The organism is Duganella sp. GW821-FHT01E12 (assembly GCF_059422325.1).
The window spans coordinates 256,693-312,737 of the sequence record NZ_JBWKWR010000006.1 but is presented as its reverse complement, the minus strand read 5'-3'; the positions used below and the strand labels follow the sequence as shown (position 1 = coordinate 312,737).

51 protein-coding genes and 1 tRNA gene (2 of these 52 only partly in view) are annotated in these 56,045 nt (G+C 65.1%); 30 read left to right on the top strand and 22 right to left on the bottom strand.

All coding sequences use genetic code 11. The annotated features are described in order from the left end of the window. From AC07WS_RS19060 to AC07WS_RS18980, 17 genes are all read left to right on the top strand, one after another. Positions 1 to 939 carry the 3' portion of a glycoside hydrolase family 43 protein gene (locus AC07WS_RS19060; RefSeq protein ID WP_494730589.1) on the top strand. Its footprint begins 9 nt before the window's first position, so the window shows 939 of its 948 coding nt (coding positions 10-948); its start codon lies beyond the left edge, outside the window; it ends in the stop codon at positions 937 to 939. 86 nt (positions 940 to 1,025) lie between these two features. Continuing rightward, the gene (locus AC07WS_RS19055; RefSeq protein WP_494730588.1) at positions 1,026 to 2,072 is read left to right on the top strand and encodes an aldose epimerase family protein; all 1,047 of its coding nucleotides are present in this window, start codon (positions 1,026 to 1,028) and stop codon (positions 2,070 to 2,072) included. A 128-nt stretch (positions 2,073 to 2,200) separates the two neighbouring features. Beyond that, entirely contained in the window at positions 2,201 to 3,943 is a 1,743-nt protein-coding gene (locus tag AC07WS_RS19050) for an IlvD/Edd family dehydratase (RefSeq protein ID WP_494730587.1), read from the top strand. Positions 3,944 to 3,961: 18 nt separating this feature from the next. Next, the gene (gene araD1, locus AC07WS_RS19045; protein ID WP_494730586.1) at positions 3,962 to 4,954 is read left to right on the top strand and encodes an AraD1 family protein; all 993 of its coding nucleotides are present in this window, start codon (positions 3,962 to 3,964) and stop codon (positions 4,952 to 4,954) included. Continuing rightward, positions 4,951 to 6,519 carry an aldehyde dehydrogenase (NADP(+)) gene (locus AC07WS_RS19040; RefSeq protein ID WP_494730585.1) on the top strand — a complete coding sequence of 523 codons (1,569 nt, stop codon included), beginning with the start codon at positions 4,951 to 4,953 and terminating at the stop codon, positions 6,517 to 6,519. The genes araD1 and AC07WS_RS19040 overlap by 4 nt, the downstream gene beginning before the upstream one ends. Positions 6,520 to 6,597: 78 nt before the next feature. Continuing rightward, positions 6,598 to 7,365, top strand: a complete 768-nt coding sequence (locus AC07WS_RS19035) for an SDR family NAD(P)-dependent oxidoreductase (protein ID WP_494730584.1) — start codon at positions 6,598 to 6,600, stop codon at positions 7,363 to 7,365. A 156-nt stretch (positions 7,366 to 7,521) separates the two neighbouring features. Then, entirely contained in the window at positions 7,522 to 9,441 is a 1,920-nt protein-coding gene (locus tag AC07WS_RS19030; RefSeq protein ID WP_494730583.1) for a glycoside hydrolase family 97 protein, read from the top strand. Positions 9,442 to 9,454: 13 nt separating this feature from the next. Further along, on the top strand, positions 9,455 to 11,002 hold the full coding sequence (locus AC07WS_RS19025) for an alpha-N-arabinofuranosidase (RefSeq protein WP_494730582.1): 1,548 nt from the start codon (positions 9,455 to 9,457) through the stop codon (positions 11,000 to 11,002). A gap of 4 nt (positions 11,003 to 11,006) precedes the next feature. Then, positions 11,007 to 12,551, top strand: coding sequence for a glycoside hydrolase family 43 protein (locus tag AC07WS_RS19020; RefSeq protein WP_494730581.1), 1,545 nt, complete (start codon positions 11,007 to 11,009; stop codon positions 12,549 to 12,551). 1 nt (position 12,552) lies between these two features. Then, positions 12,553 to 13,563 (top strand): arabinan endo-1,5-alpha-L-arabinosidase, encoded by a 1,011-nt coding sequence (locus AC07WS_RS19015; protein ID WP_494730580.1) that lies wholly within the window; start codon positions 12,553 to 12,555, stop codon positions 13,561 to 13,563. Continuing rightward, on the top strand, positions 13,560 to 15,920 hold the full coding sequence (locus AC07WS_RS19010) for a beta-L-arabinofuranosidase domain-containing protein (RefSeq protein WP_494730579.1): 2,361 nt from the start codon (positions 13,560 to 13,562) through the stop codon (positions 15,918 to 15,920). The genes AC07WS_RS19015 and AC07WS_RS19010 overlap by 4 nt, the downstream gene beginning before the upstream one ends. A gap of 105 nt (positions 15,921 to 16,025) precedes the next feature. Continuing rightward, positions 16,026 to 16,988 (top strand): ABC transporter substrate-binding protein, encoded by a 963-nt coding sequence (locus AC07WS_RS19005; protein ID WP_494730578.1) that lies wholly within the window; start codon positions 16,026 to 16,028, stop codon positions 16,986 to 16,988. Between the two features lie 4 nt (positions 16,989 to 16,992). Continuing rightward, entirely contained in the window at positions 16,993 to 18,537 is a 1,545-nt protein-coding gene (locus AC07WS_RS19000; RefSeq protein ID WP_494730577.1) for a sugar ABC transporter ATP-binding protein, read from the top strand. A 106-nt stretch (positions 18,538 to 18,643) separates the two neighbouring features. Continuing rightward, complete coding sequence (locus AC07WS_RS18995) at positions 18,644 to 19,675, top strand: ABC transporter permease (RefSeq protein WP_494730665.1); 1,032 nt, start codon at positions 18,644 to 18,646, stop codon at positions 19,673 to 19,675. Next, a complete protein-coding gene (gene yjfF / locus AC07WS_RS18990) occupies positions 19,672 to 20,661 on the top strand; it encodes a galactofuranose ABC transporter, permease protein YjfF (protein ID WP_494730576.1) in 990 nt (329 codons plus the stop codon). Before AC07WS_RS18995 ends, yjfF begins: the two co-directional genes overlap by 4 nt. A 57-nt stretch (positions 20,662 to 20,718) precedes the next feature. Beyond that, on the top strand, positions 20,719 to 21,636 hold the full coding sequence (locus AC07WS_RS18985) for a glycoside hydrolase family 43 protein (RefSeq protein WP_494730664.1): 918 nt from the start codon (positions 20,719 to 20,721) through the stop codon (positions 21,634 to 21,636). 56 nt (positions 21,637 to 21,692) lie between these two features. Beyond that, positions 21,693 to 22,631: a LysR family transcriptional regulator gene (locus AC07WS_RS18980; protein WP_161095609.1), complete on the top strand. Its 939-nt coding sequence runs from the start codon at positions 21,693 to 21,695 to the stop codon at positions 22,629 to 22,631. On the opposite strand, the gene AC07WS_RS18975 is transcribed toward AC07WS_RS18980, so the two are convergent. The 3 genes from AC07WS_RS18975 to AC07WS_RS18965 form a co-directional block, all read right to left on the bottom strand. Further along, complete coding sequence (locus tag AC07WS_RS18975; protein ID WP_494730575.1) at positions 22,628 to 23,050, bottom strand: response regulator; 423 nt, start codon at positions 23,048 to 23,050, stop codon at positions 22,628 to 22,630. The genes AC07WS_RS18980 and AC07WS_RS18975 overlap by 4 nt on opposite strands. Next, the gene (locus AC07WS_RS18970; RefSeq protein ID WP_494730574.1) at positions 23,043 to 23,546 is read right to left on the bottom strand and encodes a GAF domain-containing protein; all 504 of its coding nucleotides are present in this window, start codon (positions 23,544 to 23,546) and stop codon (positions 23,043 to 23,045) included. Before AC07WS_RS18970 ends, AC07WS_RS18975 begins: the two co-directional genes overlap by 8 nt. 112 nt (positions 23,547 to 23,658) lie before the next feature. Further along, positions 23,659 to 23,973 (bottom strand): four-helix bundle copper-binding protein, encoded by a 315-nt coding sequence (locus tag AC07WS_RS18965; protein ID WP_494730573.1) that lies wholly within the window; start codon positions 23,971 to 23,973, stop codon positions 23,659 to 23,661. Between the two features lie 167 nt (positions 23,974 to 24,140). Between AC07WS_RS18965 and AC07WS_RS18960 the strand changes: the two genes are divergently transcribed. Both AC07WS_RS18960 and AC07WS_RS18955 read left to right on the top strand, forming a co-directional pair. Further along, the gene (locus AC07WS_RS18960) at positions 24,141 to 25,079 is read left to right on the top strand and encodes a bifunctional helix-turn-helix transcriptional regulator/GNAT family N-acetyltransferase (protein ID WP_494730572.1); all 939 of its coding nucleotides are present in this window, start codon (positions 24,141 to 24,143) and stop codon (positions 25,077 to 25,079) included. 80 nt (positions 25,080 to 25,159) lie between these two features. After that, positions 25,160 to 27,574: a penicillin acylase family protein gene (locus tag AC07WS_RS18955; protein ID WP_494730571.1), complete on the top strand. Its 2,415-nt coding sequence runs from the start codon at positions 25,160 to 25,162 to the stop codon at positions 27,572 to 27,574. On the opposite strand, the gene AC07WS_RS18950 is transcribed toward AC07WS_RS18955, so the two are convergent. The 5 genes from AC07WS_RS18950 to AC07WS_RS18930 form a co-directional block, all read right to left on the bottom strand. Then, positions 27,510 to 28,730, bottom strand: a complete 1,221-nt coding sequence (locus AC07WS_RS18950) for an acyltransferase family protein (RefSeq protein WP_494730570.1) — start codon at positions 28,728 to 28,730, stop codon at positions 27,510 to 27,512. The two genes, AC07WS_RS18955 and AC07WS_RS18950, sit on opposite strands and share 65 nt — an antisense overlap. A gap of 96 nt (positions 28,731 to 28,826) precedes the next feature. Further along, positions 28,827 to 29,327, bottom strand: coding sequence for a VOC family protein (locus tag AC07WS_RS18945; protein WP_494730569.1), 501 nt, complete (start codon positions 29,325 to 29,327; stop codon positions 28,827 to 28,829). Positions 29,328 to 29,394: 67 nt separating this feature from the next. Next, positions 29,395 to 30,201: a LytR/AlgR family response regulator transcription factor gene (locus AC07WS_RS18940; RefSeq protein WP_494730568.1), complete on the bottom strand. Its 807-nt coding sequence runs from the start codon at positions 30,199 to 30,201 to the stop codon at positions 29,395 to 29,397. Then, complete coding sequence (locus AC07WS_RS18935; RefSeq protein WP_494730567.1) at positions 30,189 to 31,277, bottom strand: sensor histidine kinase; 1,089 nt, start codon at positions 31,275 to 31,277, stop codon at positions 30,189 to 30,191. Before AC07WS_RS18935 ends, AC07WS_RS18940 begins: the two co-directional genes overlap by 13 nt. A 49-nt stretch (positions 31,278 to 31,326) precedes the next feature. Next, positions 31,327 to 32,961, bottom strand: a complete 1,635-nt coding sequence (locus AC07WS_RS18930) for a Na+/H+ antiporter (RefSeq protein ID WP_494730566.1) — start codon at positions 32,959 to 32,961, stop codon at positions 31,327 to 31,329. A gap of 115 nt (positions 32,962 to 33,076) precedes the next feature. Here AC07WS_RS18930 and AC07WS_RS18925 point away from each other — a divergent pair. The 3 genes from AC07WS_RS18925 (at position 33,077) to AC07WS_RS18915 (ending at position 34,958) form a co-directional block, all read left to right on the top strand. Continuing rightward, positions 33,077 to 33,152, top strand: a tRNA-Gly gene (locus tag AC07WS_RS18925). A gap of 172 nt (positions 33,153 to 33,324) precedes the next feature. After that, on the top strand, positions 33,325 to 34,287 hold the full coding sequence (locus tag AC07WS_RS18920) for a chemotaxis protein (protein ID WP_494730565.1): 963 nt from the start codon (positions 33,325 to 33,327) through the stop codon (positions 34,285 to 34,287). A gap of 89 nt (positions 34,288 to 34,376) precedes the next feature. Beyond that, the gene (locus AC07WS_RS18915; protein ID WP_494730564.1) at positions 34,377 to 34,958 is read left to right on the top strand and encodes a DJ-1/PfpI family protein; all 582 of its coding nucleotides are present in this window, start codon (positions 34,377 to 34,379) and stop codon (positions 34,956 to 34,958) included. 11 nt (positions 34,959 to 34,969) lie between these two features. Here AC07WS_RS18915 and fghA read toward each other — a convergent pair whose 3' ends face one another. Further along, positions 34,970 to 35,815 (bottom strand): S-formylglutathione hydrolase, encoded by an 846-nt coding sequence (gene fghA, locus AC07WS_RS18910; protein WP_494730563.1) that lies wholly within the window; start codon positions 35,813 to 35,815, stop codon positions 34,970 to 34,972. 85 nt (positions 35,816 to 35,900) lie between these two features. Between fghA and AC07WS_RS18905 the strand changes: the two genes are divergently transcribed. The 3 genes from AC07WS_RS18905 (at position 35,901) to AC07WS_RS18895 (ending at position 38,878) form a co-directional block, all read left to right on the top strand. Continuing rightward, a complete protein-coding gene (locus AC07WS_RS18905; protein WP_494730562.1) occupies positions 35,901 to 37,088 on the top strand; it encodes a cation:proton antiporter in 1,188 nt (395 codons plus the stop codon). A gap of 1 nt (position 37,089) precedes the next feature. Beyond that, positions 37,090 to 38,211: a YbdK family carboxylate-amine ligase gene (locus tag AC07WS_RS18900; RefSeq protein ID WP_494730561.1), complete on the top strand. Its 1,122-nt coding sequence runs from the start codon at positions 37,090 to 37,092 to the stop codon at positions 38,209 to 38,211. Between the two features lie 160 nt (positions 38,212 to 38,371). Beyond that, positions 38,372 to 38,878, top strand: coding sequence for a tetratricopeptide repeat protein (locus AC07WS_RS18895; protein ID WP_494730560.1), 507 nt, complete (start codon positions 38,372 to 38,374; stop codon positions 38,876 to 38,878). A 57-nt stretch (positions 38,879 to 38,935) separates the two neighbouring features. Here the strand turns inward: AC07WS_RS18895 and AC07WS_RS18890 are convergent, their stop codons facing one another. Both AC07WS_RS18890 and AC07WS_RS18885 read right to left on the bottom strand, forming a co-directional pair. Beyond that, positions 38,936 to 39,907, bottom strand: coding sequence for a gamma-glutamyl-gamma-aminobutyrate hydrolase family protein (locus tag AC07WS_RS18890; RefSeq protein WP_494730559.1), 972 nt, complete (start codon positions 39,905 to 39,907; stop codon positions 38,936 to 38,938). Positions 39,908 to 39,971: 64 nt separating this feature from the next. Then, positions 39,972 to 40,871 carry a LysR family transcriptional regulator gene (locus tag AC07WS_RS18885; protein ID WP_494730558.1) on the bottom strand — a complete coding sequence of 300 codons (900 nt, stop codon included), beginning with the start codon at positions 40,869 to 40,871 and terminating at the stop codon, positions 39,972 to 39,974. 223 nt (positions 40,872 to 41,094) lie between these two features. Here AC07WS_RS18885 and AC07WS_RS18880 point away from each other — a divergent pair, with 223 nt between their 5' ends. Beyond that, positions 41,095 to 42,078 (top strand): Lnb N-terminal periplasmic domain-containing protein, encoded by a 984-nt coding sequence (locus tag AC07WS_RS18880; RefSeq protein ID WP_494730557.1) that lies wholly within the window; start codon positions 41,095 to 41,097, stop codon positions 42,076 to 42,078. Positions 42,079 to 42,114: 36 nt separating this feature from the next. Here the strand turns inward: AC07WS_RS18880 and AC07WS_RS18875 are convergent, their stop codons facing one another. Then, complete coding sequence (locus tag AC07WS_RS18875; RefSeq protein ID WP_494730556.1) at positions 42,115 to 43,128, bottom strand: porin; 1,014 nt, start codon at positions 43,126 to 43,128, stop codon at positions 42,115 to 42,117. 29 nt (positions 43,129 to 43,157) lie between these two features. Further along, entirely contained in the window at positions 43,158 to 43,907 is a 750-nt protein-coding gene (locus tag AC07WS_RS18870; protein WP_494730555.1) for a substrate-binding periplasmic protein, read from the bottom strand. 279 nt (positions 43,908 to 44,186) lie between these two features. On the opposite strand from AC07WS_RS18870, the gene AC07WS_RS18865 reads away from it, so the two are divergent. After that, a complete protein-coding gene (locus tag AC07WS_RS18865) occupies positions 44,187 to 44,696 on the top strand; it encodes a hypothetical protein (RefSeq protein WP_494730554.1) in 510 nt (169 codons plus the stop codon). A gap of 16 nt (positions 44,697 to 44,712) precedes the next feature. Here AC07WS_RS18865 and AC07WS_RS18860 read toward each other — a convergent pair whose 3' ends face one another. The 9 genes from AC07WS_RS18860 to AC07WS_RS18820 all read right to left on the bottom strand — a co-directional run bounded on the left by AC07WS_RS18860 (position 44,713) and on the right by AC07WS_RS18820 (position 53,045). Beyond that, entirely contained in the window at positions 44,713 to 45,345 is a 633-nt protein-coding gene (locus tag AC07WS_RS18860; RefSeq protein ID WP_494730553.1) for a ribbon-helix-helix domain-containing protein, read from the bottom strand. A 160-nt stretch (positions 45,346 to 45,505) separates the two neighbouring features. Beyond that, a complete protein-coding gene (locus AC07WS_RS18855; protein WP_494730552.1) occupies positions 45,506 to 46,207 on the bottom strand; it encodes an ABC transporter ATP-binding protein in 702 nt (233 codons plus the stop codon). Continuing rightward, positions 46,200 to 46,913: an ABC transporter ATP-binding protein gene (locus AC07WS_RS18850; protein ID WP_494730551.1), complete on the bottom strand. Its 714-nt coding sequence runs from the start codon at positions 46,911 to 46,913 to the stop codon at positions 46,200 to 46,202. Before AC07WS_RS18850 ends, AC07WS_RS18855 begins: the two co-directional genes overlap by 8 nt. Then, positions 46,906 to 47,841, bottom strand: coding sequence for a branched-chain amino acid ABC transporter permease (locus AC07WS_RS18845; RefSeq protein WP_494730663.1), 936 nt, complete (start codon positions 47,839 to 47,841; stop codon positions 46,906 to 46,908). Before AC07WS_RS18845 ends, AC07WS_RS18850 begins: the two co-directional genes overlap by 8 nt. A 23-nt stretch (positions 47,842 to 47,864) precedes the next feature. Continuing rightward, the gene (locus AC07WS_RS18840) at positions 47,865 to 48,737 is read right to left on the bottom strand and encodes a branched-chain amino acid ABC transporter permease (RefSeq protein WP_494730550.1); all 873 of its coding nucleotides are present in this window, start codon (positions 48,735 to 48,737) and stop codon (positions 47,865 to 47,867) included. 6 nt (positions 48,738 to 48,743) lie between these two features. After that, positions 48,744 to 49,898, bottom strand: coding sequence for an ABC transporter substrate-binding protein (locus tag AC07WS_RS18835; RefSeq protein ID WP_494730549.1), 1,155 nt, complete (start codon positions 49,896 to 49,898; stop codon positions 48,744 to 48,746). Between the two features lie 18 nt (positions 49,899 to 49,916). After that, a complete protein-coding gene (locus tag AC07WS_RS18830) occupies positions 49,917 to 51,515 on the bottom strand; it encodes a class I adenylate-forming enzyme family protein (RefSeq protein WP_494730548.1) in 1,599 nt (532 codons plus the stop codon). Continuing rightward, positions 51,515 to 52,669 (bottom strand): acyl-CoA dehydrogenase family protein, encoded by a 1,155-nt coding sequence (locus tag AC07WS_RS18825; protein WP_494730547.1) that lies wholly within the window; start codon positions 52,667 to 52,669, stop codon positions 51,515 to 51,517. Before AC07WS_RS18825 ends, AC07WS_RS18830 begins: the two co-directional genes overlap by 1 nt. A gap of 49 nt (positions 52,670 to 52,718) precedes the next feature. Continuing rightward, positions 52,719 to 53,045 (bottom strand): flagellar basal body rod C-terminal domain-containing protein, encoded by a 327-nt coding sequence (locus AC07WS_RS18820; protein ID WP_494730546.1) that lies wholly within the window; start codon positions 53,043 to 53,045, stop codon positions 52,719 to 52,721. A gap of 145 nt (positions 53,046 to 53,190) precedes the next feature. Between AC07WS_RS18820 and AC07WS_RS18815 the strand changes: the two genes are divergently transcribed. From AC07WS_RS18815 to AC07WS_RS18805, 3 genes are all read left to right on the top strand, one after another. Then, the gene (locus AC07WS_RS18815; RefSeq protein ID WP_494730545.1) at positions 53,191 to 54,060 is read left to right on the top strand and encodes a hypothetical protein; all 870 of its coding nucleotides are present in this window, start codon (positions 53,191 to 53,193) and stop codon (positions 54,058 to 54,060) included. 89 nt (positions 54,061 to 54,149) lie between these two features. Continuing rightward, a complete protein-coding gene (locus tag AC07WS_RS18810; protein ID WP_494730544.1) occupies positions 54,150 to 55,784 on the top strand; it encodes an OFA family MFS transporter in 1,635 nt (544 codons plus the stop codon). An 85-nt stretch (positions 55,785 to 55,869) separates the two neighbouring features. Next, positions 55,870 to 56,045 carry the start of an ABC transporter ATP-binding protein gene (locus AC07WS_RS18805; RefSeq protein WP_494730543.1) on the top strand. The gene runs 694 nt beyond the window's last position, so the window shows 176 of its 870 coding nt (coding positions 1-176); it begins with the start codon at positions 55,870 to 55,872; its stop codon lies off the right edge, out of view.

Sequence of the window (56,045 nt, the reverse complement as noted above, 5' to 3'; positions counted from 1 at the left end):
GTTCTCACACCGCTGATCGAGCAGCGCGCCGACCCCTTTATCATTCGTCACAGCGACGGCTATTACTACTTCACCGCCTCGGTGCCGCAGTACGACCGCATTGAGCTGCGCCGCGCGAAGACCATCGCCGGCCTGGCCGACGCTGACAAGGTCGATGTCTGGCACAAGCCCGGCACGGGCCCGTACAGCGAGCTGGTTTGGGCGCCGGAGCTGCATTTTAACGACGGCGCCTGGTACGTCTACTTCGCCGCCGCGCCCAGCCGCGAGATCAAACACAAGCTGTTCCAGCACCGCATGTACGCGATCCGCAACGCCAATCCCAATCCGCTGGAAGGCGAGTGGGAGTTCATGGGCCAGATCGACACCAGCATCGACACCTTCTGCCTGGACGCCACCACCTTCACCCACAAGGGCCAGCTGTACTACCTGTGGGCGCAGAAGGACGTGGCCATCGAGGGCAACTCCAACCTGTACATCGCGCCGATGAAGACGCCGTGGCAGCTGGGCGGCCCGCCGGTCATGCTGAGCAAGCCGGAATTCGACTGGGAGATACGCGGCTTCTGGGTCAACGAAGGCCCGTCGGTGCTGAAGAAGAACGGCAAGATCTTCATCAGCTACTCGGCCAGCGCCACCGACGAGAACTACGCCATGGGCCTGCTGTGGGCGGACGACAGGGCCAATCTGCTGGACCCGACGTCGTGGACCAAGTCGCGCCAGCCGGTGCTGCAGACTTGCTTCGAGCACGGCGTGTACGGGCCGGGACATAACAGCTTCACCATCGGCGACGATGGCGAGACCGTCATGTTGGTTTATCATGCACGCACTTATACCGAGATTGTCGGCGATCCGCTGTGGAACCCTGACCGGCATACCTATGTCAAACCACTGAAGTGGGACGAGCAGGGCATGCCGGTATTCGGAAAACCCTCGATAGCCTGAACGTACCGCGAAAGCGGAAATTTATAGAACACTCGCGGCGGCCACGGAACCAATTCCGTCGGCCGCCGTTGCCGTAGAAAGCATCCATGCAGCCAACCATCAGCACCAGCGCCTTCGGCCCCGAAGCCACCCTGTACACCCTGACCAACGCCGACGGCATGATCGTCAAGATCAGCGACCTTGGCGGCGTGATCACCGAAATCCACACGCCCGACCGCGATGGCCAGCTGGCCGACGTCTGCCTGGGCTTCGACGACGCCGCCGCCTACCTGGGAGAGTCCCACTACTTCGGCGCGCTGATCGGCCGTTATGGCAACCGCATCGCCAACGGCCGCTTCATGCTGGACGGCGAGACCTGCCAGCTGAACGTGAACAACGGTATAAATCATTTACACGGAGGCGCGGACGGCTTCCACCGCCGCATGTGGGAAGCTGAGACCTTCGCCACGCCCAAGTCGGCGGGCCTGATCCTGAGCTACCTGAGCGCCGACGGCGAGCAAGGCTACCCCGGTAACCTGGAAGTGACGGTCATCTACGAACTGCGCAACAATAACGAATTGCGTATCGCTTTCCACGCCATCGCCGACAAAGCGACACCGGTCAACCTGACCAACCACGCCTATTTCAACCTGGCCGGCAAGGGCGACATCCTGTCGCACGAACTGACCATCGCGGCCGACGCCTACACGCCGGTCGACAGCGGCCTGATACCCACCGGCGAGCTGGCCCCGGTGGCAGGCACGCCGTTCGATTTCCGCACGCCGCACGCGATCGGCGCGCGCATCGACGAGGACGACGAGCAGCTGCGCCACGGCGCCGGCTACGACCACAATTTCGTGCTGAATAAATCCGCGCCCCAGGCGCTGGAACTGGCGGCGCGGGTGCGCGATCCGTCGTCCGGCCGCGTGCTGGAAGTGCTGACCCAGGAGCCGGGCGTGCAGTTCTACAGCGGGAACTTCCTGCACGACGGGATGGGCGGGAAAGGGCGCATCTACAGCCATCGCAGCGGCTTCTGCCTCGAACCGCAGCATTATCCCGACTCGCCCAACCGTCCCGAATTCCCGTCGACGATACTGCGTCCCGGCGAGGAGTACACCACCGTCATGGCCTACCGCTTCAGCGCCGAGGACTGATACCGATTCGGGTATCAAAGTCGAATAATAATTTATTGGAAAGATATCTCAGTACAACTTAGTATGGCTTATCGATGCGGGGGCATGACGACCACGTCCCCGCACAGGAACATACTGAGGAGATATGCATGTCCGAGAACGACAAAAAGGTGAAGCTGCGCTCCGCCGAGTGGTTTGGTACGCAAGACAAGAACGGCTTTATGTATCGCAGCTGGATGAAGAATCAGGGCATCCCCGATCACGAATTCCAGGGCAAACCTATCATCGGCATCTGCAACACGTGGTCGGAGCTGACCCCTTGCAATGCCCACTTCCGCAAGCTGGCGGAGCACGTCAAGCGCGGCATCCTGGAGGCGGGCGGCTTCCCGGTCGAGTTCCCGGTGTTCTCCAACGGCGAATCGAACCTGCGCCCGACCGCCATGTTGACCCGCAACCTGGCCAGCATGGACGTCGAGGAATCGATACGCGGCAATCCGATGGACGGCGTGGTGCTGCTGGTCGGCTGCGACAAGACCACGCCGGCGCTGCTGATGGGCGCCGCCTCGGTCGACATCCCGACCATCGTCGTCAGCGGCGGCCCTATGCTGAACGGTAAACTGAACGGCAAGAACATCGGCTCCGGCACCGCCGTGTGGCAGTTGCACGAGCAGGTCAAGGCCGGCGAAATCTCCATGCACGAATTCATGTCGGCGGAATCGGGCCACTCCCGCTCCGCAGGCACCTGCAACACCATGGGCACCGCGTCCACGATGGCCTGCATGGCCGAGGCGCTGGGCACCACGCTGCCGCACAACGCCGCCATTCCCGCCGTCGATTCGCGCCGCTACATCCTGGCGCACATGTCGGGCATCCGCGCCGTCGAGATGGTGAAGGAAGGCCTGACGCTGTCGAAGATCCTCAAGCGCGAGAACTTCGAGAACGCCATCCGCGTCAACGCCGCCATCGGCGGTTCCACCAACGCCGTGATCCACCTGAAGGCCATCGCCGGCCGCATCGGCGTGGACCTGGAGCTGGAGGACTGGACCCGCGTGGGCCGCGGCACGCCGACCATCGTCGACCTGCTGCCGTCGGGCCGCTTCCTGATGGAGGAGTTCTACTACGCCGGCGGCCTGCCGGGCGCGATCCGCCGCATGGGCGAGGGCGACCTGGTGCCGCATCCGAGCGCGCTGACCGTCAACGGCAAATCGCTGTGGGACAACTGCAAGGACGCGCCGATCTACGACGACGAAGTGATACGTCCGCTGGACAAGCCGCTGTTGAAGGATGGCGGCATCTGCATCCTGCGCGGCAACCTGGCGCCGCGCGGAGCGGTGTTGAAACCGTCGGCAGCCACGCCGGAGCTGATGCAGCATCGCGGCCGCGCCGTGGTGTTCGAGGACTTCGAGCATTACAAGAGCCGCATCGTCGATCCTGAGCTGGAAGTGGATGCGAACTCGGTGCTGGTGATGAAGAACTGCGGCCCGAAAGGTTATCCCGGCATGGCCGAAGTAGGGAACATGGGCCTGCCGCCGAAACTGCTGGCGGCCGGCGTCAAGGACATGGTCCGCATCTCGGACGCGCGCATGAGCGGCACCGCCTACGGCACCGTGGTGCTGCACGTGGCGCCGGAAGCGATGGCCGGCGGCCCGCTGGGCATCGTCAAGGACGGCGACTGGATCACGCTCGATTGCGCCGGTGGCTTGCTGAACCTGGAGATTTCGGATGCGGAGATGGCGGAACGCCAGGCCGCGCGCGTGGCCGGTTCGGCGCCGGGTCCGAAGACCGGTTACCAGAAGCTGTACATCGATCACGTGCTGCAAGCCGACGAAGGGTGCGACTTCGACTTCCTGGTCGGGAACCGCGGCTCGGCCGTGCCGCGCCACTCGCACTAATCAAATTCCGGAGACACCATGCTACTCGTGCAATTCAAGAACGAACAAGGCGCGCGCCAGATCGGCGTGCTGGAACAGAACACCATCCGCGTCATCGAAGGTTACGACACCACCTACGCGCTGGCGCAAGCGGCGATCCGCAAGTCGACCGGCCTGGCCGACCTGGCGGCGCAAGCCACCGGCTCCGCCGTGGTGGCGTTCGACGCCGTCGCCGCCGCCGGCCGTCTGCTGCCGCCGCTGGACCACAGCGACGACGCCCATTGCTACGTCACCGGCACCGGCCTGACCCATCTGGGCAGCGCCGACACCCGCGACGCCATGCACAAGAAGATCGGCGGCGACGTCGAATCCCTGAGCGACTCCATGAAGATGTTCCGCATGGGCGTGGAAGGCGGCAAGCCTGCTGCGGGCGAGGCCGGCGTGCAGCCGGAGTGGTTCTACAAGGGCGACGGCTCCATCGTGGCCGCCAGCGGCCAGGCGCTGAACATGCCGGACTTCGCGCTGGACGGCGGCGAAGAGCCAGAAGTGGCGGGCCTGTACGTGATCGGCGACGACGGCCAGCCATACCGCGTCGGCTACGCCATCGGCAACGAGTTCTCGGACCACGTGACCGAACGCCAGAACTACCTGTACCTCGCGCACTCCAAGCTGCGCGCCTGCGGCCTGGGTCCGGCGCTGCTGGTCGGCGAAGCGCCGGCGCACATCGAAGGCACCTCGCGCATCTACGACGTGGAAGGCAAGGTCCGCTGGCAGAAAGCCTTCTTCAGCGGCGAGCAGAATATGTCGCACACCATCGCCAACCTGGAACACCACCACTTCAAGTACCCGTTGTTCAAGCGCCCCGGCGATGTGCATATCCACTTCTTCGGCACGGCGACGCTGAGCGTGGCCGACAACATCGTCGTCAAACCCGGCGAGACGTTTGAAATCGAAGCGCCGCAGTTCGGGCCTGCGTTGCGCAACAAGCTGGCCGTGTACAAAACCGAAGTCGCGAAAGTGAAAGCACTATGATCATCACGGGTGAAGCACTGATAGGCGGCGTCGCCGTCAAAGGCACGGGCAGCGCTGTCCGTGCCTACAATCCATCGCTGCAGCAGCCGATGGAGCCAGAATTCCATGCGGTCGATTTCGACCAGATCGACCAGGTCTGCCGCCTGGCCGACGCCGCATTCGACACCTTCCGCGCGTTGAGCGACGAAAAGCGCGCCGTCTTCCTCGAAACCATCGGCGAGCAAATCATGGCGCTGGGCGATGTGCTGGTGGAGCGCGTGATGGCCGAAACCGGCCTGCCGCGGGCGCGCATCGAGGGTGAGCGTGGCCGCACCGTCGGCCAATTGAAACTGTTTGCCAACCTGCTGCGCGAAGGCTCGTGGAACGACGTCCGCATCGACAAGGCGTTGCCGGATCGGGCGCCGCCGCGCCCCGACCTGCGCATGCGCATGATCGGACTCGGTCCCGTCGCGGTTTTCGCGGCCAGTAACTTCCCGTTGGCTTTTTCCGTGGCCGGCGGCGACACCGCGTCGGCACTGGCCGCCGGTTGCCCGGTGGTGCTCAAGGCGCACTCCGCGCACCCCGGCACGTCGGAGCTGGTGGGCCGCGCCGTGGTCAAGGCGGTGGAGCTGTGCGGACTGCCGGCTGGCGTGTTCGCGCTGCTGACCGGCAGCGGCAACGGCATAGGCCAGGAGCTGGTGCGCCATCCCGCCATCAAGGCGGTCGGCTTCACCGGCTCGCGCAGCGGCGGTACGGCGCTGATGGCAGTTGCGGCTGCCCGTCCCGTGCCGATTCCCGTGTATGCGGAAATGAGCTCGATTAATCCGGTGTTCCTGATGCCGCGCGCACTGGCTGCGCGTGCCGAGGACATCGCCGGCGGCTTCGCCGGTTCGCTGGTGCTGGGTGTGGGGCAGATGTGCACCAATCCCGGCCTGGTGATCGGCGTCGCCGGCCCTGAGCTGGACCGCTTCGCCAACGCCGCCGCGCAAGCGCTGGCGGGTGGCGCAGCGTGCGCCATGCTGTCGCCGGGGATCGCCGGCAGCTTCCAGCGCGGCGTGGCCCAACTGTCCGAACATGCGGACGTGAAGACATTGGCTCTGGCGCCGCAGTTGGAAGGCAAGGGCGCTCCGGCGCTGTTTGTCACCAGCGGCGCGGCGTTCCTGTCGCAGCATGCGTTGTCGGAGGAGGTGTTCGGGCCGGCTTCGTTGCTGGTCGCCTGCAAGGACATGGCGGAACTGCGCCAGATCGCCGAAAGTCTCGAAGGCCAGCTGACCGCCACGCTGCAACTGGATGACGGCGACCTGGATGAAGCGCACAAGCTGCTGCCGGTGTTGGAGCGCAAGGCCGGCCGCATTCTGGCCAACGGCTTCCCGACCGGCGTGGAAGTCTGCAGCGCGATGGTGCACGGCGGCCCGTTCCCGTCGACCTCCGACGGCCGCAGCACGTCCGTGGGCACGGGCGCCATCGTGCGCTTCCTGCGTCCGGTGTCGTACCAGAACCTGTCGCAGGCACTGCTGCCCGAGGTATTGCGCGACAACGGCCCGGTGGTTTGGCGCCGCCGGGAGGGTGAGCTGACGCGTAACTGATCCAAGCCGGCATGGGTTCCCGCCCTCACGGGAATCCATACCGGGCAAAAAAAATACATAAAAAAAGCAGGAGACAGCATGACCCAATTAGCCAAATTTGGCAGCCTGCGCGGCAAGCGCGTATTCATCACTGGCGGTGGCACCGGCATCGGCGAGGCGATGGTGATCTCCTTCGCCGAGCAAGGCGCGCAAGTGGCCTTCGTCGACATCGCCCGCGACGCCAGCCTGGCGTTGGTGCGGCGCGTGAAGGAAGCCGGCTATCCCGAGCCGCTGTTCCGCCAGTGCGACATCACCGACATCGCGGCGCTGCAAAAGACCATGTCCGAGCTGGCGGCCGCCGTCGGCGACTTCGACATCCTGGTCAACAACGCCGCCAACGACCAGCGGCACGAGACGGCCGATGTGACGGTCGACTACTGGAACGAGCGGATCGCCATCAACCAGCGGCCGATGTTCTTCACCTGCCAGGCGGTCCTGGAGGGCATGAAGAAGAAGGGCGCCGGCTCGATCATCAACGTGGGATCGATCTCGTGGCACGTCAAGAACGCCGGCTATCCGGTGTACGCCACCTCCAAGGCGGCGGTCCACGGCCTGACGCGCGGCCTGGCGCGCGAGTTCGGTGCGCACGGCATTCGCGTCAACACCGTCACGCCGGGCTGGGTAATGACGCAGCGCCAGATCGACCTGTGGCTGGACGACGCGGGGGAGCAGGACATCAAGCGCAACCAATGCCTGCCGACCAAGCTGATGCCGCAGCACGTGGCCTCGATGGTGCTGTTCCTCGCCGCCGAAGACGGCGCGATGTGCACCTCCCAGGAGTTCATCGTCGACGCCGGCTGGGTCTAACCCCGGGGTCAAGTCTGACATTCGGACACGAGCTGGACCGTAAAGCCCCTTCTACGGTCCAGCTCGTGTCCGAATGTCAGACTTGACCCCAATTTTGCCCCGGAGACAATCGCCCTTTGTGGCGGTGGGGATACATAACGATAAAGAGGTATAAGCATGATGAAGACATGTTTCACCGTTTTGGCGCTGGCCGCCAGCGCCGTGGCTGCGGCTGCCGCGCAGCCTTCACTCACAAGTCCCGATCGGCACATCAGCGTGAGGGTGCAAGCGGTCGGCGGCGGGATGGCGTATTCGATCTACCGCGATGGCAAGCCGGTGCTGTTGGCCTCCGATCTTGGCCTGCAACTGCAAGGCGCCGATCTGGCGACAACGCTGACGCTGGCCGCTACTTCCAAGCCCCGCGCCGTCAGCGACCAGTACCAGATGGCGGTCGGTAAAAGGCGCAGCATCAGTTATCGCGCCAACGAGCAAACCTACACGGTGCGCAACGCGCAGCGGCAGGCGATGGACATCGTGTTCCGCGTGTCGAACGATGGCGTGGCCTTCCGCTACGTCGTCGCCGAGCCTTCGCTGCCGCACAAGAAACTGATCCAGGAACGCACCACCTTCGCGCTGCCGCCCGATGCCAAGGCGTGGATGCAGCCGATCGCCGTCGCGCAAACGGGTTGGGGCCGGACCAATCCATCCTACGAAGAGCACTATCAGATGGATATCCCGGTCGGTACCGTGTCGCCTTCGCCGGCCGGCTGGGTGTTCCCGGCGCTGTTCAAGAGCGGCGACAACTGGGTGGCCATCTCCGAGGCCGGCATGGACGGCAGCTTCCAGGCTTCGCGCCTGGCGCCGGAATCGGCCGGCGGCAAGTACAGCATAGGTAATCCGATGGCCGCCGAAGTCTATCCCGACCGGGGCTTGATGGCGGAAGTCGATGGCACGCTGACGTCGCCATGGCGCCTGCTGGCATTGGGCTCCCTGCAGACCGTGGCCAATTCCACGCTCGGCACCGATTTGGCCGCGCCGGCCATCGCCTTTGACCAGCGGCTGGTCAAGCCGGGCCACGCTTCGTGGAGCTGGGCGCTGATGAAGGACGACGCCACGGTCTACGATGTGCAGAAAAAATTCATCGACTACGCCGCCGATATGCATTGGGATTACACCCTGATCGACGCCGACTGGGACCGCAAGATCGGCTACGAAAAGGTCAAGGAACTGGTCGACTACGCCGCGACGAAGCAGGTCGGCATTCTGCTGTGGTACAACTCGTCCGGCCCGTGGAACTCGACCGAATACTCTCCAAAGAGCCAGCTGCTGACGCATGAACAGCGCGTGGCGGAGTTCAAGCGCCTGCACGACATGGGCGTCAAAGGCGTGAAGATCGACTTCTTCAACGGCGATGCGCAATCGATGATCGCCTACTACGTCAGCATCCTGCGCGACGCCGCCGACGCCGGCCTGCTGGTCAACTTCCACGGTGCCACGCTGCCGCGCGGCTGGACCCGCACCTGGCCCAACCTGATGACGATGGAAGCGGTGCGCGGCATGGAGTTCACCACCTTCGAGCAGGCCGACGAGGACAAGATGCCGACCCACGCCGCCATGCTGCCCTTCGCCCGCAACCTGTTCGATCCGATGGACTTCACGCCGATGGTGTTCGGCGATATTCCGAAGATCAAACGTACTTCCAGCAACGGCTTCGAGCTGGCCACGTCGGTGCTCTACATCTCCGGCATCCAGCACTTCGCCGAGATCCCGGAAGGCATGGCCACCGTGCCGGCCTACGTCAAATCCTTCCTGCAGGAGCTGCCGCGCAGCTGGGACGACAGCCGCCTGCTGGACGGCTATCCGGGCCGGTACGCCGTGATCGCGCGCCGCTCCGGCGACACCTGGTACATCGCCGGCATCAACGCGACGGAATCCGGTAAGACGCTGACGCTGGACCTGTCCTTCGCCGGCGCCCAGCAAGGCGTGGTAATAAGCGACGGCGACGCCGAGCGCAGTTTCAGCCAGCGCAGCATCGCAGCCGGCAAAAAAGTAGCTGTAACGATCAAGCCGCACGGCGGCTTCGTCATCAAATTATAAACAGGAGATCAGAATGAATTACATCAAACAAGGCGTACTTTCCCTTTGCCTGCTGGCTTCCGGCGGCGCCTTCGCGGCCGACGCGGTCGGCCTCACTATCGACACGGCCAAACCCGGCGCCGTGATCAACAAGGATATCTACGGCCAGTTCGCCGAGCACCTGGGCACCGGTATTTATGAAGGCATGTGGGTCGGCCCCAAGTCGAAGATCCCCAACACCAAGGGCTGGCGCAATGACGTCGTCGGCGCGCTGAAGGCCATGCATGTGCCGCTGGTGCGCTGGCCCGGCGGCTGTTTCGCCGACGAGTACCACTGGAAGGACGGCATCGGCCCGCGCGAGAAGCGTCCGGTCAAGGTCAACACCAACTGGGGCGGCGTGGCGGAATCGAACGCGGTCGGCACGCACGAGTTCTTCGACCTGGTCGACCTGCTGGGCGCGGACGCCTACGTCAACGGCAATCTCGGCACCGGCAGCGCGCAGGAGATGTCGGAGTGGGTCGAGTACCTGACTTCCGATAGCCAGTCCACGCTGGCCAACCTGCGCCGCAAGAACGGCCACGAGAAGCCGTTCAAGGTCGCCTATTTCGCGATCGGTAACGAGGCTTGGGGCTGCGGCGGTAATATGACGCCGGAACACTACTCGGATCTGTACAAGAACGTCGAGACCTTCCTGCGCGCGCCGCAGCAGTACCGTCCGAAGATGATCGCCAGCGGCGGCAACGACAATGACCTGACCTGGTCCGAGGTGCTGAGCAAGCAGCTCAAGCGCCAGGCCGACGGTATCAGCTTCCACTACTACACCATCCCGACCGGGAAGTGGGAAGTGAAGGGCGCCGCCACCGGCTTCCCGGAGAAGGAGTGGATGTCCACGCTGACCAACACGCTGCGCATGGAAGACCACATCCGCAGGAACTCCGCCGCGATGGACAAGAATGACCCTGAGAAGAAACTGGGCCTGTTCGTCGACGAGTGGGGCACCTGGTACGACGTGGAGAAGGGCACCAACGCCGGCTTCCTGTTTCAACAGAACACCCTGCGCGATGCGGTTGTTGCAGCACTTAACTTCAACATCTTCCACGCCCATGCGGATCGGGTGCGCATGACGAATATCGCGCAGATGGTCAATGTGCTGCAATCGATGATCATCACCGACAAGGACAAGATGGTGCTGACGCCGACCTATCACGCCTTCGAGATGTATGTGCCGTTCCAGGGCGCGACCTCGCTGCCGTTGACGTTGTCGAACAATCCGCAGTACACGCTCGATGGCGCCAGCGTGCCGGAGATCAGTGCCTCGGCGGCGCGTGGTGCGGATGGCAAGCTGTATCTGGCTCTGGTCAACACCAATCCGGGCCAGGCCGCGGATGTGGCGATCAATGTGCCGGGGCAGGTGGTGAAGTCGGTCAAGGGCCGCGTGCTGACCGCCGCGGCGATGGATGCGCATAATACCTTCCAGGCGCCGCAAGCGATCAAGCCGGTGCCGTACAGCGCCAACGCGGTGGACGGCAAACTGACGGTGAAGATTCCGGCGAAGGCCGTTGTCGTAGTGGCGGTGGAGTGACGCCATGAGTGAACATGATATCTCGGTGTCGCGGCGCAGGGCCATCGCCGGCGGCGTAGCACTGCTGCTTGCCGGTTGCGGCGGTGGCGGTGGCGGCGGCAACCCGGTAACGCTGGCGCCAACGCCAACGCCAACGCCCACGCCCACGCCCACGCCCGCGCCCGCGCCGACCACCATCACCTTCGGTGACGCATCGGTGCATGATCCGGCAGTGATCAAGGTGGACGGTACCTACTACGTCTTTGGCTCGCACCTGGCCGCCGCCAAATCGACGGACCTGATGAACTGGACCAAGATCGCGGACGGCGTCAACGCCAGTAACCCGTTGTTCAACAACGTCGTGACGGCGCTGGCGGACACATTCGCCTGGGCGCAGGTGACGGACCTGTGGGCGCCGGACGTGGTCAAGCTTGGCGACGGCAAGTTCTACTTCTACTACAACGCCTGCAAGGGTGATTCACCCCGTTCCGCGCTGGGCGTGGCCGTGGCGGACAAGGTCGAAGGCCCGTACGTCAACAAGCAGATCATGCTCAAATCCGGCATGTGGGGGCAAGTCAGCGAGGACGGCGTCAATGTCTACGATGCGTTGACGATGCCGAACGTGGTCGACCCGAATACCTTCTTCGACAAGGACGGCAAGCTGTGGATGATCTACGGCTCCTACTCGGGCGGCATCTTCATCCTGGCGATGGACCCGGCCACCGGACTTCAGAAACCGGGCCAAGGCTACGGCAAGCATCTGATGGGCGGGAACCACAGCCGCATTGAGGGCGCGTATGTGATGTACAGCCCACAGTCGAAGTACTACTACCTGTTCACGTCCTTCGGTGGACTGGATGCGAATGGCGCCTACAATATGCGCGTGGCGCGCTCGCTGAACCCGGACGGCCCCTACGTGGACGCCAAGGGCAACGACATGGCGAACGTCAAAGCCAATCCCGCGCTGCCGCTGTTCGACGACGCCAGCATCGCGCCGTTCGGCCAGAAGATCATGGGTAACCACCAGTTCGCGCTGGCCGATGGCGAGACCGGTACGCCGCTGGGCTATGTGTCGCCGGGCCACAACTCTGCGTACTACGAGACGGCGACCGGCCAGTACTTCCTGGTGTTCCACACGCGCTTCCCCGGCACCGGCGAATTCCACCAGATCCGCGTGCACGAAATGTTCATCAACGAAGACGGCTGGATCGTGGTGTCGCCGTTCCGCTACGCGCCGCTCAGCAAGAACGCGACGCCGCTGTCGGCCGAGGTAACCGCTGCCGATGCCGCCGGAACGTATAAGATGATCAACCACGGCAAGGACATCACGGCGGCGATCAAGCCCTCGCAGAATGTCAAGCTGGCGGCGGACGGCACGGTTTCCGGCGCGGCCACCGGCACCTGGAAGCATAATGGCGCCAATAAGATCACCATCTCGCTGGGGACTGCCGGAACCTTCAACGGGGTGCTGTCGCGCCAGTGGAATACCAACGCCAGCGCTTTCGTGGTGACGTGGACGGCGCAGTCGGTGGACGGCGTGTCGATCTGGGGCGCGCGTACAGGGAGTTGAGATGAAGTCTGCGGTATTTGCATTGTGCCTTGCGGCGGTGTCGGCCAGCTTCGCCAAGGAGGTCAGCGTCCATGATCCTGTCATGGCGAAGGAGGGCGATACCTGGTACGTATTCAGCACCGGGCCGGGCATCACCTTCTACAGCTCCAAAAACCTGAAGGATTGGACGCCGGAAGGCCGCGTCTTCAAGAACGACCCGGCGTGGGCCAAGCGCGCCGCGCCGACCTTCGACGGTCATATATGGGCGCCGGATGTGCACTTCCATAACGGACAATACTATTTATACTATTCTGTTTCGGGCTTCGGAAAGAATACGTCGGGGATCGGCGTTACCGTCAACAAGACGCTCAACCCCCGTTCGCCGGACTACCGCTGGGTAGACAAGGGCATGGTGCTGCAATCGGTGCCGCAGCGCGACGACTGGAACGCCATCGACCCGAACATCGTTGAAGACGGCAAGGGCGGGGCGTGGATGGCGTTCGGCTCCTTCTGGAGCGGGCTGAAACTGGTCAAGCTCAATGCAGATTGGACCGGCCTGGCGGAGCCGCAGGAATGGCATGCCATCGCCAGCCGTTCGCGCGGGCCGTCGGTGGCGGACAAATCGGCTGGGCCGGATGAGATCGAGGCGCCGTTTGTCTTCAAGAAGGGCGGTTATTACTACCTGTTCGCGTCCTTCGGGCTTTGCTGCCGCAAAGGCGACAGCACTTACCATGTCGTTGTCGGCCGATCCAGGGAGGTCACCGGCCCTTATGTGGACAGGAACGGTGTCGATATGCTTAAAGGCGGCGGCTCCATCGTCATCGCCGGCGACAAGGACTGGAAAGGCCTGGGCCACAACAGCGCCTACACCATGGACGGCAAGGACTACATGGTGCTGCATGCCTACGAGACGGCCGACAATTACCTGCAAAAGCTGAAGATCATGGAAATGACGTGGGATGCCGCCGGCTGGCCGGCAGTGGACCCGGCGGACTTGAACCGTTACCGCAGCAACCAGCTGCCATCGCCATGATGGTGATGCTGCGCGGGGCGGTCGCGCTGGCGGTGGCTGCGGTGTTGTGCGCCTCCGCTTCCGCAGCGCCGCTACAACTGTTCCCGCTCGCCGACGTGCGGCTGGGCGAGAGCGCCTTCCTGGACGCCCAGCGGACGGACCTGCGCTACCTGCTGGAGATGGAGCCTGACCGTCTGCTGGCGCCATTCCTGCGCGAAGCCGGCCTGCCGCTGAAACAGCCCAGTTACGGCAACTGGGAGTCCTCCGGCCTGGATGGACACCTCGGCGGCCATTACCTTTCCGCGCTGGCGCTGATGTACGCCTCGACCGGCGACGAGGTAGTCCTGCGCCGCCTGAACTACTTCGTGGCGGAGCTTAAACGCTGCCAGGAGCGCAACGGCAACGGCTATATCGGCGGCATACCGGACGGCAGCGCCGCCTGGCAGGACATCGCCAGGGGCCAGCTCCATGCCGACAACTTCTCCGTCAACGGCAAATGGGTCCCGTGGTACAACCTGCACAAGGTGTACGCCGGCCTGCGCGACGCCTACACCTACGCCGGCAACGCGGACGCCCGCGCCATGCTGATCTCCATGTCCGACTGGGCGCTGGACCTGACCTCCCACCTGAGCGAGGAGCAGATGCAATCCATGCTGCGCAGCGAGCACGGAGGCATGAACGAAGTGCTGGCCGACGTCGCCCAGATGACGGGCCAGAAAAAATACATGGACCTGGCGATCCGCTTCTCGCACCAGGCCATCCTGCGCCCGCTGGAAGAGGGTAAGGACCAGCTCACCGGCCTGCACGCGAACACGCAGATCCCCAAGGTGATAGGCTTCAAGCGCATCGGGGACATCACCGGCCGCCGCGACTGGCAGCATGCCGCGCAATTCTTCTGGCAGACCGTACACGATCACCGCACCGTCGCCATCGGCGGCAACAGCGTCAAGGAGCACTTCCACGACGATAAGGACTACTCGCCGATGGTGGAGGAGGTTGAAGGCCCCGAGACCTGCAACACCTACAATATGCTCAAGCTCACGGAGCTGCTGTTCCTCGGCGACGCCAAGGCAAGTTACAGCGACTACTACGAGCGCGCACTGTACAACCACATCCTGTCCTCGCAGCGGCCGGACAGCGGCGGCTTCGTCTACTTTACGCCGATGCGGCCCAACCACTACCGCGTCTATTCGCAGGTGGACAAGGCCATGTGGTGCTGCGTCGGCTCGGGCATCGAAAGCCATGCCAAGTACGGCGAGTTCATTTATGCGCACCGCGGCGATCAGCTGTACGTGAACCTCTTCATTCCGTCGACGCTGAACTGGCGCGAGCAGGGCGTGACGATCACGCAGGCCAACCGCTTCCCGGACGAGGACCGCAGCACGATCATGATCAAGGGCGACAAGGCCTTCACGATGAAGATTCGCTATCCCGAGTGGGTCGCGCGCGGCGCCATGAGCATCACGATCAACGGCAAACCTGTGGTGGCCACCGCCGGCGCGGATCGCTACGTCAGCCTGCACCGCAAGTGGCGCGATGGCGACAAGGTTGGGGTTCGTCTGCCGATGAAAACCCATCTGGAGCAGATGCCGGACAAGTCCAACTACTACGCGGTGCTGCACGGCCCCATCGTGCTGGCGGCGCGCACCAATCCCTTCGCCGGCGAAAAGCTGAACTTCTTCGCCGACGACTCGCGCATGGGTCACGTGGCGCAGGGGCAGGTCTGCCCGCTGGAATCCGCGCCGATGCTGGTCAGCGACACCAAAGCCTTCATGGACCGCTTCAAGCCGGTGCCCGGCAAACCGATGACGTTCACGGTGCCCGGTCTGGTGCAGGGCAAGAACGTCGACAACGTCACCTTCATCCCGTTCTTCCGCCTGCACGATTCGCGCTACGTCGTCTATTGGCCATATTCGACGCCGGCCAACCTGGCGTCCATGCAGGCCAAGGCCGCGCAGGACGAGGCGGAGCGGCTGGCGCTGGACGCGCAGACCATCGACCAGGTGGCGCCGGGCGAGCAGCAGCCCGAATCCGATCACTTCTTCAAGGGTGAGGGCGCCGACGCGGGCGTCAACAAGGGCCGGCACTGGCGGCACGCGAGCGGATGGTTCAGCTACGACCTGACCGACAAAAAGGCCGAAGCGCGCACGCTGCGCCTGACATATTCGACTTTGGATGCCGGCCGCCGTTTCGATATCTTTATCAATGGCCAGCCGCTAGCCGAGGTGACGCTGGACGCCACGGCGCCGCAGGAAATCTACACGAAGGATTACGCCATACCGCCTGCAATGGCGGCTGGCGGCAAGTTGACCGTCAAATTCGTGGCCCGCCAGGGTTCGACGGCGGGCGGCTTGTACGGCTTGCGATTGCTGCGCTGATACCGGAACCGATATCGAACTGTTGAAAAATATCATTGGATAGATATTTGAGATTCTCATAGTATCTGATCCATAAAATTCAAAAATCAATCTGGAGACTTTGCTATGACGTGCAATCGCAGAACCGTATTGGCCGCCGCATTCCTCGCCGCCTTCTCCCTCAACGTTCCCGCGTTCGCGGCCAAGCCGCTGGTGATCGGCTTCTCGCAGGTCGGCGCAGAAAGCGAATGGCGCACCGCGAACACCGTCTCGATCAAGGAAGCCGCCAAGAAGGACGGCATCACCCTCAAGTTCGCCGACGCCCAGCAGAAGCAGGAAAACCAGGTCAAGGCGATCCGCTCGTTCATCGCCCAGCGCGTGGACCTGATCGCGTTTTCTCCGGTGGTGGAATCGGGCTGGGACACCGTGCTGCGCGAAGCCAAGGCGGCCAAGATCCCCGTCATCCTGACCGACCGCGCCGTCAACGTCAGCGATCCTTCGCTGTACGCCACCTTCATCGGCTCGGACTTCGTGGAAGAAGGCCGCCGCGCCGGCCGCTGGCTGCTGGAGCGCGCGAAGAAGACCCCCGATGCCGTTATCAATATCGTTGAGCTGCAAGGCACCGTCGGCTCGGCGCCCGCGCTGGACCGCAAGAAGGGCTTCGAGGAAGTCATCGCCGGCAATCCCAAGCTGAAGGTGATCCGCTCGCAGACCGGCGACTTCACCCGCGCCAAGGGCAAGGAAGTGATGGAGGCTTTCCTCAAGGCCGAAGGCAAGAGGATCAATGTGCTGTACGCGCATAACGACGACATGGCGATCGGCGCAATCCAGGCCATCGAGGAAGCCGGTATGAAGCCGGGCAAGGACATCGTGGTCATTTCCATCGACGGCGTCAAGGGCGCTTTCGAGGCGATGATCGCCGGGAAGTTGAATGTGACCGTGGAGTGCAGCCCGCTACTGGGCCCTCAGCTGATGCAGCTGGCGCGCGATGTTGTCGCCAACAAGCCGGTGCCGAAGCGCGTCGTCACGCAGGAAAGCGTATTCCCGGCCGAAGTCGCGGCCAAGGAATTCCCGAACCGTAAATACTAATCCAATGAACATCATTACTTCCGCGCCTGCGCCGGTGCTGGAGCTGCGCGGCATCAGCAAGGCATTCCCCGGCGTGCAGGCGTTGAGCGGCGTGGCGTTGAACCTGTATCCCGGCGAGGTGCACACGCTGATGGGCCAGAACGGTGCCGGCAAATCGACGTTGATCAAAGTGCTGACCGGCGTGTATGCGCCGGACCAGGGCCAGATCCTGTTGGAGGGGCGGGCGATACACCCTTCGTCCACGCTCGATGCGCAGAACCTTGGCATCAGTACCGTTTATCAGGAAGTGAATCTCTGTCCGAATCTGTCGGTGGCGGAGAATATTTTCATCGGCCGCTATCCGCGCAAGCGCGGTGGCATCGACTGGTCCGCCATGCAGCGGCAGGCGGTGGAGCTGCTGGAGCGGATGCAGATACGGATCGACGTGTCGCTGCCGCTGGCGCAGTATCCGCTGGCGATCCAGCAGATGGTGGCGATCTCGCGGGCCTTGCTGGTGTCGGCCAAGGTGCTGATACTCGACGAACCGACTTCCAGCCTCGATGAGAAGGAAGTCGATCTGCTCTTCAACGTGCTGCGCGGCCTGCGCGAGCAGGGCATGGCAATTCTGTTCGTTACCCACTTCCTCGATCAGACCTATGCGATTTCGGATCGCATCACCGTCATGCGCAACGGCGAACGCGAAGGCGAGTATGCCTGCAGCGAGTTGTCGCGCTTTGATTTGGTGAACAAGATGGTCGGCGCCCCGGCGGCGGCTGGCATTGGCGAAAGCGCCGCCACCGCGGCCACGGACACCCAGGCTGCGCCGTCGAAGTTCCCAACTTTCCTGCGCGCCGTGGGCTTGGGCCGCAAGGGCGCGCTGTCGCCGATGGATATCGAATTGCGCCAGGGCGAACTGCTTGGCCTTGCCGGCCTGTTGGGCTCCGGCCGCACCGAGGCGGCGCGCTTGTTGTTCGGCGCGGACAGGGCGGACGGCGGCAGCATCGTCATCGACGGCAAGGAGCATAGCTTCGCCTCGCCGCGCGATGCCATCGCAGCCGGCATCGGCTTCTGCTCCGAAGACCGCAAGCATGAAGGCGCGGTGCTCGAACTATCCGTGCGCGAGAACCTGATTCTGGCGCTGCAGGCCCGCACCGGCATCCTGCGCGCGATTCCGCTCAAGCGCCAGCAGCAGCTGGCCGAGGAATATGTCAAGGCGTTGGGCATCAAGACGGCCAGCATCGAAACTCCTATCGGTACGCTCTCCGGCGGCAACCAGCAGAAGGTGCTGCTGGCGCGCTGGCTGGCCACCGAACCGAAGATGCTGATCCTGGACGAGCCGACGCGCGGCATCGACGTGCGCGCCAAGCAGGAGATCATGGACTATGTGACGGCCCTGTGCCGCAAGGGTATGGCCATTCTGTTCATTTCGTCGGAGCTGCCGGAGGTGCTGCGGGTCAGCGACCGCATCGTCATCATGCGCGACCGCAAAGCGGGCGGCGAGTATCCGCGCGGCGCGCTGGACGAAAGTTCGGTGCTGCAGGTGATCGCCGCCGGAGACGCCCATGAATAACCCGCTGAACGACATCGCCGCGCCCCGCGCCGCCGCTGCCGTCGCCACGCCCGCCGTGGCCTCCGGCGCCGCCGCGTCCGGCCCCACCTCACCATCGAATGCATCCATGTTTGTGCGTCATCCCTTATTCCGTCCGCTGGCCGCGTTGGTCTTGCTGCTGCTGGTGGACCTGCTGCTGGTTCCCGGCTTCTTCCACCTGGAGATCAAGGACGGCCATCTTTACGGCAGTTTGATCGACATCGCCAACCGAGCCGCGCCGCTGGTGCTGGCGGCCCTCGGCATGACGCTGGTGATCGCCACGCGCGGCATCGACATCTCGGTCGGCGCCGTGGTCGCGATCAGCGGCACCGTCGCCGCGATGCTCATCGGCGGCACCATGGTGATGCAGAACGGCGTGCCCGAATACGTCGCCAACACGCCGATGTTGTGGGCGTTGTGCGCAGCCATGGGCGCGGCCCTGCTGTGCGGCGCGTGGAACGGCCTGCTGGTGGCGGGCCTCGGCCTGCAACCCATCGTCGCCACGCTGATCCTGATGGTGGCGGGGCGTGGCCTGGCGCAGCTGTTCACCGACGGCCAGATCGTCACCGTCTACTACAAGCCCTTCTTCTTCCTCGGCAGCGGATACCTGTTTGGCCTGCCGTTCTCGATCTACATCGTCGGCGCCGTGTTCCTGGTCACGGCGCTGTTGATGCGCAAGACGGCGTTGGGTCTGTTCATCCAGGCGGTGGGCATCAATCCTGTCGCCGCGCGGCTGGCCGGTTTGAAGACGGCGGTGCTGATCTTCTTCGTCTACGTCTTCTGCAGCGCCTGCGCCGGTCTGGCCGGCCTGATGATCAGCGCGAACATCAAGAGCGCGGACGCCAACAACGCCGGCCTGCTGCTGGAGCTGGACGCCATCCTGGCCGTCACGCTGGGCGGCACCTCGCTGGCCGGCGGTAAATTCAGCCTGGCCGGCAGCGTGATCGGCGCCCTGATCATCCAGACGCTGACCTACACCATCTACTCCCTCGGCCTGCCGCCGGAAGTCAACATGGTCGTCAAGTCGGTGGTGGTATTCCTGGTGTGCCTGTCGCAGTCGGCGGAATTCAAGAACATGTGGCGCGCCTTCCGCGCCCAGAACAAAGGTGGGGCGGCATGAGCACCATGATTCTTCGCGGGCGCGCCTGGATGGCGTCGCCGTACTTTACGTCCCTGGTCACGGTGATGCTGCTGATAGTCCTGCTGGCGGTGGGCGGCGTGGCCTATCCAGGCTTCCTGTCGCTGCAGGTGCTGTTCAATCTTTTGATCGACAACGCCTTCCTGCTGGTGATCGCGGTCGGCATGAGCTTCGTCATCCTCTCCGGCGGCATCGACCTGTCGGTGGGCTCGGTGCTGGCGCTCACCACCATGATCTCCGCCTGGCTGCTGCAAAGCTGGCACTTGCCGCCGCTGCTGGTGATCGCCATCGCGCTGACGCTGGGCGCGGGTTTCGGCGCGGCGATGGGCGCGATGATCCATTACTTCAAGCTGCAGCCGTTCATCGTCACACTGGCCGGCATGTTCCTGGCGCGTGGACTGTGCTACCTGATCAGCATTAATTCGATCACCATCGACGATCCGCTGTATGTCGCCATGTCGCAGACGCAGTTGCCGGTGCTGGGCGGCTTCATCTCGCCCGGCGCGCTGATCGCCGTACTCACGCTGGCTGCGGCGATCTACGTCGCGCACTGCACGCCGTTCGGCCGCGCCATCTACGCGGTGGGCGGCAACGAGCAATCGGCGTTGATGATGGGCCTGAGGGTAGGGCGCACCAAGGTGCTGATCTACGCCTTCAGCGGCTTCTGCGCAGCGCTGGCCGGCGTGCTGTTCTCGTTCTACATGTTGTCCGGCTACGGCCTGCACGCGCAGGGCACGGAGCTCGACGCCATCGCTGCGGTGGTCATCGGCGGCACGCTGCTCAGCGGCGGCTATGGCTACGTGGCCGGTTCGCTGTCGGGCGTGCTGGTGCTGGGCACCATCCAGACGCTGATCGCCTTCGATGGCACCCTCAGCTCGTGGTGGACCAAGATCGTCATCGGTGGCTTGCTGTTCGTATTCTGCGTGGTGCAGCGTTTGATGGCGCTGGGCGCGCGACAAAAAAAATAACTGGAGAGAGCATTGAATAACAAGCCGATTAAATTTGCGGCCATTGCGGTTGCAGGCATGGTGCTGGGCGCCGCACAGGCGGCCAACCCGCTGTTCCCCAAGCTGTTCACGGCCGATCCTTCGGCCTATGTGGAGAACGGCACCGTCTACCTGTACGTCGGCCACGATGAAGCCACGCCGAAAAGCCCGGACTACGTGATGAACGAGTGGCGCGTCTACACCAGCTGCGACATGAAGAACTGGACTGATCGCGGCTCGCCGGTGCAGGCATCGACCTTCAACTGGGCCAAGGGCCACGCCTGGGCCGCCGACATCACCAAGCGCGATGGCAAGTACTACTTTTATTCGACCGTCGACCACGCGACCATTCCGGGCCACGCCATCGGCGTCGCCGTCTCCGACAGCCCGACCGGCCCGTTTGTCGACGCGCGCGGTTCGGCGCTGGTCACCAACGACATGACGCTGCAATCGCCGATCGCCTGGGACGACATCGATCCGGCCATTTTCCAGGACGACGACGGCCAGGCCTATCTCTACTGGGGCAACACGGTGCTCAAGTACGCCAAGCTGAAACCGAACATGATCGAATTCGATGGCCCGATTCAGACCGTCGGCATGGACATGTTCACCGAGGCGTCCTACCTGCACAAGCATAACGGTACATACTATTTATCCTATTCGCGCAACTTCCCTGAGGAGACGGCCTACATGACCGGCCCAAGCCCGACCGGCCCATGGCGCTATCGCGGCGTCATCATGTCGAAGAACGCCAAGGTCAAGACCATCCACCAGGCCATCGTCGATTTCAACGGCAAGTCCTACATCTTCTACCACAACGCCAAGCTGCCCGGCGGCGGCGAGTACCGCCGCTCGGTGGCGGTGGAGGAGTTCCAGTACAACGCCGACGGCACCATCCCGTTCATCCCGCAGACCAGGGAAGGCCCGGCGGCCAATCCTTCTGCGGCGTGCAAGTGATACCGCAACAGCCGGTATGCCATCAATAACCATACCGATTGTGATATCATTTTTCCATGGAAACTAACCCGAACTGGTTCTTGCGCGCGCGCCTCAAAACGCGCCAGCTGCTGCTGCTGATCGCGCTCGACGAACAACGCAATATCCACCGCGCCTCGGAAGAACTGCACATGACGCAGCCGGCCGCCTCCAAGCAGTTGAAGGATCTGGAGGAGATGCTGGGCGTGCAGCTGTTCGACCGTCTGCCGCGCGGCATGGAGCCGACCATCTACGGCGAGACGATGATACGCCACGCGCGCATGGCGCTGACCAGCCTCTCGCTGGCGCACGAGGACATCGTCGCCATCAAGGCCGGCCTGTCCGGGCAGGTGGACATCGGCACCATCATGACGCCGGGGATTTCGCTGCTGCCGGTGGCGATCACGCGCACCAAGGCGCAGGCGCCCAAGCTGCGCATCGGCGTGGAGATGGAGCAGTCCAACATCCTGCTGGAGCAGCTGCAGCGCGGCCGTCTGGACTTCATGATCGGCCGCATACCGGAGCGCCAGAGCGCCGAGGGCCTGAGCTACGAAGAGCTGGGCGACGAGCCGGCGTGCGCGGTGGTGCGTCCCGGCCATCCGCTGCTGAAGGCGCGCAACCTGTCGCTGCGCGACATCGCCAGCCAGCCGTGGATACTGCCGCCGCAGGGCAGCATCCTGCGCGCGCGCTGCGAGTTGATGTTCCGCCGCGCCGGGTTGGAGGTGCCGTCCAACGTGGTCGACACCACCGCCGTGCTGCTGATTAAACCGCTGCTGCAGCAGACGGACGCGCTCAATGTCATGCCGGTCGCCGTCGCCAAATACTACGAGTCGCAGAATGTGCTCAACATCCTGCCGATCGAACTGCCGTGCCGCATGGACGCATACGGCATCATCACCGTCGATGGCCACATCATGTCGCCGGGCGCGAGCCTGCTGTTGAAAGCGGTGCGCGAAGTGGCGAAAGAGATGTACTAGGTCTTGTGCAACGCCGGCTGCTGGAAGCTGGCGAAGGCGTCCAGCAGCACCTTGGCGCGGAAGGGCTTGAGGATCACGCGGCTGACATGCCGTTCGCGCAGGTCCTCCAGCAGTTCGGCGGTCGCGTGTTCCGCCATCACAGCGATGGGGATGGCGCTGTCGCTGACGTACATGCCGTTGCGCATCCGGTCCAGCAAGGCCAGGTTGTAGGTGCAGCCGGGCCGCGAGCCGCAGTCGATCGAAATCACCGCTCCCTGGAAGCTGTGCGTGAGCAGCAGGCGCTCGGCCGCTTCCATGCTGGCCGCTTCGTGGATGGTGCCCAGGCCCAGCGTGCGCGCCGTCAGCGCGACGGTTCGGCGCAACAGCGTTTGCTCCTCCACCAGCAGCATGTTCAGGTTCTTGACCGGGTTCTCAGGCATTCGCCGCCTCCGTGCGTTGGCTGAGTTCTTCCACCAGCAGGTCGCGCAGCGTCGCCAGGATCGCCAGTTCGGTCGCGTCCAGCGTGCGCGGCTTGTGGTCGATCAGGCACAGGGTGCCGATGGCGAAACCGGACGGCATCGTCAACGGCGCGCCGGCGTAGAAGATCACATGCGGTTCGCCGGTGACGATGGGATTGTCGGCAAAGCGCGCGTCGGCGCGGGCGTCGGGGATGACGAAGATATCGGGCTGCAGGATCGCATGGCCGCAGAAGGAAACGTCGCGCGCGGTTTCGCACATGTCCAGGCCCACGTTGGCCTTGAACCACTGGCGGTTCTCGTCGATCAGCGACAGCAGCGCGATCGGCATGTCAAATTCCTCGGCGGCGAAGCGCGCCACTTTGTCGAAGCGTTCTTCCGGCGGCGTGTCCAGTATCAGTAGTTCGCGCAGCGCCGCCAGGCGATCGGCGTCGTTGTCGGGGATCGGTGCGGCTAGCATGGGCGTCGGGCGTTTGAATTGGAAGTATGCTGACTTTAGCATCGCTGTGCCACGCGCACGACTGAATGTTGGTCCGGTCAATAATCTGTTGCGAAATAGCCGGCGCGATGCGCTAGACCTGCTGCATGGCGTGGCAGCTGCGTTCGCAGGCCTCGCAGGCGCGCACGCATTCCTCCATGCCGTCCAGTTCCATGCAGCTCAGCGCACACTCGTGACAGATGTCGGCGCACAGCGCGCACAGACGGGTGCTGAAACGCGAGCCACCCAGTTGCAGCTTGGCCGACATCTCGCAGACGGCGGCGCAATCGAGCATCAGGCGGAAGTGGTTCGGTTCGACGTGGCGTCCGCCCATTTCCAGGCAGTGGGTCAGCGCCGTTTGCCAGCACGCTTGATGGCAGTTGTCGCAGGCGTCTATGCAGTCCTGCATCCCGGTAGCGGTATCCTTGGTGTATCCCCTTCAAAGACCAGGCTTCATCCTAGGACCGCACGTGCCGCCCATCTGTGCGCGCTCTAACGTTCCCCGGTCAGGCCATAAGTTGTTGACTCAGTCAACGATCTATTGCATCATTGCCTGACGAGTTAGCCGGAGGCCGTATGTCAGTTCCCGTTTTCGATGACCGCGTCGCGGCGGTGCGTTCCTTTAACCGCTTCTTCACGCGCCAGATCGGCGTGCTGCGCGAAGGCCTGCTGCACAGCGAATACACGTTGACCGAGATGCGCGTGTTGTACGAGCTGGCCCACCAGGGCGACCAGCCGGCCGCTGTGCTGGGCCGCGACCTGGGCCTGGATCGCGGTTACCTGAGCCGCATCCTGGCCAAGTTCGAAGCCGCGGGCCTGGTCTCCAAGGTGCCCTCGGCCACCGACGGCCGCTCCAAGCTGCTGCACCTGACGGCGCAGGGCCGCGCCGTCTACGAACCGCTGGAGCGCCGCTCGCGCGAGGAGGTGGGCGATCTGCTGGCCCGCTTCGGCGAGGCCGACCAGCTGCGCATGCTCGATGCGATGCGCACCATCCAGCAGCTGCTGGACGCCGGCAACGGGCTGAAATACGCCCAGCCGTTCGTGCTGCGCCCGCACCGCGCCGGCGACATGGAATGGATCACGCGCCGCCACGGCGTCTTCTACACGGCCAGCCAGGGCTGGGATGACAGTTTCGAAAAGCTGGTTGGCGAGATCTGTGCGGACTTCGAACGCAACTTCGATCCGGCGCTGGAGCATTGCTGGATCGCCGAGATGGCGGGCCAGCCGGTCGGCTCGATCGCGCTGGCGCGCAGTGACGAGGAGGGCGTGGGCAAATTGCGGCTGCTGCTGGTGGAAGAGCAGGCACGCGGCTACGGCCTCGGTTCGCGGCTGGTGGACGAATGCCATCGCCACGCCCGCGCCGCCGGCTACCGCAAGATGCGCTTGTGGACCACCGACCAGCAGAAGGAAGCCCGCCAGATCTACCGCAACAAGGGTTATGTGCTGGTGGCCGAGGAACCGGTGCACGCCTTCGGCCAGGACATGGTCAACGAAACCTGGGAACTGACGCTCTGATATCAACCAGCTGATTGCCTGCATGGCCGCTTCTCTGGCACTATCCTCAACGTGGTACTTTAATCAACCGTGGGGATACTATGCAAAAGAACAGGCTGGCGATGTGGTCCAAGCGTGTCGTAATCGGATTGGTGGTGTTGATCTTGGCGGTAGTCGCCGGGGCGTGGCTGTATTTGCGCAGCAGCCTGGCGCAGCTGGAGGGCACGGTGCAGGCACCGGGGCTGGAGGCCGGCGCCAGCGTGGCGCGCGATGCGCACGGCGTGCCGCTCATCAGCGGCGGCAGCCGGCTGGACGTGGCCTACGCCACCGGCTTTGTGCACGCGCAGGAGCGCTACTTCCAGATGGACCTGCTGCGCCGCGTGTCGGCCGGCGAATTGTCCGAACTGTTCGGCGCGCGCGCACTGCCGCTGGATAAGTCGCACCGCATCCACCGCTTCCGCGCCCGCGCCGAGCTGGCGCTCAAGACCATGCCGGCGGCCGACCGCGCGCTGCTGGACCGCTACGTCGACGGCGTCAATGCCGGCCTGCAGAAGCTGGGCGCCAGGCCGTTCGAATACACGCTGATCGGCATGCCGCCGCGCGCCTGGTCGGCGGCCGATTCGCTGCTGGTGATCTGGGCCATGTACTTCGACCTGCAAGGCAGCCAGGAGCCGCGCGAACTGGCGCGCGGCTGGTTCCGCGACCATGCGACGGAGGAGCAGCGCGCCTTCCTGGCGCCCGAATCGACGCAGTGGGATGCGCCGCTCGACGCGCAATCAGTGCCGGCGGCGGACATCGCGATTCCCGCCGCGCCGCCAGCGTGGTGGGGCAAGCCGAAGGCCGGCGGCGGCGCGTCGCACACCGATCCGAAAGTGGCGGCGGCCGAATTCCTCAACACCGTGGGCAGCAACAACTGGGCGGTGGCCGGCGCCCGCAGCGACACCGGCGCGGCCATCGTGTCGGACGATATGCACCTCGGCATACAACTGCCTGCGATCTGGTACCGCGCTGCCCTGCAGTTCCCCGACGGGAAGGGCGGCCAGCGCCGCGTGGTCGGCGTCACGCTGCCCGGCGCGCCGGTGGTGGTGGCCGGCAGTAACGGCCATGTGGCCTGGGGCTTCACCAACAGCTACGGCGACTATCTCGACCTGATCGCGCTCGACACCGACCCGGCCAAGCCGGGCCAAGTGCGCACGCAGGCCGGCTGGGAGACGCCGGTGCTGCACGAGGAAACGATATTAATCAAAGGCGAACCGGCGGCCACGCTGGCGGTGCGCGAAACCAGCCTCGGTCCCATCCGCGAGGCCATGGGCCGCAGCTACGCCATCCACTGGGTTGCGCACACGGCGGCCGCCGTCAACGTCAACGCCAAGAACCTGGAATTCGCCGACACGCTGGAGCAGGCGATGGCGATTGCGCCGACGATGGGCATCCCGGCGCAGAATTTTGTCGGCGGCGACGACAAGGGCAATATCGGCTGGACCATCGCCGGTGCGCTGCCGCGCCGCGCGCCGGCCGGCGTGGCCGCCACCTATCCGCTGTCGGCGGACGACCAGGCCGGCGTCTGGACCGGCTGGCTCAAGCCGGAGGAATATCCGAAGGTGGTCAACCCGGCCGGCGGACAGCTGGCCACTGCCAACAGCCGCCAGCTGGCCCATGCCGGCGCTGAACTGCTGGGCGACGGCGGCTTCGATCTCGGCGCCCGCACGCACCAGGTGCGCGACGACCTGACCGCGCTCGGTCCCAAGACCGACGTGAAGAAAGTCTACGCCATCACGCTGGACAACCGCGCCGTGTTCCTGACCGCCTGGCGCGACCGCGCCATCGCGGCGCTGGACGGCAAGGCGCTCGAAGGCCATGCGCAACGCGCCGAAGCGCTCAAGCTGCTGCAGGACAGCTGGACCGGCAAGGCCAGTGTGGACTCGGTGGGCTATCGCATCACGCGCGCCTACATGTACGCGCTGTACGACATCCTGTTCGAAAGCGCCAACGAGGAAATGGCGAAGATCGACGGCAAGTCCAATATGGCGGCGGTGACGTCGCGCTGGCCGGTGGTGGTGGCGCGGGTGCTGGACCAGCAACCGGCCGGCTGGCTGCCGCCGCAGTACGCCAGCTGGCAGGCCTTGCAGCTGGCCGCGCTGGACCGCGTGATCGCCGACCTGACCAAGGACGGCAAGCCGCTGGCCGGCGCCACCTGGGGCGAACGCAATACGGCGGCCAGCGCCCATCCCTTCGCGGCGGTGGTGCCGGTGCTGGGCAAATACCTGAAGGTGGCGCCGGACATGCTCCCCGGCGACCAGCACATGCCGCGCGTGTCGGGACCGTCGTTCGGCCAATCCGAACGGATGACGGTGTCGCCGGGGCATGAGGAGCAGGGCGTGTTCAACATGCCGGGTGGGCAGAGCGGCCATCCCTTGTCGCCGTACTTCCTGGATGGCCGCGCCGACTGGGTTAGCGGGCGGGATACGCCGTTGCTGCCGGGGCCTGCGGCGCATACGCTGACGTTTGTGAAGTAGCGCGGCCAAGGCCGAACAGTGGGCGCAGCACGGCGATGCGGCGCACCACCTCGAACACGCCGAAGCTGAGGGCGAAGGTCAGCACGATCAGCACCGCGCCTTCGACGCCGGGCGCCATCTTCACCGGTTTGAGCCAGTGGGCCATGCTGACGATCAGCGTCTGGTGCAGGATGTAGACCGGGAACACGGCCTCGGTCAGGTAGCGGCGCTTGGCGCTGTCGAAGGCCAGGTGGCGGTGGCCGAAGCCGCAGATCGCCAGGATGGGCGTCCACTGGCCCAGGCAGACGATCATGCGCCACAGCGGCTTCAGTTGCGTGACGAGCGGCAGGTCGCCCACCGGTTCCGGCATCGTGTTCAGGCACACCACCACGGCCCAGCTGAACAGCCACAATCCCAGGCTGGTCCAGCGCAGCGCGTCCACCCTGGCCCAGAAGCCGGTTTGTAGCGCCAGCATCACGCCCATCACGAACAGGAAGAAGTAGTGGGCGTGGTTGTACCAGTCGTTGACCAGCGCGTGGGTTTCGGGGAAGGCTTCGACCAGCGCGTAGCGGGCCGCGAACAGCACCAGGACCGGCAACGCGACGATCTTCCAGCCGGTCAGGCGGCGGCCCAGCGCGTCGGACCAGGCGCGCAGGCGGGCGGTTCCTGCCAACGCCACCAGCGCGCCGATGGCCATGGTGTAGGTCCACAAGTAGGCCACGAACCACAGATGGTTCCAGGTCGGCAGGTCGAGGCAGCCGCCGTCCTTGCAGAAGCCGTGGTAGCCGGTGACGTACAGGCGCATGAAATCGCCGTAGCTGCCGGCGTAGTTGAGTTTTTCGATCACTTCAAAATACGACTGCGGCGGCACGATCGCCAGCATGCCGAACACCAGCGGCACCAGCAGGCGCCAGCTGCGCTGCCGGAGCAGTGCGCCGGCGCGGACCTTTTGCAGCATGAAGGCGGTGGCGACGCCGGAAATCATGAACAGCAGGCCAAGGCGCCACGGCGAGGACAGCATCATCAGCGGTTCGATGGCGTTGCTGGCGTATGGGCTCTTGACGTGCCATCCCCAGCTTACGTAGTACATGCCGGTGTGGTAGAAGATCAGGACGATGAACGCGAAGATGCGTATCCAGTCGAGGAAATATAGGCGCTTGTTTTCGGAAGGGTTCATTGCTGGCTCCAGGTTGAATGAAGCCAGTCTAGCGACGGCCCCAGGCCGGCGTCCAGCGCGCAGGGGCGAAGCGGGATGCCGGTGGGGCGAACCGGTTTATTGGCCGGCGTAGGCCTTCTTCAGCGCGGCCAGGTCGATTTTTTTCATCTCCATCAGCGCCGCCATGACGCGGCCCGCCTTTTCCGTATCGGCGTCCATCAGCATGGCCGGCAGCGCGGTCGGCACCACCTGCCAGGACAGGCCGAACTTGTCGGCCAGCCAGCCGCATTGCCGCGCCTCCGGCGCGCCGCCTTCGGACAGCTGGTTCCAGAAATGGTCGATCTCCTCCTGGCTTTCGCAGTTGATCACGAACGATATCGCCGGCGTGAACTGGAAGAGCGGGCCGCCGTTGAGCAGGGTGAAGTCCTGGCCGTCCAGCTTCAGGGCCACCGTCATGGCGCTGCCGGGCGGTTGGCGATGGTGTTCCTGGCCGGCCTCGGTGTAGCGGGCGACGCTGCAGATCTTGGAGTTGCGGAAGATACCGACATAGTATTCGGCTGCCTCCTCCGCCCGTCCCGAGAACCACAGGAAGGGAGTGATCTTCTGGATGCTGTGCATGCTGGTCTCCTGTTCTGGTTAGACGACGCCTGCTGTCCGGGCGCAGGCTGGCCCTTGCCGGAAAAGGTTAACAGGATGGCGGCGGTTGCGGCGCACGGCTGGCGCCAGGCGGCGCTTGCAGCCGTTCCATGACCTCGGCGCGGTACTGGCGCGAGCAGGGCACGCGCGCGCCGCTGCGCAGCACCAGTTCTCCGTCGCCCTTGTCGAGATGCTGCACGCTGACGATCCAGTCCAGCTGCACGGCGGCGCGCCGGTGGCAGCGCTGGAAGCGCGGGCCCAGCTTGTCGACCAGGCCGGCCAGCGTCTGGCGCATCAGCGGCTGGGCGTCGGCGGTGTGCAGCACGACATAGTTGTCGGCCGTTTCTATCCACTGGATCTGCTCGACCCGCACGATGCGGGTGCCGCCCCGTTCCGGGATCAGCAGCTGGCTGATGGCGGGCAGGGGATGCTGCAACGGCGGGGGCGCTTCTTCGGTCAGGTGTGGTGGCATGGGTTGGACGGTCAGGGCGGCGCGCCGCAGCGCGAGGCGTTCGCGCACGCGCTGGAGGGCGCGTTGCAGGCGTTGCTGGTCGTAGGGCTTGAGCAGGTAGTCGATGGCGTTGGCGTCGAAGGCGCGGATCGCGTATTCGTCGTAGGCGGTGACGAACACCACCAGCGGCGCCGGCGCCGGCAGCGAGGCGGCGACATCGAGGCCGGTGATCTCGGGCATCTGGATATCGAGCAGCAGCAGGTCGGGCGCGAAGCCGGGCAGGCGCTCCAGCGCCTCGACACCGTCGCGGGCTTCCTCGATGGCGCCGATGCCGGGCTCCTGCTCCAGCAGACGGCGCATCTTGTCGCGCGCCGGGCGCTCGTCGTCGACGATCAGGACGCGCATGGCAGCCGCATTTCCGCCCGCACGCCGGCAGGCGCGAGCTGGATCAGGTCGAAGGTGGCGCCGGCGCCGTACAGGGCCGCCAGCCGTTCGCGCAGGTTGCGCACGCCGATGCCGGCGCCGGGTTGCGCGCCGCCGGTGTGTGCTCCGGCGGTGGCGCCGGCAGCCAGCGTGCCGCCGTCGTCCTCCAGCCGCAGCACCATCGCGCCCTGCTCGCGGCTGGCCGAGATGGTGATGGCGGTGGCCTGGCGGCGCCGTTCGACGGTGTGCTTGAAGATGTTCTCCAACAGCGGCTGCATGCTCATCACCGGCACCTGGCAGTCCAGCAGCGCGTCGTCGATGCGCCAGTCGATGTGCACGCGGTCGGAAAAGCGTTCGCACATCAGGGCCGCGTAGCCGCGCAGCAGGCGCAGCTCCATCGCCAGCGTGACCTGGTGCTGCTCGCTGACGTCGAGCGTGGCGCGCAGCACGTCGGCCAGCTGGATCAGCATGGCGTCGGCGCGTTGCACGTCGCTGTGCATCAGCGAGGAGATGGTGTTCAAGGCGTTGAACAGGAAGTGCGGCTGCATCTGCTGGGTGAGCCGCAGCAGCTGGGCTTCGCGTAGCGAGGCGTTGACCCGTTCCACGCGCAGCTTCTCGTTCTGCATCGCGTGATACGACAGCACGCCGAACATGATGGTGGCGAAGATGCTGAAGAAGACCGTCATCTTCACGTCTTCGTACAGGAAGGTCTGCGGCCAGGGCAGGTGGGTGTAGGTGTCGCCGGCCAGCGCGTACACGCCATAGCGGATGCCGAAGGCGATGGGGACAAACGTCAACCAGTAGATCGGCAGCCACACCAGCTGGCGCGCGAACCACTTCAGCGGCTGCGCCAGCAGATGGTCGTAGCGGCGCGTGTAGTGGCGCTGGGCCAGCAGCAGCAGGGTGCCGGTCAGCGCGGACGAGGTCTCCCACACGATCGGCTTCCACACGCCGGCCTGGTGGTCGCGCAGGTATTCCTGGACGGCGGTGAGGTTCATCAGCAGCCAGAACATGACCCAGGCCGCGGCGATGGTGATTTGTGTGCGCTTCGGTAGCATGGCCCAGATGATTACCGATTCTTATCAATAGGTCAATGAGCCGATAAGACTAGCGGTAGCGCGCCTCCATCAGGTCGATCTCGCGCACCAGCTTGCGCGAGATTTCGTCGGAGATGTGGTCGGCGCGCGCCAGCTCGTAGATGGCGTGGCGTTCGGCGGTCAGCGCCGCCAGCCGCAGCTCCTTCTCGGCGTGGTCGGTCTTGCGCCAGGTTGCGCCGGCGTCGGGATCGACCTCCCGCAGCTTGTGCTCGTAGAAGGCGATGATGCGCGCGGCCGCCTGCGGATAGACCTCGGGGTCGACGCAGGACTCGGCCTCCATCAGGGCGATCTGCGCCTGCTCGGTGGCGGCGATGGCGGCGTTGGCCGCGGCGCGGCGCGCCAGGTCTTCCTCCTGCTGCTCTTCCGGCGAGGCCGGGAAGGTCATGCCGGCCAGCAGGCGCGGCAGGCCCAGGCTGGCCGTCAACAGCGAGATCAGGATCACCGAGCAGGCCAGGAAGATGGTCAGCGCGCGCGCCGGGAAGGGCGCGCCGTTGGGCATGGCCAGCGGCAGCGTCAGCACGCCGGCCAGGGTGATCGCGCCGCGCGCGCCGGCCAGCGTGGTGGCCAGCAGCAGGCGCGGGTTGATCTTCATGCGCGGCTGGTTGCGGATCTTCTGCTTGTAGATGGTCAGCCGCAGCGAGGCCCACACCCACAGCATGCGCAGCGCCAGCAGGCCGATATTGATGGCCACCGCGTACACCGCCAGCCACCACGGGTTCAAATGGCCGCTCTCCTCGATGGTGGCGCGGGCGTCGTGGAAGATGTCGGGCAGCTGCTCGCCCAGCAGCACGAACATGATGCCGTTCAGCGCGAACTGCACCGTGTCCCACACGGCCGAGCGCTGGATGCGCGTGTTGGCCAGGGTGTGGCCGCCCAGCTCCGCGTAGCTCATGGTGATGCCGGCCGCCACCGCCGCCAGGATGCCTGAGGCGTGCAGGCGCTCCGCCACCAGGTAGGCGCCGAACGGCAGCAGCAGGCTGACCAGGATGGGCGAGCCGGTCGGCTCGCCGAAGCGGCAGCTGAGCCAGTACTGCAGCCGCGTCACCAGCAGCGTCACGGCGACACCGGCGCCGATGCCGGCCGCGACCAGCCAGACGAAGGTGAGGGCGGCGGTGCTGACCGAGAAGGCGCCGGTCAGCGCGGCGGCCACGGCGAAGCGGAAGCACACCAGGCCGGAGGCGTCGTTGAGCAGCGATTCGCCTTCCAGGATGTGCATCAGCCGCTTGGGGATGGGCGTGGTGGCGGCGATCGAGCCGACGGCGATCGGGTCGGTCGGCGAGATGATGGCGGCCAGCGCGAAGGCCACCGGCAGCGGCATGGCGGGTATCAGCCAGTGGATCAGGAAGCCGGCGCCGATGACGGTGAACACCACCAGCCCCAGCGCCAGTTCCAGGATGGTGCCCTTGTCGCGCAGCAGGCCGCTCTTGGGGATGCGCCAGCCGTCCAGGAACAGCAGCGGCGGCAGGAACACCAGGAAGAACAGGTCCGGCTCCAGGTCGACCCCGCGCGTGGATTTGGCGGCGATCAGCGCGCCCAGCGCGATCTGCACCAGCGGCAGCGGCACCGCGCGCGGCAGGAAACGGGTGAGATAGGCGCTGGCCACCACGGCCAGCAGCATCACCAGCACCACTTCGATTGAATCCATGCTCGTTCCTTCAACATTGCAAGACGCCAGCAAGCTTACACCATCGCCGGTTTTGTAAAAAGTTGGGGCAGGGCACTAGCAAACCGGAAATCTTTCTGTCATAATCTTGTCTTCTGCGGGAGTAGCTCAGTTGGTAGAGCGCAACCTTGCCAAGGTTGAGGTCGAGAGTTCGAGACTCTTCTCCCGCTCCAGAATTCGGTAGCACATCAAAAGGAAGCCTGCGGGCTTCCTTTTTTTACGTCCGTGCGCCTTCAACCGTTGTATCTCGTGCTGTAAAACAATATCTCTCCGCTCAAAGTGTGACGGTGGACAGTGGCAGACGTTATACTTGCTACGGAGCTACCACCGACGGAGACGAAATCTATGAAATCAGTTCAGCAGGAAGTTGATGAGCGCAGTAACCTGACCAACTCCAATAAATTCGAACTGCTACTGTTCCGCCTTGGCGCGGACGCCAACGGCGAACATTCCGAGTTGTTCGGTATTAACGTCTTCAAGATCCGCGAAATTGTAGCGATGCCGGAAGTGACCGCCGTGGCCGGATCCCCGCCGCATATGCTGGGCGTCGTCAATCTGCGCGGACAAATCATCACGGTGCTGGATTTGCCAGGCATCGTCGGCGTGACCCCAAAGACCGGCCTGAACATCATGCTGGTGACCGAGTTCGCCCGCACCACGCAAGCGTTCGCGGTGGAGTCGGTCGACGAGATCGTGCGCCTGGACTGGAGCCAGGTGCTGACCGCCGAAGGCACGGCCGGCGGCAAGGTCACCAGTATCGCGCGCGTCGACGGCGACGTGCAGAACACCCGCCTGGCGCAGGTGCTGGACGTGGAGACCATCCTGCGCGAGCTGGTGCCGCCGGAAGGCAAGGACGTCGATCCGGAAACCATCGGCCCGAAAGTCATGCTCAAGCCGGGCGCCGTGATCCTGGCGGCGGACGACTCCGTGGTGGCGCGCAACCTGATCGAGAAGGGCCTGGAAGCGATGGGGGCGCACTTCATCATGACCAAGTCCGGCAAGGAAGCGTGGGACCGCCTGCAGCACATCGCCGACGGCGCCAAGGCCGAGGGCGTGCCGGTCAGCGACCGCGTCGCGCTGGTGCTGACCGACCTGGAGATGCCGGAGATGGACGGCTTCACGCTGACCCGCCTGATCAAGCAGGATGCGCGCTTCGCCAAGATTCCGGTGGTGATCCATTCTTCGTTGTCGGGCAAGACCAACGAGGACCACGTCAAGGGCGTGGGCGCGGACGCCTACGTCGCCAAGTTCTCGGCCGAGGACCTGGCCGACACGCTGCGCACGGTGCTGAGCAAAGTGGCGGCGTAAGCGCGCCGGAACAAACAAGGGTAGTATCGAAGGGCCGCGACGGCGACGTCGCGGCCTTTTTTGTTTTCCATTTCTCGAAAGGATATACCGTGGCAGCTAAGAAAATTCTGTTTCTGACCGGCGACTTTGCGGAGGATTACGAAACCATGGTGCCATTCCAGGCGCTGCAGATGGTGGGCCACACGGTGCACGCGGTGTGCCCCGACAAGCGGGCCGGCGACACCGTCAAGACCGCCATCCACGATTTCGAGGGCGACCAGACCTACACGGAAAAGCCGGGCCACCTGTTCGCGCTGAACGCCAATTTCGACGATGTCGATGTCGGCAAATACGATGCGCTGATGATCGCCGGCGGCCGCGCGCCGGAATACCTGCGGCTCAATCCGCGCGTGATCGAGATCGTGCAGCAGTTCGCCGCCGCGTCCAAGCCTATCGCCGCCGTGTGCCATGGCGCGCAGCTGCTGGCGGCGGCCGATGTCATCCGCGGCAAGACCATCTCGGCCTATCCGGCCTGCTCGCCCGAGGTCAAGCTGGCAGGCGCCAGCTACGCCGACATTCCGGTCGACCAGGCCGTCACCGACGGCAACTTCGTCACCGCGCCCGCCTGGCCCGCGCACCCGGCGTGGCTGGGCCAGTTCCTGCGGCGGCTGGGCACGGAAATCAAGCTCTAGATCAAGTTTGCCTACAGCGCCGCCAGGCAGCGCGCGTGGAAGCGGATGTGGTCTTCCATGAAGGTGGCGATGAAGTAGTAGCCGTGGTCGTAACGCGCATGCCGCCGCAGTTCCAGCGGCTGCGCGGCGCTGCGGCAGGCGGCCTCGAACACTTCCGGATACAGCTGCTCCTGCAGGAACTTGTCGCCCAGTCCCTGGTCGATCAGGATGCCGGCCGGGAAGGGCGTGTGCAGGCGCGCCATCAACAGGCTGGCGTCGTACTGCTCCCACGCGGCGGGGTTGTCGCCCAGGTAGCCGCTGAAGGCCTTCTTCCCCCACGGGCACATCGACGGCGCCGCGATCGGCGCGAACGCCGAGACCGAACGGAACACGTCCGGCCGCTTCAGGGCCATCGTCAACGCGCCGTGGCCGCCCATCGAGTGGCCGAAGATGCCGATGCGTTCGGCGTCCACCGGCAGTTCCCGCACCAGCAGTTCGCGCAGCTCGTGGATGTAGCTGTACATGCGGTAGTGCTGCGACCACGGTGCTTGCGTCGCGTCGAGATAGAAGCCGGCGCCGGCGCCGAAATCCCAGCTGTCGCTTTCGCCGTCGATGCCGGCGCCGCGCGGGCTGGTGTCCGGCGCGATCAGCATCAGGCCGGCCGCGGCGGCGGCGCGCTGGGCGCCGGCCTTGATCATGAAGGTCTCTTCGTTGCAAGTGAGTCCGGCCAGGTAGAACAGCGCCGGCACGCGGCCTTCCGCAGCCTTGACCGGAATGAAAACCGAGAAGCGCATCGGCAGGCCGATCTCGCGCGAGGCGTGCCGGTAGAAGCGCTGTACGCCTCCGAAGCAGGGATGTTCGCTGATTAATTCAAGCATGTTGCTCCTTTATGTTCCTTAGCGCACAGTGCGAACGCCCATAGTTGTCCAGAATTGTACAAGTATCTTAAAGAAGGAGAAATACATGCCGGATATTCAGGTCGTCATGACCGAACTAGGCTGGCCCCTGGCAATCGCATTGGCTTGGCTGGCGGGTGAATTCATGCACCGCTGGACACGCCTGCCGCGCATCAGCATCTACGGCGTGGTCGGCTTCCTGATGGTGCAAGCCTTTCCCGCCGCGTTGAGCAGCGGCGCGTCGAGCACCGTGACCCTGTTGGCCAACCTGGCCTTCGGACTGATACTGTTTGAATTCGGTTACCGCATCAACCTGCACTGGCTGCGCATCAATCCGTGGATCGCCGTCAGCGGACTGGCCGAATCGGCCGCCACCTTCGGCGTGGTCTATCTGATCTCGCACCTGACCGGCATGCCGCCGCTGACCTCGCTGCTGCTGGCCTCGCTGGCCATGTCCACTTCGCCGGCCGGCGTGCTGCGCGTGATCAACGAGGAGGACAGCTCGGGGCAGGTGACCGAGCGCGTGCTGCACCTGGTCGCCATCAACTGCGTGCTGGCGGTGTTCGTGTTCAAGGTGGTGGTGGGCTTCTGGGTGTTTCAGACCTCGGGCAGCCTGACGCAAGCCATTTCGCACAGCTTGATCGAGCTGCTGATGTCGGCTGTGATGGGCGCCGTGATGGGCTTCCTGGTGCCGGCCGTGCTGCGCCGCCTGGGCGCGATGGCGCAGGACGGCACCATCGCCTTCGCGCTGGGCGTGATCCTGCTGGTGGCGATGGCGCACGCGTTCGACGTCTCGCCGGTGCTGGCCACGCTGACCTTCGGCCTGGCCGCGCGCCACAGCCGCGTGGCCTTCAGCCGCACCGAGCGCAACTTCGGCGGCATCGGCGAGCTGCTGACGGTGCTGCTGTTCGTGTTCGCCGTGTCCACGCTGGAGTGGGAGCGCGTGGTCGAGGGCGCGGGCCTGGGCGTGGTGCTGCTGCTGGCGCGCTTCGTGGTCAAGGCGGTGGCGGTGGCGGCGTTCGCGCACGTGGGCGGCATCTCGTGGCGCAAGGGGCTGTTGACCGGCATCGCGCTGTCGCCGATGTCGGTGTTCGTCACGCTGCTGCTGGAGCAGACCAAGTACATGGGCATCGTGCTGGTCGACGAACTGGCCGCGCTGGCGGCCATGACGCTGCTGCTGGAGGTGATCGGCCCCATCATCACGCAGCGGGCACTGATCTGGGCCAACGAAACCCCGGCTAAAGAGGAGCATTGACATGCCATTGGAACCGTTCAAATCATCGCAGCCGCTCACCATGGGCGTGGAGCTGGAGCTGCAACTGGTCAGCCTGTCGGACTTCGACCTGACCGCGTCCAGCCCGGACTTGCTGCACCTGCTGAGCCGCAAGCCGTTTCCCGGCAACGTCACGCCGGAGATCACCGAGAGCATGATCGAGATTAACAGCGACGTGCACACGCATCACAGCGAGCTGGTGTCGCAGCTGCAGGTGATCCGCGACACGCTGGTGCAGGCGGGCGAACAGCTCAACATCGGCATCTGCGGCGGCGGCACGCATCCGTTCCAGAAGTGGGCCGAGCGCCGGATCTTCGCCAAGCCGCGCTTCAAGGAAGTGTCGGAGCTGTATGGCTATCTGGCTAAACAGTTTACGATTTTCGGCCAGCACGTGCACATCGGCTGCGCCTCGGGCGACGACGCGCTGTTCCTGCTGCATTCGCTGAGCCGCTACGTGCCGCACTTCATCGCGCTGTCGTCTTCGTCGCCTTATGTGCAGGGGAACGACACGCTGTTCAATTCGGCGCGGCTCAATTCCGTGTTCGCCTTCCCGATGAGCGGGCGGGCGCCGTTCACGCAAAGCTGGTCCACCTTCGAGCACGAGTATTTCGCCAAGATGGAGCACACCGGCGTGATCAAGAGCATGAAGGACTTTTACTGGGACATCCGGCCCAAGCCGGAATACGGCACCATCGAGCTGCGCGTGTGCGACACGCCGCTGACGGTGGAGCGGGCGGCGGCGCTGGCCTGTTATCTGCAGGCGCTGTGCCGCTATCTGCTGGAACGCCGCGAGGCGGCGCCGGTGGAGGACGACTACCTGGTCTACAACTACAACCGCTTCCAGGCCTGCCGCTTCGGGCTGGATGGCACGCTGGTGCATCCGAAGACCTATGAGAGCCTGTCGCTGCGCGAGGACATCCTGACCACGCTGCGCAAGATGGAGCCGCACGGCGCGGCGCTGGGCGGCACGGCCGGCTTGCAGCATCTGGTGCAGGTCACGCACGAGGGCAGCGACGCCCACTATCTGCGCCAGCAGTTCGAGCGCAGCGGCAGCGCCGAAGGCATGGTCGACGCGGCGATCCAGCGCTTCCGGGGGCACGACTGATTCATCCGCCGGTGCTGCTGGGTATTATGAATTCTGCTAAGTCAGCAGGAATTTTCGTCAACGAGACAATTGGTTAGTTTTTTATCGTGCAAGCTGTTTAAAGTAGCCTGCGGGTCTGTTGCAGCAGTCGACTTCACATACGGTAAGAAAGAGATACGCCATGCTAGCCAAAGGAAAAATATGTTTTGCAATGTTGATGAGCGTTTGCTTTTTCGATTTTGCGATGGCGACGGAATTGGATGAAGGTGTCAAGGCGCTGCAAACAAGTCAGTTCCCGGAAGCGGCGATGCATTTTCAGCGTGCTGCGGATGCCGGAGACCTCATGGCGGAATTCAACCTGGGTTTGATGTATGCGAGAGGGATGGGCGTCCCCAAAGACCCAGCACAGGCGGTCAAATTGTATCGCCACGCAGCCGAGCATGGCTTCATCAAAGCGCAAGCGAACTTGGGCTTAATGCTAACTCTGGGCAATGGCGTCGCGCGGGACGACGTTGAGGCGGATATGTGGTACCTGGTCGCAGCCGACGCGGGAGACATTGGCGCAGGAAGAAACAGCCAAACGCTGGAAGAGCGAATGAGCATCGCTGACATTGCCCAAGCCAGAGAAAAGAAGGACGCGTGGATAGTGAACAATAAAAAGAAACTATTGACGGATAAGAGTCCTTAATTCGGGTGACGTCGTAGGCGGTGCTGAACGTGCAGATATCGTGCGGGTAATTCACTCCTAGAAGCGCGTCTCGCGCGCCACGCGCAGGAAGTTGTCGAGGATGGCGGTGCAGTCGAGCAGTTCGACGCCGCCGGCCTGGTGGAATTCCGGGTGCCATTGCAGGCCCATCACGAACGGCGCCTTGCGGTAGCGGATCGCTTCGACCATGTTGTCCGGCACCGACAGCGCCTCCACCGCCATGTCGCGCCCCAAGGTCTTGACGGCCTGGTGGTGGATGGAGTTGACCAGGCCGGGGCCCTTGCCCTTGAACAGCTTGGCCAGCGAGGAGCCGGCCGGGAAGCTGACCTGGTGCCGGTTGCGGTCGTAGTCGTCGTTGACGTGGGCCAGCGAATCGGGCACGTCGGAGGCGATGTCCTGGTACAGCGTGCCGCCGAAGGCGACGTTGATCAGCTGGCAGCCGCGGCAGATGCCCAGCACCGGCTTGCCCGCCTCGACGAATTCATGCAGCAGTTCCAGCTCGTACATGTCGCGCGCGCGGTCGCCGCTCCACTCGGGCCGGGTCGGCGTTTCCGAATAGCTTTGCGGCGAGACGTCGGCGCCGCCTTGCAGCACTAAGCCGTCGAGGTGCTTGGCGTAGTCGCGCAGGCGGATGTTGGACGGGTGCAGCAGGCCGTCGGTGTTGACGGTGGGGATCATGAACACCAGCACGTCGCGCGACATCACCCATTGCGCGATGGACTCTTCCAGATATTGCAGGTTCTTGCTGCGCAGGCCGGTGGCGCCGGGTTCGGGGTGGAAGATGCGGGCCGACACGCCGATGTGCAGCGGGCGCTGGATGATGTGGCGCGTGGCGGCCGCCGCGAAGCGCCGGTAGCGCGCCATGAGCACGCGGCCCCACAGGCTGAAGACGGTGTCGCCGGGGTCCAGATAGCTGGGCGTGCCGGTGTCCGGGCGCGCGGCGCGCCGGTCGCGGTCGCCGCTGCGCCGGTGTTGAGGCTGCTGTGCCTGATCCTTGTCGTCCCCGTCCATGCCTTGCCTCGCCCGCTATCGACAGGGTTCCAGTGTGCCATATGCCGGCGCCATCAGTCGCCCGCTAGGACGCGGGGTGGAGCTCGCGCACCAGCGCGTCGGCGAAGGCCGCCACCAGCGGCTCGGCCTCGCGGCGGCTGGCCAGTCCGACCTTGGTGAGCAGGCTGCCGCGCGAGAGCTGGACGAAGCGCACGCCGGCCGGCGCCATCAGCTGCATGCACTCGGGCACGATGGCGATGCCGAGGTTGGCTTCGATCAGGCTCAGCTGCGAGGACTTGCGCGACAGTACCCGCGCCGGCTTGGGGAAGAAGCCCTGGTCCAGGCACAGGTTGGCGACCAAGTAGCTCAGGCCGCCACGGTCCTTGTGCGGGATGGAGATGAAGGGTTCCTGGCTCAGGCTGGCCAGTTCGATGTTGTCCAGCGCGGCCAGCGGCGAATCGCGCGACACGGCCACCACCAGTCGCTCGGTGGTGAGCTCGCGGGCCTGGATGTGCGGATACTTGCGCAGGGTGGGCATGCGGATCAGGCCGATGTCGGCGCGGCCTTCCTCGATGTCCATCGTCTGGTCTTCGGACGGCGCCATCGAGATGTCCAGCGTCACGCCGGGGAACTGTTGCAGCAGGCGGCTGAGCGCGCCGGTCAGCGCCGGCGTCAGGATCACCGAGCTGGAATGCTGCAGGCGGATCAGGCCCTGCGCGCCTTGACCCACCTGGCGCGCCTGCACCACCGTGCGGTCGATGTCGTCGAGGATGCGCTTGCTGCGTTCGAAGAACAGCTGGCCGGCCGGCGTCAACTCGATGTGGCGCGAGTCGCGCGTGAGCAGCTGGGTTTGCAGCTCGTCCTCCAGCTCCTTGATCTGCCGGCTCAGCGCCGACTGCGCGACGTACAATTTCTCGGCCGCGCGCGAGTAGCTGCCGGCCTCCACGATCTCTACAAAATATTTAAACTGTTTAAGTGAAATCACCGTTATGCCGTTTCGAGATAGTTGGCCGCCGTATTTGATATTGGATAGATGCGCGCGGCGCCGTTAAAGTGAAGCGTCTCTCTTCATTTACGGAAACCGCCATGTTGGAACTTATCGGAATAATCGGCGTGGTCGTAAGTATTGCATTAAAAGTAATATGCGTCCAGATCGGCTGCGGGAGCGGCGTCGACGATAAAGAGGATTGATGCCCCTATAATCGGGCATGACAAAAAAATACCTGATCCTTGCCGGCAAGCTGTTCGCTTCTTTGTTGATGCTGTGCCTGTCGCTGTGGGGCGGCGGCGCGTTGTGGTTCCAGGCCGCGCCTTGGCTGGCGCTGGCTTGGGGCGTGGCCAGTGTGGCGTCGCTGGTGTGGTGGTGGCGCCGGCGCAAGGGGCGCGTGCTGCTGCCCTGGCTGATCGCGGTGGCGCTGATGATGGGGTGGTGGAGCACCATCAAGCCCAGCCACGACCGCGTGTGGGCGGACGACGTGGCGCGCATGGTCACGGGGCGCGTGCGGGGCAGTGTGGTTACGCTGGACCAGGTGCGCAATTTCGAGTGGCGCAGCGATGCGGATTACACGCAGCGCTGGGAGCAGCGTTCGTATGACCTGGGGCAGTTGCGGTCGGTCGATGTGGCGCTGTCGTACTGGATGGGGCCGGCCATCGCGCACACGCTGGTGTCGTTCGGCTTTGCCGACGGCCGCTATCTGACGTTCTCCATCGAGATCCGCAAGGAGCGTGGCGAGAGCTTTGACGCCGTCGCCGGCTTCTTCAAGCGCTTCGAGACGGTGCTGATCGCCGCCGACGAGCGCGACATCCTGCGCGTGCGCACCAATGTGCGCGACGAGGACATGTATCTGTACCGGCTGAGGATGCCGCCGGAGGCCATGCGCTCGCTGTTCCTGTCGTATCTGGACGAGGGGGCTTTGCTCAAACGTGAGCCGCGCTTCTACAACACGCTGACCGCCAACTGCACCACCATCGTCTTCGAAATGGCGCGCCGTTTCGAACCAGGCCTGCCGCTGGACTGGCGCTTGCTGGCGTCCGGCTATCTGGACCGCTATCTGTACGATATCGGCGCGCTGGCCGGGCAGGGCGGCTTCGAGGCGCTGCGGCAGCAAGCCCATATCACAGGCAAGGCGCGGGCGGCCGGGAAAGAAGTGGACTTCTCCGACCGCATCAGGGCTACTTCGACTTACCGCTAATTCGATATTCCCGCGCAGGCGGGAAGGCATCCCAGATTAAAATTGGTGGCAAATGCCCGTCATCACGGCGTTCTGGAGCGTGCCGGGCGCCACCGTGCCGAAGGCGGTGACGCCCATGTCGCCGTGGCCCCTGTTCCACGCGTGGGCCGTGGTCAGATATAGGTCGGTGCGGCGCGACAGCCAGTACGACAGCATCAACGTCAGGTTGCGCGAGTCGCCGCCGCCGTTCGGCAGTTTGGCCATGTACAGTGTGCCTGCCAGATACCATGCCGGCGCCGGTGTGCTCTGAAAGCCGATCCATGACTGTCCAATGCTGCTGGCCACGCCGGCGATCCGGTTGCTGCGCCATGTGTAGCCGGCTCCCAGCTTGGTGGTCGCATTGAGCGCATAGCCGGCGCCCAGCATGGTGCGGCGGGCGCGGTCGCCGCTGGTCGCCGCCGCCGTTCCGGCCACCGATTCCATGCCCAGTCCCAGTTTTATCTGGTCCCATTGGTAGCCGGCCAGCGCACCGCCATAGCGGCCAGTGCGCACCGCGCCGAGGGCATCGCCCGGCGAGTACATCAGCGATGTATAGGCGGAACCAAAGCGTCCTATGTATTTGACGGCGTGGTCGGTGCGGCTGACGTAGCCCAGATCCAGCGAATTGTCGGAATAGCGGGATGCCCGTCCGAGCGGATCGAAGGCGATGCCGAAATCGGTCGCTATGTTCTGGTGGCGGCCGAACGAAAACTGGCCGGCGTCGTCGTGCTCGATACCGACATAGTCGGTACGGCCGAACAGCCGGCCCGGTTGCGCCGAGTTGCCATCGTCCAGCGTCAGGCCGCTTTCGAGCTGGAACACGGCGCGCCAGCCGTCGCCCAGCTGCGTGCTGCCCCGCAGGCCCAGACGCGATCCTGTTTCGCCGTTGGGGCTGACGCGCAGTTGGCTGGTTTGAGCCGGCGGGACATGGCTGATCCATTCCACGCCCAGGTCCGCGATGCCGTACATCTGCAGCGACGTTTGCGCGTGCGCGCTCGCCGCCAGGCAGCAGGTGGCCAGTATTCCCATCATGCCCGCTTGCATGATGCCTCCCGTATCGGTCAGGGTTGCGTTTCGCTCAGCGCCTGATTCAGATAGTTGTCGAAGCGACCGCCGGCAAAGGCTTGCTGTGCGGCGCGCCGGTAGCGCTGCACCAGTTCAGGGGACGCCAGTGGCGAAAAGGCGCCGTACAGCGTTACGCCGGGCACCGGCACCGCCAGCAGCTTGAGCCTCATGTTGTTGTGCGCGGCGTAGTAGCTGGCGCTGGCGCAGTTGGAAAAATAGGCGCCGTCGATGCGCCCCAGCTGGAGTTTGCCCAGGTTGACTTTTTCCCAGTCGACGCCGCCGACCAGGTCCAGCCGGATCGACGAATTGTGCATAAAGGGCGGCAGCACGCCCGCCCGCACCCAGCCTATGGTCATGCCGGCCAGGTCGGATGCGCTGCGCAGGTTGTCGAGGCGGTGTCCGGGCAGCACGGCGATGCAGGGCTCGAACTTGATGTAGGCGGTGTCGTCGAAGCGTATGCCGGCGCTGTCGCGCTGCGGGGTACGGGCGAGGATGGGGGTGAACAGCACCGCGCCGCTCGCCAGGCTGGTTTCCAGGCGCGCCACCGTGACAGGGCGCTGCCACTGGAAGCGCACGCCCATGCGAGGGGCGATCTCGCGGTCGAAGAAGTCGACCAGTACGCCTTGCGGCCCGTCCGGGCCGGGCAGGATAAACGGGGCCACCGTGAACACGCCGACGACGACCGGTTCGGCCGGCGCCGCTGGCGCCGCCTGCAGCGGGATGGCGCTCCAGCATGCCGCCAGCATTGCGTACGCACGGGCACGGCGCCGCAAGGCGCGACCTGGCGTTTGGAGCAGGGGCAGCCATCGGTGCGGGACGAAAATCATACGCATGGTTGCGAAAGGAAAGTCTTGCCCCATTCTAACTCGGGGCGGCCCGGCCGGGGGCGCAAGGGGCCGGCAGCTGTTGGCATCCGGCCACAGCGATCGTTTGGCCTAGGTTTGCGGCATGCTTCCCGTGTCCGCCACACGCACCGCGCGCACGGAATTCTGTATTATTCGGGCTTTTGGCCTTGAATGGTACTCATGCATATGTTGACGACTCGCCTCCGCTACCTTCGCAGCCGCGAGGCTTTGGCTGCGGTCGTTCTGCCCGCGGTGATCTGCTGGAAATGGCGGGGCGAGGGGGGCGAGATCGCGTGGGGCATGCGCATCGCGGCGCTGAGCTTGTTGGTTTATATTCTGGTGCAGGGCACGCTGTATTGGCATCTCAAGCTGCGCTCGGTTACGGGGGAGGCGGCGCTTCCCGTCTGGTTTTATCGGGTCTTCCAGGGATTTAAGTGGTCGAATCTTGTGGCCATTGGCGGCATGCCGGTGCTGCTGTTTTTGTTGAAGCATGAGGCGCTGTCAGGCGCGGATAGGCAATGGTTCGTGGGTTTGCTGCTGGGGGCGGTGCTGGAGCAGATCAACTACTATCACTATCAGCTGATGTACGACACGCGGGCGGCCTTCGATCATCTGCGGCGCAATCGCCGGTTGCGCAAGGCGGCACTCGGCATCGATATTGCCAGGGCCGGTGCGAGGGCTTGGTCGTAGCCAGGGCTGTATCTATCTAATAAGCGACGTCTTCCAGCCGGTAGCGGAATTTTCTGCGCTCAGGTAAATCCCAGCCGGGCTCGCGGTCGGTGTCGCGCGAGGGCGCGCTGGATGGGGGCGACGCCTGCGGCACGGGTGATGCTGGCGTTGACGCGGATGACAATGGAGGAGCAGCGGCAAAGACTGGCGTGATCGGCGCAGCGCCAGGTATTGCCGCAGGCGCCTTCGCGGCGATCAGGTCGTCGCGCAGCCGGCGCGCCGATTTGAAGGTTTTGTCGCCCGGGCGGCGAACGTATAGATCCTGCCATGCATTGCGCGTCGAGCGCGCGAACGATTGCGCGAACTGGTTCGGCGAAACGGCGTGGCCGTTGTGGATGATCTGGTCGCCTTCGACGCGCGCGTAGTTGTTTTCGCCGTAGCTCCATGATTTCAACACAGTGCCTTCGGGAAGGAACAGGGATTTCCATTGGTAGCCGTGCATGCCCGACAGGTCCGCGCCCGGCTCGAACTTGGCCGGGTCCGACAGCCAGCATTCGATGGCCTGGGCCATGGCCTCCGACAGGTCTTGCGAACCTCCACGGCGGCGCAGTTTCTCGATCAGCTTGAGCAGGGTATCGGTGGGCAGTTTCACGCTCATTGTGGTATTCATTCGATTTTCTCCCCTATTTTCTTCGGCTTTCCCATATTTAGACCGGGAAGTCGAGGAATAGTTCAAAGCTTGAAAAAATCGAAGAAAATCGAACGGAAAATCGAAGCTTTGCTAGAAGGGCCGTGGAGGAGCACCCCGTGTGCATATCCTCCGGGCCATTTCAGCGCGCGAAGTACAGGTCGTGGAGTTGCTGGAGCTGGACTTCGGATGCCGGCTGGGACAGGGCCACGCGCCCGCTTTGCATCAGGTAGACGTGGTCCGCCACGGCCACCGCGCGCTCGGTGTTCTGCTCGACCAGCACGATGGTGCGGCCGCCGGCCTTGAGCCGTTCCAATATCCCGAACAATTCGTTGACCACCAGCGGCGCCAGGCCCAGCGAGGGCTCGTCGATCAGCAGCAGCTTGGGGTCGGACATCAGCCCGCGCGCCATCGCCAGCATCTGCGCCTCGCCGCCGGACAGCGAGCCCGCCATCTGTGAGCGCCGTTCGCGCAGGCGCGGGAACATCTCATAGGCTTGCTCCAGCCTTTGCCTCACATGCGCGCGGTGCGGTTTGTGGAAGGCGCCCATGATCAGGTTTTCCTCCACTCCCATGTCGCGAAAGACCATGCGGCCCTCGGGGATCATGGCGACGCTGCGGTCGGCCATGTGCCAGGTCGGTGTGCCGTTCAGGCGCGCGCCGTCCAGCCGGATCTCGCCGCCGCCCACCGGCACCAGTCCCATGATCGCCCGCAGCAGCGTGGTCTTGCCGGCGCCATTGGGGCCGATGATGGTGGTGAGCTTGCCGGCCGCCACCTGCATCGACACGTCCCACAGCACGTTGATGGCGCCGTAGCCCGCGCGTAGCTGGTCCAGTTCAAGCATGGGCCGCTCCCGTGTAGCTGCGGATTACCTCGGGATCGTTGAACACCGCTTCCGGCGTGCCGTCCGCGATCAGCTGGCCGAAGTTGAGCACCACCACCCGCTGGCACAGCGCGTGGATGGTCTCGATATCGTGTTCGATGATGATGATGCCGACGCCGAAGCGCGCATGCATCTCCTTGAGCATGCCCATGAAGCGCCGCTTGCCGTTGGTCTCCAGCCCGGCCAGCACCTCGTCCAGCAACAGCAGCTTGGGCGTGGTGGCCAGCGCCTTCGCCACCTCCAGTGCTTTGAGTTCGGTCAGCGCCAGTTCGGTGGCGGCGTCGCGGTTCGCCTTGTCGGCCAGGCTGGTGAAGTCCAGGATCTCGGCGATCTTGTCCTCGTCCACGCGGCCGGCGCCGAAGCGCTGGGCGACGATCAGGTTCTCGCGCACCGTCAGTTCGTGCATGGGCTGCGGTATCTGGAAGGTGCGGCCTATGCCCAGCCGCGCGCGCCGGTAGATGGGCGTGCGCAGCACGTCCTGGCGGTCGAAACGTATGGTGCCGCCGGTCGGCCGCACCAGGCCGGAGATGGCGTTGAACAGCGTGGTCTTGCCGGCGCCGTTGGGGCCGACCAGGCCGACCACGTCGTGCGTGCCGACCGTCAGCGTGACGGCGTTGACCGCTGTCAGGCCTCCGAAGCGCACCGAGAGATTGTTCAGCTCAAGCATGGTCTTTCCTCCGCAGCAGGGCGAGCAGGCCGGTGGGGCTGAAGATGATCATCGCCACCAGCAGTGCGCCCAGCACCAGCTGATGTCCGGTGGGGATCAGCGTTTTGAACACCAGTTGGTCCAGCAGGTACACCACCAGCGCGCCGACCACCGGCCCGGCGATGGTGCGGTAGCCGCCGAAGATGGCGGCGACGATGGGCACCGTCACCCACACGCTGTTGAAGGCGTAGTCGGGTTCGAGGAAGTTGATGTAGTGGGCGTTGAAGGCGCCTGCCACGCCGGCCATGAAGGCGGACACCATCAGCATCAGCCCTTTGAGCAGCGTGCTGTTGACGCCGACCACGCGGGTGGCGTCCTCGCTGTCGTGCATGGCGCGCAGGGCGATGCCGTAGTGGCTGGCGCGGATGGCGCGGTAGGCCAGCGCGAACAGCAGCACGATGGTCAGTATCGTCAGGTAGGCGCCGGTCTTGCCGCTCATGTCGTAGCCGAGCATCGTCGGCAGGCCGGGGATGTTGGCGATGCCGCCGGAGCCGCCGGTGACCGAGCTCCATTCGGTGGCGAGGATGCGGAAGATGTGGGCGTAGGCCAGGATGGCCAGCGCGAAGTAGGGGCCGCGCAGACGCAGCACCGGCAGCATCACGACGGAGGCCAGCAGCGCGCCGACGCCGCCCAATGCGATACCCGCCAGCACCGGCACGCCCAGTTTGGCGGTAGCGATGGCCGATACATACGCGCCCACGCCGAAGAAGGCGCTGTGGCCGAAGCTGACCATGCCGCCCATATTCCCTAGCAGCGCCCACGACAGGGCGACGCAGCCGATCACCATGGCGGCGACGATCAGGCTCATGACGTAGTTGTCGGCGCCCAGCAGCGCGGGCACGGCGACGTAGGCCGCGGCCACGGCGGCGATCCACCACAGGCGGACCATGCCCGCGCCGGCGGCGGGGCGGTTCAACCGCGCCTCCGGGCCGCGCCCATCAGACCATTGGGCAGCACGAACAGCACCAGCAGGAACAAGGTCATGCCGGCCAGCTCCTGCAGCGCCGAACTGGCCAGCGTGACGGTCAGCGCCTCGGCCACGCCGAGCAGCACGGCGCCCAGCAGCACGCCGGGAATCGAGCCTATGCCGGCCAGCACGGTGATGATGAAGGCCTTGACCGTCAGCGCGCCGCCATACGCCGGCTGGATCACGCCGTAGCTGTACAGCGCCACGCCCGCGAAGCCGGCCAGCATGCCGGCCACGATGAACGACACCAGCTCCGTGCGGCCGGGCGATATGCCCATCAACTTGGCGGCGTCGCGGTTGCTGGAGACGGCCCGCAGCGCGCGCCCGTACCAGCTGCGCGAGAGCCACCACCACAAGCCGCCCATCAGCAGCAGGCTGACGACGAAGAAGATCAACTCGCTGCGCATGCTGTACAGCGGGCCGACCACGAAGGCCTCCTGCAGCCAGCTGGAGCTGGTGGAGCGCACGTCGGCCTTCCACACCAGCAGGATCAGGTTGGTCAGGATCACGCCGATGCCGAACGTGAGGATCAGCGAGTTGATCTCGCGGTCCTTGCGGATGCGGCTGACGATCCAGTACACGCCGGCCGACGTCGCGCTGACCACCGCCAGCGCGACCGGTATCGCCCACACGGGATTGAGGCCCAGCCCCGATTCGACCGAGTAGGCGATGTAGGCCGCCAGCAGAACCAGTTCGCCGTGGGCCAGGTTAATCACCCGCATGGTGCCGAACACCAGCGCCAGTCCCAGCGCGATCAGCGCGTAGGAGCCGCCCTGCAGCAGGCCGGAATACAGCGCCTGGAGTATCAGTTCCGTCACGGCGGCTTACCAGGGCAGGCCCGGATACACCATCTTGCCGGTGGCCGTCTCCTTGGGCCAGACGATGACGATGTTCTTGCCCTGGTGCTGGCCCATGCGGTGCACGAAGTTGGGATTGTCGCCGTTGGCGCCGAACTGCACGCGGCCGATCAGCGTCTCGCGGTCGGTCTTGCGCAGCTCCTCGGCCACGCCGCCTTTCTTCACCGTGCCCTTGTCGGCGGCGCGGGCGATGGCTTCGAACAGCAGCATCGACTGCACGTAGCCGAACTGGCCGAGGTAGTCCGGCTCCTTCTTGTACAGCGCCTTGTAGGTGTCGGCGAAGGCCTTGCCGTCGGCGCTGTCGAAGACCGCGGGGAAGGGCAGCAGCGCGGTGCCGTACACATTGGGCATCAGGTCCGGAAACTCGGCGGCCATCTTGGGCGTGGCCAGCGACCACACGCCCACCATGGCCTTGACCGGCGGTTTCAAGACCCGCGCCGCGCGCAGGATGCCGACGTAGTCGTTCTCGTAGCCGACCATCAGTATCACTTCCGATTTGTCCTGCAGCTTGATCTTGTTGACGATAGGCTTGAAGTCGGTGATGGCCGGATCGAAGGAGTGCGTGGTGGCCTTGATGCCCTTGGCCGTCAGCGCCTTCTGCACCGAGGCGGCCAGGTCGGACGTGGCCTCCTTGGTCGAGAACACGATGGACACCGACTTCGCGCCCATGTCGGCCAGCAGTCCCTGCACGGCCTTCTCGTAGCCGGCGGTGTTATTGATGCGGAAGAAGTTCTTGCGGCCGCTGTTGACCAGGCTATCGTCGACGCCGCCGGAGGTGATGTAGACCAGTCCCAGTTTGTTGGCCGCGTCCGAGGCGGGCGAGATGTTGTTGGAGCCGTAGCCGCCGGTGATCGCCACCGCGCCCTGGCTGGCCAGCTTCTCCACAGCGGCCACCGCCTTGGCCGGCGCCGATTCGTCGTCGATGGTGACGATCTTGATCCTGTGCTTGCCGTTGGTCTTGTTGAATACCTCGGCGGCCACCAGCACGCCCTCCTGCATGCCGGAGCCCACGCGGGCCAGCGTGCCGGTGAGCGGCAGCTCGGCGCCGACCGTGAATTCCTCGGCGCGCGCGCCGCCCGCCAGTGCCATCGCGGTCAGCGCCGCGATTGTGATGTTTTTCATTCCAGTCTCCCCTTGTGGTTATTTTTGTGCCAGTTGCCGCAGCTGTCCTTTCAATATCTTTCCGGTCGCCGCTGCGGGCAGGGCTTGCATTTCGATGATCTCGGACGGGCATTTGTACGGCGACAGCAGGCCCGCCAGGTACTGCTGCAGTTCCTCGGGCGTGACGCGGTGGCGCGGGTCGATCTCGACGAAGGCCACCACTTCCTCGTTGCCGTCGTCGGCGTTGCGGCCGACCACCGCCGATTGCGTCACCGCCGGATGGGCGTTGAGCACCGTCTCCACCTCCAGCGGATAGACGTTGAAGCCGGAACGGATGATCAGCTCCTTGGTGCGGCCGACGATGAACAGCGCGCCGTCGGCGTCCTGGCGCGCGACGTCGCCGGTATTGAGCCAGCCGCCGTCGCGCATCGCCGCCGCCGTCAGTTCGGGCTCGCGGTAGTAGCCGGCCATGATGTTGGGGCCGCGCACCCACAGTTCGCCGTCCTCGCCGGGCGCCACGTCGTCGCCGCCGGCGTCCACCAGCCGTACTTCGACGCCGGGGATGACGTGGCCGACCGAGGCGTCGCCGCGCGGGCGGTCGAGGCGCGTCTGGCTGACGGTGGGCGAGGTCTCGGTCAGGCCGTAACCGTTGTGCAGCGGCAGGCCAAACAGCTGCTGCACCTGCGCCTTCAGGCTGGGCGCCAGCGGCGAGCCGCCGGCGTAGATGAAGCGCAGCTTCGACGCCAGCGGTTCGCCGGCGCTGCCCAGGCGCTCCAGCAGGCGCGCGTACATGGCGGGCACGCCTTGCAGGATGGTCAGGCCGTCGTCGCGGATCGCCTTCAACACAGCGTCCGGCGCGAAGCGCGGGCACAGGTACAGGCAGGCGCCCGCGTACAGGGTGCCCAGCATGACCGAGGCCAGGCCGTAGACGTGGGTGATGGGCAGCACGCCGTAGGCGCGGTCGCTGGGCGTGAGGCCGCGCAGGGTGCTGGAGACGGCGGCGATGAACAGCAGGTTGCGGTGCGTGAGCATCACGCCCTTGGGTTGGCCGGTGGTGCCGGTGGTGTAGATCAGCGCCGCCACCTGTTGCGCCGGGTCGGCGTGTACCGGTTCCGGCGCGCAGCCGGCATTGAGCGCGCCGACCATCCAGGTGCCGAACGGCGAGGGCGTGGGCACGGCCGCATGCCGCTGGCCGTGCGCGGCCGATTCTGGCGAGGCGGTGAGGGGCGCCGATGCGGAGCCGTCGCCCGGCGCAGATGCCGTGCCGTCGCCCGGCGCCGCCAGATAGATCACGCGCCGCGCGCCGCTGTGCTCCAGGATCTGGTCCACCTCGCGCGCCGACAGCCGGCCGTTGACGTTGACGATCCACGCATCGATGTCGGCGGCGGCGAAGATCAGCGCCACCTGCGCGGCGCAGTTCTCGCCGACCACCATCAGGCGGTCGCCGGGCCGCAGCTGCAGCGCGCGCAGCAGGGCCGCGGTTTCGTCGATGGCCGCCGCCAGCTCGGCGTAGGACCAGTGGCGCGCGCCGTCGTGCAGCGCCTGCGCCTGCGGCGCGCATTCGGCCCAGCGGCGCGGGATGCCGCCCAGGCGCGCGGGCAGCGTGGCCAGAACGCGGTCGGTGTCGAGGGCCTCCATCAGGCCCCGGCCGCCTTGATCATGTTGCGGGCGATGACCAGCTGCTGGATCTGCGACGTGCCCTCGTAGATGCGGAACAGGCGCACGTCGCGGTAGAAGCGTTCGGCCGCGTAGTCCGACATGTAGCCGGCGCCGCCGTGGATCTGCACCGCGCGGTCGGCCACGCGGCCGCACATCTCGGAGGCGAACAGCTTGCAGCAGGAGGCCTCGGTGGAGATGTCCTCGTGCTGGTCGCGGCGGCGGGCGGCGTCCAGCACCATGCTGCGGGCGGCGTAGACCTCGGCCTTGCTGTCGGCCAGCATGGCCTGGATCAGCTGGAACTCGGCGATGGGCTGGCCGAACTGCTGGCGCTCCATCGCGTAGCGCAGCGCGTCCTCCAGCATGCGCTCGGCCACGCCGACGCAGATGGCCGAGATGTGCAGGCGGCCCTTGTCCAGCACCTTCATCGCGGTCTTGAAGCCCTGGCCCTCCTTGCCGCCGATGATGCTGGCGGCCGGCACGCGGCAGTTCTCGAAGATCACGTCGCAGGTGTGGGCGCCTTGCTGGCCCATCTTGCGGTCCTTCTTGCCGAGCGAGATGCCGGGCGTGCCGCGTTCGACGATGAAGGCCGACACGCCGCTGGGCCCCTTGCGCGCGGCGTCGGTGCGCGCCATCACGGTGAACACGCCGGCTTCCGGCGCGTTGGTGATGTAGCGCTTGGTGCCGTTGATGATGTAGTGGTCGCCGTCGCGCACGGCGGCGGTGGCGAGCGAGCCGGCGTCGGAGCCGTGTCCCGGCTCGGTCAGCGCGAAGGCGCCGACGATCTCGCCGGAGGCCATGCGCGGCAGCCAGGCGTTCTTCTGCTCCTCGGTGCCGTCGATCAGGATGCCCTGCGAGCCGATGCCGTTGTTGGTGCCGAACAGCGAACGGAAGGCGGGCGAGGTGCGGGCGATTTCAAACGCGGCCAGCACTTCCTCCTCCATCGTCAGACCCAGGCCGCCATATTGTTCGGGGATGGACAGGCCGAACAGGCCCAGTTCGCGCATCCGCGCCACCAGCGCCGGGGGGATCTCGTCGGTCTCGGCCACTTGCTGCTCGTGCGGCACCAGTTGTTCGCGCACGAAGCGGCGGATGCTGTCCAGCAGGATGTTCAGCGTTTCCTGGTCTCTTATCATGGGTCTCCCTCTTCGGCAGACTTCAATGTGCCGATTCGGCCAGACCCTGTCAAGCTTTGGTATTGATTAGCGTGCCGATATTCTGGTCGGCGACCTGGATCACCTTGGCCGACAGGTCGAACTGGGCCTTGTAGAGCAGGGAGTTGGTGGTCTCGGCGGCGAGGTTGGTGGCGCTGGGTGCGTCGGCCGCCTGCAGTTGCTGCGCCTGGAAGGAGATCGACACGCCGCTGCCGGCCGGGGCGTTTTCCTTGAACACGGCCTGCGCCGGCTGGAAACCCTGGGTGTTGAGGTTGGCGACCGCGTGCGCGCTGTTGCCCAAGGCGCGTTCTGCGGCGTTGAGTCCGGTGACTCCTGAACTGAGTGCGGCGATGGCCATGATTGATATTTCCCTTCGGCAATTAAGCCAAGTGTACACCGGGGCGCGGCGGTTTGCACGCGTTTGATTAAAAATTCAGCAGGCTTGACGTCGCCGGGCAACTGGGCGAGTATTGTCCGCAAGATATTTTTGCGGAAATGGAGACATGGCCAAGCTACGCCGCCTGTTGTGCGCCTGCCTGATGCTGCTGGCGGCGGGGGCCGCGGCCGACCCCATCGTGGTGCACTATCCCCGGGCCGAGAGCATCGACGACGAGCGCGGCGAGTACGGCCTTGCGCTGCTGCAGCTGGCGCTGGCCAAGGCGGGCGGACAGTACCGGGTGGAACTGTCGCCGACCCGCATGCAGCAGAACCGGGCGCTGGTGGAGCTGCAGTCCGGCTCGGGCCGCATCGACATCGTCGGCACCATGACCTCGGCCGAGCGCGAGGCGGCGCTGCTGCCGGTGCGCATACCGATGACGCGCGGCATGATCGGCTGGCGCCTCGGCCTGCTGCGCGCCGACCGCAAGGAGCTGCTGCGCGACGTGCGCACGGTGGCCGACCTGAAGCCGTTCGCCACCGCGCAGGGGCACGACTGGCCGGACCTGCGCATCCTGCGACACAGCGGGCTGAACGTGCATCCGGTGGCCGTCTACAGCGGCCTGTTCGGCATGCTCAACGCCGGGCGCATCGACTGGGCGCCGCGTTCGGCCAACGAGATCTGGGCCGAGGCGGCGCGCCATCCCGAGCTGGCGGTCGACACGCACATCGTGCTGCACTACGTGACGGCCGACTATTTCTTCGTCAACCGCAACAATCCGGCCCTGGCCGAGGCGGTGCGCTCCGGCCTGGAGGCGGCGCTGGCCGACGGCAGCTTCGCGCAATTGTTTGCCCTGCACTACGGCCCGCTGCTGCGCAAGGCCAGGTTCGACCAGCGCCGGGTGATCGAGCTGCCCAACCCGCTGTTGACGCCGCAGACCCCGCTGGCGCGCAGGGAGCTGTGGCTCACCCTGGACGATTTGAAACGCTATCCCTAAGACAACTCCCTTACTTTATGCTACCCTCCCGCCCTTAGTTGTTTTGGGGAAACATGTACATTAGTTACATGAAATATAGGGGTATTCATATGGCAATTTTTGATTTTCTGGAAAAGGAACGGACGGTGGCGGGGTCCGGTTTCAATCGTTGGCTGGTGCCGCCCGCGGCGCTGGCGATCCACCTGTGCATCGGCATGGCCTACGGCTTCTCGGTGTTCTGGCTGCCGCTGTCGCGCGCGCTCGGCATCAAGGAGGCGCTGGCCTGCCCGGCCGACATGGACCTGATGGCGCGCATCCTGTCGTCCGGCTGCGACTGGCCGATCTCCATGCTGGGCTGGATGTACACCATGTTCTTCGTGTTCCTCGGCCTGTCCGCCTGGCTGTTCGGCGGCTGGCTGGAACACGCGGGCCCGCGCAAGGCCGGCGTGGTGTCGGCGCTGTGCTGGTGCGGCGGCCTGGTGATCTCGGCGCTGGGCGTGTACCAGCACCAGATCTGGCTGATGTGGCTGGGCTCGGGCGTGATCGGCGGCATCGGCCTGGGCCTGGGCTACATCTCGCCCGTGTCGACGCTGATCAAATGGTTCCCCGACCGGCGCGGCATGGCGACCGGCATGGCCATCATGGGCTTCGGCGGCGGCGCCATGATAGGCGCGCCGCTGGCCGACAAGCTGATGAAGTTCTTCGCCACGCCCGATTCGGTCGGCGTGTGGCAGACCTTCCTGGTGATGGCGGCGATTTATTTCGTCTTCATGCTGGCCGGCGCGCTGTCTTACCGCGTGCCGCCGACGGGCTGGAAGCCGGCCGGCTGGACGCCGCCGGCCAAGGCCGGCGCCAACACCATGATCACCAGCCGCCACGTCCACGCCAGCAAGGTGTGGGGCATCCCGCAGTTCTGGCTGGTGTGGCTGGTGCTGTGCCTGAACGTGACGGCCGGCATCGGCATCCTCGGCATGGCCTCGCCGCTGCTGCAGGAGATCTTCGCCGGCCGCCTGCTGGGCGTGGACGTCGCCTTCAACGACCTGACGCTGGCGCAGAAGGGCCAGATCGCCGCCATCGCGGCCGGCTTCACCGGCCTGCTGTCGCTGTTTAACATCGGCGGGCGCTTCGTCTGGGCCTCGTGCTCGGACTACCTGGGCCGCAAAGCCACCTACGGCATCTTCCTGGTGCTGGGCATCGCGCTGTACGGCCTGGTGCCGTCGATGGCGCACGGCGGGCAGCTGGCGCTGTTCGTCGGCTTCTTCTGCGTCATCCTGTCGATGTACGGCGGCGGCTTCGCCACCGTGCCGGCCTACCTGGCCGACCTGTTCGGCACGCAGATGGTGGGCGCGATCCACGGCCGCCTGCTGACCGCGTGGTCGGTGGCCGGCGTGTTCGGCCCGCTGCTGGTGACCTACATCCGCGAGTACCAGATCGCGCACGGCGTGCCGAAGGCGCAGGCCTACGACATCACCATGTACGTGCTGGCGGGCCTGCTGGTGCTTGGCCTGCTGTGCAACCTGATGGTGCGCCCGGTGGCCGGCAAGCACTTCATGTCCGAGGCCGAACTGGCCGCCGAGAAGCAGCTGGCGCACGAGCGCGACGCCGCCGCGTCGACCGGCGGCGCGGCCGCGTCGAGCGGCGCGACCAGCCCGGCGGCGGTGGCCTTCGGCTGGCTGGCGGTCGGCATTCCGCTGGCGGTCGGCGTCTGGCTGACGGTGCAAAAAGCTGCCGTGTTATTTAAATAACACAGTAGAATAGGGCGCCAGTTCGCGGGGCTGGTCCGGCATCGTGCCGGGCCGGCCCCGCGCTCATTTCAGGGAGCCCTTGTAGATGCTTGAATTACGCCATGTCGTCAAATCCTATGCGAAGAACGTGCGTGCGGTCGACGACGTCAGTTTGAAGCTGCCGGCCGGCGTGGTCGGCCTGATCGGCCACAACGGCGCGGGCAAGACCTCGCTGATGCAGATGATCGCCACGCTGACCAGACCCACCAGCGGCCAGATCCT

What these genes read in the sequence shown, in the direction of transcription:
- AC07WS_RS19015 (WP_494730580.1), top strand. Translation starts at nt 12,553, where the DNA reads ATGAAGTCTGCGGTATTTGCATTGTGCCTTGCGGCGGTGTCGGCCAGC.
- AC07WS_RS18860 (WP_494730553.1), bottom strand. Translation starts at nt 45,345, where the DNA reads ATGAATACCACAATGAGCGTGAAACTGCCCACCGATACCCTGCTCAAG.
- AC07WS_RS18820 (WP_494730546.1), bottom strand. Translation starts at nt 53,045, where the DNA reads ATGGCCATCGCCGCACTCAGTTCAGGAGTCACCGGACTCAACGCCGCA.
- AC07WS_RS18960 (WP_494730572.1), top strand. Translation starts at nt 24,141, where the DNA reads ATGTCAGTTCCCGTTTTCGATGACCGCGTCGCGGCGGTGCGTTCCTTT.
- AC07WS_RS19010 (WP_494730579.1), top strand. Translation starts at nt 13,560, where the DNA reads ATGATGGTGATGCTGCGCGGGGCGGTCGCGCTGGCGGTGGCTGCGGTG.
- AC07WS_RS18985 (WP_494730664.1), top strand. Translation starts at nt 20,719, where the DNA reads ATGGTGCTGGGCGCCGCACAGGCGGCCAACCCGCTGTTCCCCAAGCTG.
- AC07WS_RS18945 (WP_494730569.1), bottom strand. Translation starts at nt 29,327, where the DNA reads ATGCACAGCATCCAGAAGATCACTCCCTTCCTGTGGTTCTCGGGACGG.
- AC07WS_RS18825 (WP_494730547.1), bottom strand. Translation starts at nt 52,669, where the DNA reads ATGATAAGAGACCAGGAAACGCTGAACATCCTGCTGGACAGCATCCGC.
- AC07WS_RS19030 (WP_494730583.1), top strand. Translation starts at nt 7,522, where the DNA reads ATGATGAAGACATGTTTCACCGTTTTGGCGCTGGCCGCCAGCGCCGTG.
- AC07WS_RS18995 (WP_494730665.1), top strand. Translation starts at nt 18,644, where the DNA reads ATGTTTGTGCGTCATCCCTTATTCCGTCCGCTGGCCGCGTTGGTCTTG.
- AC07WS_RS18935 (WP_494730567.1), bottom strand. Translation starts at nt 31,277, where the DNA reads ATGCTACCGAAGCGCACACAAATCACCATCGCCGCGGCCTGGGTCATG.
- AC07WS_RS19025 (WP_494730582.1), top strand. Translation starts at nt 9,455, where the DNA reads ATGAATTACATCAAACAAGGCGTACTTTCCCTTTGCCTGCTGGCTTCC.
- AC07WS_RS18895 (WP_494730560.1), top strand. Translation starts at nt 38,372, where the DNA reads ATGCTAGCCAAAGGAAAAATATGTTTTGCAATGTTGATGAGCGTTTGC.
- AC07WS_RS19040 (WP_494730585.1), top strand. Translation starts at nt 4,951, where the DNA reads ATGATCATCACGGGTGAAGCACTGATAGGCGGCGTCGCCGTCAAAGGC.
- AC07WS_RS18975 (WP_494730575.1), bottom strand. Translation starts at nt 23,050, where the DNA reads ATGCCTGAGAACCCGGTCAAGAACCTGAACATGCTGCTGGTGGAGGAG.
- AC07WS_RS18940 (WP_494730568.1), bottom strand. Translation starts at nt 30,201, where the DNA reads ATGCGCGTCCTGATCGTCGACGACGAGCGCCCGGCGCGCGACAAGATG.
- AC07WS_RS18965 (WP_494730573.1), bottom strand. Translation starts at nt 23,973, where the DNA reads ATGCAGGACTGCATAGACGCCTGCGACAACTGCCATCAAGCGTGCTGG.
- AC07WS_RS18980 (WP_161095609.1), top strand. Translation starts at nt 21,693, where the DNA reads ATGGAAACTAACCCGAACTGGTTCTTGCGCGCGCGCCTCAAAACGCGC.
- AC07WS_RS18890 (WP_494730559.1), bottom strand. Translation starts at nt 39,907, where the DNA reads ATGGACGGGGACGACAAGGATCAGGCACAGCAGCCTCAACACCGGCGC.
- AC07WS_RS18870 (WP_494730555.1), bottom strand. Translation starts at nt 43,907, where the DNA reads ATGCTGGCGGCATGCTGGAGCGCCATCCCGCTGCAGGCGGCGCCAGCG.
- AC07WS_RS18845 (WP_494730663.1), bottom strand. Translation starts at nt 47,841, where the DNA reads ATGGTCCGCCTGTGGTGGATCGCCGCCGTGGCCGCGGCCTACGTCGCC.
- AC07WS_RS18970 (WP_494730574.1), bottom strand. Translation starts at nt 23,546, where the DNA reads ATGCTAGCCGCACCGATCCCCGACAACGACGCCGATCGCCTGGCGGCG.
- araD1 (WP_494730586.1), top strand. Translation starts at nt 3,962, where the DNA reads ATGCTACTCGTGCAATTCAAGAACGAACAAGGCGCGCGCCAGATCGGC.
- AC07WS_RS18830 (WP_494730548.1), bottom strand. Translation starts at nt 51,515, where the DNA reads ATGGAGGCCCTCGACACCGACCGCGTTCTGGCCACGCTGCCCGCGCGC.
- AC07WS_RS18880 (WP_494730557.1), top strand. Translation starts at nt 41,095, where the DNA reads ATGACAAAAAAATACCTGATCCTTGCCGGCAAGCTGTTCGCTTCTTTG.
- AC07WS_RS18905 (WP_494730562.1), top strand. Translation starts at nt 35,901, where the DNA reads ATGCCGGATATTCAGGTCGTCATGACCGAACTAGGCTGGCCCCTGGCA.
- yjfF (WP_494730576.1), top strand. Translation starts at nt 19,672, where the DNA reads ATGAGCACCATGATTCTTCGCGGGCGCGCCTGGATGGCGTCGCCGTAC.
- AC07WS_RS18920 (WP_494730565.1), top strand. Translation starts at nt 33,325, where the DNA reads ATGAAATCAGTTCAGCAGGAAGTTGATGAGCGCAGTAACCTGACCAAC.
- AC07WS_RS19005 (WP_494730578.1), top strand. Translation starts at nt 16,026, where the DNA reads ATGACGTGCAATCGCAGAACCGTATTGGCCGCCGCATTCCTCGCCGCC.
- AC07WS_RS18815 (WP_494730545.1), top strand. Translation starts at nt 53,191, where the DNA reads ATGGCCAAGCTACGCCGCCTGTTGTGCGCCTGCCTGATGCTGCTGGCG.
- AC07WS_RS18930 (WP_494730566.1), bottom strand. Translation starts at nt 32,961, where the DNA reads ATGGATTCAATCGAAGTGGTGCTGGTGATGCTGCTGGCCGTGGTGGCC.
- AC07WS_RS19020 (WP_494730581.1), top strand. Translation starts at nt 11,007, where the DNA reads ATGAGTGAACATGATATCTCGGTGTCGCGGCGCAGGGCCATCGCCGGC.
- AC07WS_RS18810 (WP_494730544.1), top strand. Translation starts at nt 54,150, where the DNA reads ATGGCAATTTTTGATTTTCTGGAAAAGGAACGGACGGTGGCGGGGTCC.
- AC07WS_RS18950 (WP_494730570.1), bottom strand. Translation starts at nt 28,730, where the DNA reads ATGAACCCTTCCGAAAACAAGCGCCTATATTTCCTCGACTGGATACGC.
- AC07WS_RS18900 (WP_494730561.1), top strand. Translation starts at nt 37,090, where the DNA reads ATGCCATTGGAACCGTTCAAATCATCGCAGCCGCTCACCATGGGCGTG.
- AC07WS_RS19000 (WP_494730577.1), top strand. Translation starts at nt 16,993, where the DNA reads ATGAACATCATTACTTCCGCGCCTGCGCCGGTGCTGGAGCTGCGCGGC.
- AC07WS_RS19035 (WP_494730584.1), top strand. Translation starts at nt 6,598, where the DNA reads ATGACCCAATTAGCCAAATTTGGCAGCCTGCGCGGCAAGCGCGTATTC.
- fghA (WP_494730563.1), bottom strand. Translation starts at nt 35,815, where the DNA reads ATGCTTGAATTAATCAGCGAACATCCCTGCTTCGGAGGCGTACAGCGC.
- AC07WS_RS19055 (WP_494730588.1), top strand. Translation starts at nt 1,026, where the DNA reads ATGCAGCCAACCATCAGCACCAGCGCCTTCGGCCCCGAAGCCACCCTG.
- AC07WS_RS18955 (WP_494730571.1), top strand. Translation starts at nt 25,160, where the DNA reads ATGCAAAAGAACAGGCTGGCGATGTGGTCCAAGCGTGTCGTAATCGGA.
- AC07WS_RS19050 (WP_494730587.1), top strand. Translation starts at nt 2,201, where the DNA reads ATGTCCGAGAACGACAAAAAGGTGAAGCTGCGCTCCGCCGAGTGGTTT.
- AC07WS_RS18875 (WP_494730556.1), bottom strand. Translation starts at nt 43,128, where the DNA reads ATGATGGGAATACTGGCCACCTGCTGCCTGGCGGCGAGCGCGCACGCG.
- AC07WS_RS18855 (WP_494730552.1), bottom strand. Translation starts at nt 46,207, where the DNA reads ATGCTTGAACTGGACCAGCTACGCGCGGGCTACGGCGCCATCAACGTG.
- AC07WS_RS18835 (WP_494730549.1), bottom strand. Translation starts at nt 49,898, where the DNA reads ATGAAAAACATCACAATCGCGGCGCTGACCGCGATGGCACTGGCGGGC.
- AC07WS_RS18850 (WP_494730551.1), bottom strand. Translation starts at nt 46,913, where the DNA reads ATGCTTGAGCTGAACAATCTCTCGGTGCGCTTCGGAGGCCTGACAGCG.
- AC07WS_RS18865 (WP_494730554.1), top strand. Translation starts at nt 44,187, where the DNA reads ATGCATATGTTGACGACTCGCCTCCGCTACCTTCGCAGCCGCGAGGCT.